The organism is Candidatus Pantoea communis, from assembly GCF_011752685.1.
Classification (GTDB): Bacteria; Pseudomonadota; Gammaproteobacteria; order Enterobacterales; family Enterobacteriaceae; genus Pantoea; species Pantoea communis.
In genome coordinates this window covers 1-57671 of sequence record NZ_VWXC01000003.1, presented here as the reverse complement: position 1 = coordinate 57671, position 57671 = coordinate 1, and the positions used below count along the sequence as shown (strand labels likewise).

The following is a 57671-nucleotide window of genomic DNA, read 5'->3' as shown; positions in this document are numbered from 1 at the left end:
CCACTCCTTACCGTTTTCAGCCATACCATTGATGCCAGCCGGTGAAGGCGGGTATTTATCAACTGCAAATCTGACATAAAGAAAGTCGATCCCCAACTGACTAGCTATCTTATCTATATCTTCCTCTGTAGCAAAATTTTCACCGGCATTAGTCTTCCTGTCATAGCGCAGAGAGCCATCATCTGTGGCTATACTGATATACTGCCCTTTATTTCTGGCAGAATATTCCCACTGTGCTTCAGTCGGGAGTGAATAATTTAAACCAGTTTTCTCCCTGAGCCAGGAGCAGTAATTATCCGCCTCATACCAGTTAATAATCGCCGGTCCTTCTTTCATAGCCGTCATTGCAGACAGAGATTTATTTCTCCATGGCTTTTCAAAGTTCTGAGGAGGAAGCCCGCTTGTTTTTAGATAAAAACTATATTCTTCATGTGTAATTTTGTTCTTTGAAATTGAAAAGGCTGACAGTTCAACTTTGTGAGCTGGCTTATTATTCTTATCAATCGTGCAATAAGCCCCGCCATTACGCATCTCTGAGCAAAAGTCTCCCATCAGAAATGTCCCTGCCGGCATGTAGACCATGTCAGCTCTGACGCGACTGAGAAATACGTCCAGCTCTGTCTTCTGTTCTGCCGTCAGGGCCGGAGTGGCCACCTTTTTTTCGTCACACCCTGAAAGGACTATCAGGAGGAATACAGCTAAGTTCCGTTTCATTTTTGGACCGGCTCAAGGTTATGTGTTGTGATAGCACTCTGCGGCGTCAAATGACAGAGCGAGGCGTACCAGGGATTATCTTCGCAGTACAGGGCGTACTGCTTCGTACAGTTGGGCGCAAACGGGTAGCCGAAAGCCGGTTTTTCCTTTAAACGCCGATACACTTCGCGGAAGTCCTGCAGTTCCAGCTTCTGAATCAGGTCATTCAGCCGCTGGTCCTGGTTGATCCCAGTCTGCAGAAACGTGCGTATCAACTCTTCCTGACGTTTAATCAGGCGGGCCTGTGCCAGCGCTGAAGATGAAGCACCCGGGATTTTCTCCCCGCCATCCGTCATTCTTACCAGCACCTCGGCCCACTCGCGCCTTGTCTGGATGCTGCTTAAAATCGTCAGCACCGCTTTTTTACGCTCATGTCCCGTATCCGGAACAGGGAAAAGCCCATTTTCTGTGTTATCTACAAGAGAGGCTAAGGTATGATTACCTGGGTCAATACGGTCATATGCACCACTCTGAATCAGAAGGTGAAGTGCAATACCTTTTCCTTCCGGGGTGAAATGATAGACTTGTGAAGGGCGTTGATTAATAAAACTCGCAAACTTATTCCGTTTTGATGATGAGTCTACTTTTTTCGACATTTCATTAATGAAATCAGTGAAATCTCTCATCAGTTTGTCAACATCAGCTTCCATCGCTAAGAAATAGTTAGCGTAAATATATTCCCCACCCATTAAAATAATATAGGTCAGCGCCTTAAAAGCATCCTTAGCAAACACCTTAAAATAACGGTAATCCATACCGTACAGCTGGTAAACCGCCCAAACCGCAAACTCGGTAAACTGATGTGGTGTAACTTCTCCCTGCGCTGAGCCTTTAGCTCCGACTCCAAGGCAAACCCCGCCGGATATCCGGAATTTAAACTTCCCGTCTTCGAACCAGATCTCGTACTCCCCGGACCCGCCCAGCCCAGCCTGTAGCTCGCCCCCCGCAATAAATGCGGCAAAATCGGTGAACTTCCCCACCCTTTGGGCAGACGCCGCGGATTTAGGGCTGATACTCAGCACTTTGTCCAGCACCTTCGTGTCCGGTATCGACGCCTCCATGCCAAACGTGCGCAACATATCCGGCAGGTGGTCCACCAGAGACTCAAACGGCTTCAGCCACTGCAGCGCGCCGCCAAAGGTCCCGCCGGCGGATACACCCGCGAACAACTCTGCCTTGACCGACGTTGCGGCAGATGTCTCCTTTTCCGTATCAACCATGACCCCTTTCTGACGCTGTGCAAAGCGGGAGTATGGCGCGCGGACACCCATCAGCTTCTGCTGTCCGTCACTCACCACAAATTGCAGATTCCCTTCTATCTTCGCTGAGGCGCCTGCAAATCCCGTCAGTCCCGCATCAATCCTTGACCGCAGCACGCCCAGGTTCGCCTCTTTATTTTCATCGTTGATGATAAATTTCAACTGCCACCCGCCACGATCCGGCTGATAAAAGGTGGCTTTGACGTGCGCCTCTGCAAGCGTCAGCGTTGCTTCAGCCTCGCCGCTGATGCTTCCCGCATTTTCATTCCGGTTCCAGTCAAGCTGCGCACCCGCGTTAGAGGAAAAACGGAGAAACTGTGCGCCTGCGGAGACATCGATAACGCGCCCCTCTGCAGCATAGTCATCCTGCCCGTTCCAGGCCTCTGCCCACTCAGTCAGGCTGGCCTCATACGTTCCGTTCGCACCGAAGGCGGTGTTTCCTGAGGACATTTGCGTGAGCGACTCTCTGACCTTCTGAAAACGTTCCCGTATCGCTTTCGTGCTGATAGCAATGATGTTCCCGCCCTTATCACGCTGGTAAAAATCCTCTACACCTAGGTTGTTCAGGCTGATGACCGTCATCCTGCCCGAGAAAGCCTCGTAGTCCGTTTTCTTTATGTAACAATAGAACCGCCCGTAGATGCCCTTCTTCAGAGGCTCAAGAGGAATAAGTTCAACGAGGCCGGCATAACCCGCCTGCTCATCAAACTCCCCCACCTCCTTCTGCAGCGCCTCTGTCGCTTTTTCAGTCTCTATTTCCGTCGACACGACCGCATCGAAATAAGCCGGTAGCGCTTCCTGGCTGGCTATGTCATTACGCTTTTTATAATAAGCCTCAATCGCCGCTGAATGACGGACCCGTGCCTTTTCAAGCCTGTCCATCAACTCACTTAGCTTGCTGGTTAAATCATCAAACTCACCTGAATCAGATTCATCCAGGAAAATGACTTCCGTGGTTTCCGGTCGGAAATAGCACTGGCAGGAGGTGTGATGCGCATTAACAGTGTTACCGTCTTTTTTGCTCAGTGCATTTTCTGCCGCGGGAGGGTGTTTCGCGCTCATTGATTAAAGCCCCTTTATTCGTAATGCAGTGATATCGCGGCCTCGTTCAGGCCATAGTGCGCTTGCGTATATCCCTGCTCGTCCGTCACGCCACGCAGGATTTGTCCGTCTGCGCTTTCAATTCGGTAAGGTATATAGGCTTTAGGCTGTTGTGTGGCCTGATCCAGAACACGGAATCGACCATTCATTGTGTTCGTAAACTGCGGGTCGCTTACGGCAACAGCTGAAAGTGCAGTCTCCAGTGAGGCATTACCACCCCACGCAATATCTCCACTTTTAAGAGATATCCTCGAAGGGGCACCTATTTCTACGGATCCGTCTTTAATTTTTATATAGGCGCCACCTTTGCTGGTCAGGGTAATTCCCCGGCTGGCATTGAGGATTATTTCTCCGCTGATACTGTTAACCGCCAAATTTTTGTTTGCCTGAAGGCGCATGGCATCGGTTTGTGCCTGAATGTCGACATCGCCTTTTGCTGCATATACTTTTAGCCCCATCCGGTGCGCAAAAAGACTGATGGCTTCTCCTGCCGCAACTGTGAAACGTTTCACAATACTCATATCGACATTTTTGCCTGCTGTTGCCGTCAGGCTTTGGCCTGAAGAGAGTTGAATATTGCTCGCCGTTGCTGCGGCTATGCCTGCGGGTGCAGAAAGCAGAATTCCAGCATCTTTTAACTGATTAAGCGCTTCCGCTAATTTTTGTTGGGAATGAGCATCAGACTCAAGCGCACCGGATGTTTGAGTACTTTGTGCAAGCGCAGTGACCATTTGAAGCGCGCTCTGCAGTTCTGCAATTGCAGTATTCATATCCAGCATGTTGCCCTGGGATTTTGGCTGTCTATCTGCGGAGATAAACACCCCTGATCCACCCCGAATCGCAATATGCTTGTCGGTCCGGAGTTCAGCCCCTTCACCTCGCAACTCCCGGGATGCACTCACGTTATGCCCCAGATTCAGCTGCGTCTTGCCCCCATACTCCGTGCTGAGCTTGATATGCTCCTCACCACGCTTATCCTCCATACGCAGTTTATTCAGCCCTGCCGTACGGATAACATTGCGGGTGCTGTTTTTCTCGGTGACGTGATCAACATGACGAGAATCATGCAGCGCATGAGCAATATACGGCTGGTCCGGGTCACCCTCACGAAACGCTATTGCCACCTCCGTCCCCTGTATCAGCGGGAAGTGGAAGCCGTACATATCTCCGCCGTAAGGTTTCGCGAGGCGAACGGGCATGCTTTCCAGGCCTCGCTCTCTACCCTCCTCGTCCGCATCAAACACCACACGGTATAACCCGGATGCATCCTGCCAGGCATAGATGTCGTTGTCTTTCGCACTCGTTACACGAGCCGTCATGGTGCCGCTGACTTTAGGACGAGCAAGCAGTGCGGGGCGCCAGCAAAGCGTCTCACTGTAAGGCACGGCATTCAGCGTGGCCTGAAAGGCAGAACGTCGGCTCGCACTGACATTGATTTGGGTGATTAAAACGGGGCTCTGCAACTGTGCAGGCAGCGTGGGTATGCCTGTTTCGGTAACAGATAAAACATGTCCGGGGCTGATAAAAGCATCGTTGCAAATACCGAATATCAGCGTTTGCCGGGCAAGAAAACGTTCATGATCGAGACGGGCATAAAAGTTTGCGGTCTCGGTCTCCGGAGCAAACTTATCGCCGCTGTAAGGATGCCGGGGACGATAGTGATAAACCTCCCCGTAAGAGATATTCTCACCATCACCCCGAGTCATATCGGCCTTCACCGACCGCAGCACGCGCTGTGCCTCGCGATGGTTGTAATCCTTTGCTGTCACACCCGCTTCAACTACGTTATGGGTCAGATTAAGGTGCCAGACGGATTCCTGTGCGTTGTCTTCCAGACCCGAGGGGCTGTTCAGCGGCAGCGATTTCTGATCGGAATAAGCGCTCTGCGCGTCACCAAACCGTACGACCTCAGTCTGCGTATCGGGCTGAAGTGTGAAGTAGTAGAAGATGCCGATCTCAGACAGCAGACGCTGAATAAACTTCAGGTCACTCTCCTGATACTGGTTAATCTGCTCTCTTTTGGGGTAGTCATGCTTCAGGCTGAATTCATATTCCCACCCCTGAAAACCATGCTCATCCAGTATCTGACTGACGACTTCCGGAACGGATTTATTCACAAAGAAACGGTGTGAGCGGAATTGTTTATCCAGAAGCGAGAAGCGAGGTTCAATAATAACAAGATAGCTGACCTGGTCTGCGGAGCCCGTCAGACGGCGGAAATCTGTGATATAGCCGTGAACAATCTTCTGTGATTTGAGTTCCAGCAGTGAGCCGGTTCCCATGGTCAGCGTTACCGCTTTGCGCAGCATCTGCTCCGGCGTGATATCTTTATCCGGGCTGGTGAACATTACGCTGTAAAGGTAATTCTCACTCAGCGCTTCCATTCCCGTCAGGTTTTCCACGTCAAGCGGAGACGGGCAGGATGGAATTAAAAGAGAATATCGATTAAGCGTGGAGGAAACTGCCGATGCTGCACGTTGTAGTAAATCAGTCGGGATCATTGTCATTCGCTCCGTGATGACGTATTGCTATATCCCTCACTGAGTGCAGAGGGAATAATGCCGGAATATTAAAAATATTATCTACTGATCAGGAGGATACTCAAATTCACTAATAACACCGTTGAACAGGTAGCGTTGGCCAACAATACCTTAGTTAAATTGTCGCCATAGCCTCAGCTCCAATTTCACTTGTGCCAGTTCGTTGTATCATCAAATATTCGCTTTATAGCAAAGCTGTAAAGCATATAGCCAACTATGATTTCACACAGGGATAGCACGCCCCACCCGACTCGCCACGGGTCCTCGGAAATGAAAAAAAACCAGACTGCAAAGCCGGAGCCGGAAATAAAAAGCCCCGTTCCCAGTCCCTGTATAATTCTTGAGAGCATCGATAACATCGTTTGTCTGGCTTTCATAATCCCTCAAAGAAATATCTGCATATTTTCTTAAATTCTTCCGGGTTAGAGTCAGCGATATCGCATGCCTTCTCATAGGGGCCAACAACATCCTCGATAATAAAATAGAGTAAATCCAGGTTGCCCCTGCTTTTAAGCTTATACCAGCGCTCAAAATTTCTTTGTCTTAACGCGAGTGAGGTATAAATCGCCCTGGACTGTTCGGCCCCGATTGCCAGGACTCCGGATATCGCAAAGCCAGACATAATGGATCCGAGCATGCTGCTCAGCAGCACCCGCCCCAGATTGACACCTGTCAGTGATGTAAAAGTCACCCCACCGGTGATCGTAGCGGATACGTTCCCCATGACTTTCAGAACATCATATCTGTCGACTCTGTGAGCGAACTCATCTGTAAATACCTCAATCGCACGAGGCAGAACGTCCTGTCCAGAAATGCCGTTTTTGATTAACTCAGCAAACCGAATTTTGTCGTCAAACCGGCTGCTGCGGCTGTCAGTATCAATAAAGTCATACCCCAGATAAGCCAGTGAAACGGGCAACCGAATAAATCCCTTTGTAAACGCTGTCAGCATTCCAGCGTTATCAGCGTTGATAACAGCCAGCATCTTTCGGGCAATTTCCTTTGCGCTGTCCATCCGTTTTATCCCCCGAATTCAATCAGCACACCGTCTTCTTCATTCCAGTCAAGACTGAGCGACTCCGGGAGGTGAGCTGTAGCCTGATACTGCAAAAGCTGCTGACTAAGCACCGGTAGAATCTGCTGGTTGAGCAGGTTATCGACGTTGCGTGCGCCAGTGTCTGGCAGCAGGCATGCGGCGGTCAGAGCATCGTACAGCGCGTCCGAAATCTCCGTGCGCAGGCCGTAGTGGCGCTGTAGCCGCTGGCTGACCTGCCCGAGCTTCATTTCGACGATGGTGCGCATCGCCTCAGCAGCCAGTGGGCGGTAAATCACCGTCTGGAAGCGCGCCAGCAGCGCGGGCTGGAAATGGTCGCGGATAACCGGGCGCAGCAGTTCCTGCAGGTCAGCTTCACTGGCGTCCGGCTGTTCGTCCAGTTTCTGCATCAACGCGTCGCTGCCGAGGTTAGAGGTCATCAGGATAACGGTGTTGCGGAAGTCAATATCCCGCCCCTCGCCGTCGCGCATAAAGCCCCGATCGAACACCTGGTAGAACAGGTTAATCACGTCGCGGTGCGCCTTCTCCACCTCGTCAAGCAGTACCACGCTGTACGGGCGTTTACGCACCGCTTCGGTCAGCACACCGCCCTGCCCGTAGCCGACGTAGCCCGGCGGCGAGCCTTTCAGCTGGCTTACGGTGTGCGCCTCCTGATACTCGGAGAGGTTGATGGTAATCAGCGATTTCTCGCCGCCGTACAGGGTATCAGCCAGCGCCAGCGCGGTTTCAGTTTTACCCGTACCGCTGGTGCCGACTAGCAGGAACACGCCCTGCGGCCCGTTCTCGGCGGTCAGGCCGGTTTTCGACGCGCGCAGGCGCTGTGCAATGGCGTTCAACGCCACCGGCTGGCCGACCACGCGCGCTTCCAGTGCCTTTTCCAGCTTCAGCAGCTCCGTCTGCTCGTCCTTCGTTAAGGAAGAGAGCGGTACGCCGGTCCAGTCGGCAATCACCCCCGCCACCGTGCGTGCGTCCACGTCCAGCGCCATCAGCGGCTCCTCCTGCTGCAGCGCATGAAGAGCGGACTGAAGTTCAAAGCGGCGCACCTGCTGAGAAGCATCCTGCCGGCAGAGAAGCAGCGTCTCCGTCAGCTCACGCTCGGCCACCCAGCTCAGCTCCAGCTGTTCGAGACGTTCATCCGCGTTGGCCAGTTCTTTCAGAATGTCATGCATGCGCGCCTCCTGAACGGTGCCCCCCAGCGCTTGATCATCCAGGATAGCGCGCTTCTCAATATTCAGGGCATCCGTGCGGGCACGCAGTTGCGTGATAGCTTCCGGCACCGTGTCCTGGCTCATGCGAACGCGCGCGCTCGCGGTGTCGAGCAGGTCCACCGCCTTGTCCGGCAGCTGGCGTCCGGTCAGGTAGCGACGGGACAGCGTGACGGCGGCGCGCACGGCTTCGTCGGTGATGTGCACACCGTGGTGCTGCGCGTAGCGAGACTTCAGGCCACGCAGCATCAGGCAGGCGGTCTCGTCGTCCGGCTCATCGACTTTCACCATCTGGAAGCGGCGCTCCAGTGCAGCGTCCTTCTCGAAGTACTGCTTGTACTCGCTCCAGGTCGTGGCGGCGATGGTGCGCAGTTCGCCGCGCGCCAGTGCGGGCTTCAGCAGGTTAGCTGCATCCGCGCCGCCTGCCTGATTGCCCGCGCCGATGATGGTGTGGGCCTCGTCGATGAACAGCAGCACCGGCTGCTCAGCCTGCTGCACCTCAGTAATGATGTTCTTCAGGCGCTGCTCAAACTCACCCTTCACGCCCGCGCCCGCCTGCAACATGCCAAGATCCAGGGTGCGCACGCTGACCGTGCTCAGGCTGGCTGGCACGTTGCCTTCCGCAATGCGCAGCGCCAGCCCCTCGACCAGCGCAGTTTTGCCCACGCCTGGTTCGCCCACCAGAATCGGGTTGTTCTTGCGGCGACGCGAGAGGATGTCCACCATCTGGCGGATTTCATTATCGCGCCCATACACCGGGTCAATCTTCCCGCCCCGCGCGTCGGCGGTAACGTCGCGGGTGAAGCGGGACAGCGCCTCAGCGGTGGTAGCAGGCGCAGCGCCCGCCAGCGCAGGTGGCTCGCCCTCCTCTGCGTTCAGGCTCCCCAGAGGTTCGTTCGGCTGCAGCGCGTCGGGTCGTTCGTCCGACTGCGCGTCCAGCAGCGGGCGCAGCGCCGTCATCTGGCGCGGGCTCAGCGTGAGGATTGGCCAGAGTGCGTCACAGCGAGTCAGCGAGTGGTTGCCAATGATGGCGGTCAGCAGGTGTACGCTTCGGATGCGCTCCTCACCGTCCACCGAGGCCGCCAGCCAGGCCTCCTTCAGCAGGTGGTGCAGGCGAGCCGAAAGATCCGGGCGGCTGCGCACCAGGCGAGGCTGACCGTCGAGAAAGTCCAGCAGCCCCTGCCAGACGCCGTCCATGTCCCACTCATAGCGCCTGGCCATCACCGTGATGTCGCCCTCACCCTGCTCCAGCAGCTTCAGCAGCCAGTGCTCGGGGAATATTTCCGCGTGCGCGCGGGTCTGGCACAGTGAGGCGGCGGCCTCCAGCGCGCGGGCGCAGAAGGGGTTAAGACGGCGCAGCAGCGCTGCAGACTGGTGATCCATTGGTATTCTCTCCGTTGCTGGCACGCTACCGCCCCTGGCCGTAAACCGAGGCCCATAAGGTCTGTAGTATCTGCACATCAGTGTGTTTTTCAGGCGTGCACCCGCGCGCAGGCGCACGCCTGAAAAAGCGGACGGCGAACCGTCCGCACGGGCTTACGCGGTGGCGCGTTCGTTCCAGGAATCGGAATGAATGATGTTGCCGTCCTTGTAGGTCCAGGTGATTTTTTCGTAGCGCAGCTCAATCATCTCCAGATGGTTGTGCTTCTCTTTGGAAGGATCTTTGATGTCGTGCATGACAGGATTCACCTTCACCACCTTCACGTTCTCAAGCCTGGTGTTGAAGTACTCGACTTCCTGTCCTGCGTCGCTGATGCGATACCATTTGAACTCCGCCGACTTCAGGGTCTGACCGGTAGTTACGGCCTTGTAGAGGTACGGACTCGACGAGTCGATTTCCTTGGTGAACAGGAACGGCGTGTGAATGCGGGTGCCGGTCAGCTTGCCGGTGTTGTTGTCGGTCGGGATGTACAGGTTATGCTCCTGTGCCACCACCTCAATGCTGCCCTCGCGGTCCTGCACGTCTACTGAACCCTTGATGTCCGCGCCGCCGTCGTCCTTCAGCCACAGATAAACTGGAATTGCCATGTTGTTACTCCTTTTCAGACTGAGAATGGCCATCATCCTGTGATGACCGGGTGTGTGCGTCCGGCACGCGGCAGGCGTCCGCCTGTGGCACCAGACTGATTTCGACCCGGCGGTTGAGCGCACGCCCCTCCGCCGACTCGTTTGTTGCAACCGGACGATCCTGACCGTAGCCCTGTACTGCGAAGCAGCTCTCGGGCACGTCGCCGGTGTCGCGCATCCAGTCGCGCACCGCTCCAGCGCGCTGTAGTGAAAGCGCCTGGTTGAGCCGGGGATTGCCGGTACTGTCGGTGTGACCGGCGACCACAATCAGCCAGCCGGGTCGGGCTTTGATGCCCACCAGTGCATTGATGAGCACTTTGTCGGACCCCGCCCTCAGCGCCGCTTTGCCCGATTCAAACAGCGACAGGCTGTCAAGCCGCACCGTCTGTGGGCCCTGCACTACCTGCTGAACCACGGGAGCAGGCGCAGGCGGGGGTGACCAGCGGTGGATGGCTGTGTTTACCGGCGCACTAAGCCGCATGCCCTGATAAAGTCCCATTCCGAACCGCAGTGGCTCACCGCTGCGCTGCCAGGCATCCAGCAGCGAGCGATCATGGATAAGCGCATCGCGTGCAAGCATTTTTGCCGCGATTGCGTCCTCCGGCAGGCTGCGCCACAGGGCAAGGTGATCGGCCACGCTGCGCACAAGGCGCTGGTTATGAATAAAGGAAGCAAGCATGGCCAGCGCCAGAAACAGGCCCAGCATCATCCCGACCCTACGCGCCGTGAGCAGCCAGCGGCTGATACCCTGTCGCTGCGGCATAACGGACAGCAGCACATCAGGCAATGGCAGTGAAGGCGGAGACGCATAGTTTTCAGGCGACAGCGTGGTCAGCCCGACGGCATGCTGCTGCCACAGGTTGCCCGGTAGCGACGGCACTGGCGTCAGGCAAACGCCGATCTGGCAGGGGCTCGCGGTGTGCGAAGCCGCGAATTGCCCCGCATACCATTGCATCAGGCTTTGCAGTCTGAGCGCGTGATGAAAATGCAGGGGATCCCGGGTGACCCACTCCGCCAGCGAAAGGCGAGCGTCATTTTCCGGATGAAACTGAAACTGCGAATGGTCTGGCGTATAGCTGAACCAGTGCGTGCGCTCATCCACTGACGAGCCCCATATCACGGCACACAATGGCGGCAACCCTTTAAGCACAACCCGGCACTCTGAAACGGCCCTCAGCCATCCACCCTGCTGCTGAACCAATACGTCAGCGGAGGTGTGCTGCCCGGGGATGATTGCCAGCATCACTGAAAGCTGAGGTAGCAGCGCCGGATACTGCTGTGCCAGCCGTTCCACCAGCGCGGGCAGTTCAGCAGGCTGGCGCACGTTCAGATACCACCCCAGCCGGGTCTCCCGGTGTTTCAGTTCACCAAACAACGGTGCCGTATCCCCGATAACCAGAATCACCGGCCCGCAATAAGTTTCCGGCGGCAGACTGGCATCAATGTCCTGTTGGTGATCAGTAGCATTACGCTGCAGACGCCACAGAAGAAAACCGGCCACCAGCAGCACCAGCACACAGAGTGCCACCGTATTCAGCGGGCTCAGTCCCCAGAAGCCCACCACCAGCAGGATTGCGAGCGCGGCTGCCAGCAGCAGCAGGCCCTGACGTGAATCGGGTCGGACCATTACTGTGCACCTGCCATGCGCGACACCATCTCTGCCAGCGTTGACTCCAGCACGAACCAGAGACCGCCAAGCAGCACGACGCCCATCGCCCAGCTCAGCCAGTAAAAGCGGCGTCCGCTGCGCAGACCTGCGGGGCGTACCACCAGCGGCGCATCTTCCGGCAGCGCAAAAGGCGGCACGCGGGCAGCCAGCGCACTCACCACGTCTTCACGACGTTCGTCATCCTGCGCACGGTAATGCCCGACGAACCCCAGCTGCAGGGTGCGGTAAAAGCAGGTCAGCACCGTAATGTCCGCTGCGGGTTCGTTCAGCACGGTGCGGATACGATCCCAGAGCGCTTCACCGCCGTTCAGTGAACCAAAGAAGCGCACCTGCAACGGATCACGGGTCCAGCGCAGCCAGCCATCGTCCTGACTCCCTCTGTTTAGCACTGCCTCATCCAGCAGCACGCAGAAGGCATAAAGCATGTGGTCACGGCTGGCCTCGCTGAACCCGGCCTCAGTCAGCGCCTCGCGGGCTGATTTCACCCAGCCCGCCGCGCGTCGGTATAGCGCGTCGCCGTTTTCAATTTGCTGTCCGCAGCGCAGCTGGCTGACCATCAGCCAGCCCTGAAAAAAAAGACGCTCTGTCAGTTTGTTGGGATTATTCATGAGCGCAGCACCGCGTAGAGTTCCAGTTTCAGCTCACCGAGCGATTCCGGCGTGTAGAAGGTACAGCCGCCGGAGGCCAGCATTGCCCGAGCCGCATCCGTTGAGAGATCCAGCGCGAAATACTGATTTTCCAGGCGTAACGGGATGGCCGCAGGAACATGTGGCAGCGGGCGGATGACCATACCGCTCAGCGCAATATTCACCACCTCAGAAACATCGTCCTGGCTGCCGGCTTTACACAACAGCGGGAAGCGTGCCTGAAGCTCGTGATTCGGCAGGGAAGAGCGAACGGACAGATAAAAGTCCGCACCTTCGCGCAGTCGTGCATCGTGGAGTTTTCCCCTCCACAGCACGCCCTGTTTTTCCAGGTCGATGGCGATAACGCGAGAAGGCAGGCTTGCCTCCAGCAGCGTATCCAGCAACGTGAAAAGCGGCGGGAAAACCTGCTCTGGCGCGTTGTGCTGATAGGCCGGGATATCGTCCGGCGCGTTCTCGAGGGAAAATGTCAGCAGACTGCCCGCAAGGCGCACCAGCTCACGATAAAGCAGTTCAGGATGCCGCGACGGTGACTGATACAACTCTGTCAGCACCGGCTCCGCGCTGTTCAGCGCATTGAGCAGCCAGAACAGAGAAACGTCGGACACGGCAAAATCCGCCATGCGTTCGTTACTCTCGCGGCGCAGTTGCATCAGACGTTGACGGCGTGCCTGCAGGCGATGAAGCAGATCACCCAGCGCCGCGACCAGCGCCGGGCTCGCAGCCAGTGACAACATGGGGGGAATAAACGTGGTGTCGCGCATCCACTGCCCCTGAGCGTTGCGCACCAGACGGGCAACCGGACAAGTCAGGTACGCCACGTTTTCCTGATGCGCCAGCCGCAGGCGCAGCGCATAACGCTGTACCGCAATCTCGGTACGCTCGTGACCGGCCAGCTCCTGCACGCGCTCCCGGGCGGCGACCCAGCGGCGCGGACGTTCGCTGTCCGCACCGTTTTCCAGATTACCGCCGTTGGCGTTGATCAGCGGCAGCGCCAGTACCACCTCTACGCTGTCCCGATCCATCACATCAGTCAGCTCACACACCGGTGGCAGTGTGTCAGCCAGATGGGTATCGACCAGTGAGCCATCCGCAAAGCGGACGGCAATGTGCGTTGCATTCAGTTTTGACAGCGCCAGCGCGCCCTCATCGAACTCCGCACACAGCACGCCCCAGGGGTGTGCCAGCGTCATGCCAGCGACAGTACCTGCCACATGCGCGTCCCACATAGCCTGCTGCTGGAACTGTTGCGGCGTCAGAAACGCGCCGTCTTCCCATAACGGACGGTAAATTTTCATTCCGGATAGCCGCCTTACGCTTTCGCTTTTGGCATCTGAGATACCAGCGACAGATTGACGTCCATGCCTTCCACCTGGAAATGCGGCACTGCGAAGAGTTTCACGCGGAAGAAGCCCGGGTTATCTTCGATATCTTCCACAATCACTTTGGCATCGCGCAGCGGATGTGAAGCCTGCAACTCATCACCCGGATCGGTCATTTCAGTCACCAATCCACGCACCCAGGTATTCAGCTCCAGTTCCAGCAAGCGGCGATCTTTGGTGGTGCCGATGTTTTCGCGCTGAATCAGCTTCAGATAATGCGCGATGCGTGATAGCAGGAAGATGTAAGGCAGGCGCGCATTGATGCGACTGTTGGCGGTAGCATCTGCGGTGTCATACAGCGCCGGTTTTTGCGCGGAGTTTGCGGAGAAGAAGCAGGCGTAATCACGGTTCTTGTAGTACGAAAGCGGGATAAAACCGAGGTTCGCAAATTCAAACTCGCGGGTTTCAGGGATCATCACTTCAGAAGGGATTTTCACCTGATTACCGGTGCCGAGGTCATAGAGGTGAATCGGCAGATCCTGCACCGCACCACCCGCCTGTGGGCCACGAATCTGCACGCACCAGCCGTTGTTGATAAAGCTTTTCACCATGTTGGCGGCGAAAGCGAAAGACGAATTGGTCCAGAGATACTTATCGTGATCTGGCCCTTTCACCTCTTCAACATAGTTAAAACTGCGCACCGGCACGGTATCTGGTCCGTACGGCAAACGGCCCAGCACACGCGGCATGGTCAGGCCGATATAGCGTGAATCATCGGTGTCGCGGAAGGATTTCCACTTGATGTATTCAGCACGATCAAAGTAATTGCCGATGTCCTTGATGGCAGCCACTTCTTCCATGGTTTCTTTGAGGAAGAATGCCGGCCCTGCAGAACCGATAAACGGCATATGGGCCGATGCAGCAACTTTCGAGATATTACGCAGCAGCGCCATATCCTGCGCAGAGGCATCGAATTCATAGGCAGAGATCACCGCGCCAATCGGTTCGCCGCCCGGCGTGTCGTACTCGGCAACGTAAGTCTGCAGGTACAGGCCGCTCTGGATAATTTCCGGTGCGTCTTCGAAGTCCTGACGCAGATCCTCTTTCGACACATCAAGCACTTCCAACTTCACGTTCTGACGGAAATCAGTTTTATCCACCAGTGATTTCAATCCACGCCACACCGATTCCACCTTCTGGAATTCGTCATGGTGCATCACCGCATCCAACTGGCGGCTGATCTGATAATCCAGCTCGGCAATGTGGTGATCCAGCAGGTTTTTATCCAGTTTTTCGACTTTCTCACCGCTGATTTTTAAGCGATTAAGAAACACCTGCATCGCCGCCGTGACGCGCTCGTCAGCAGTGGCGTCTGACATCGCCTGATTGTCTTGCCAGACATTCAGATCGCTCAGTGAGGTGACCGGATGGAGATTAATCTTATCGAACAGCGAGGCGTACACCCCTTCCGCTGCAGGGTTTTCAAGCACGGTGGTACCACCGGAAGACAGGGTTTCATTCTGAACTGACATCAGCATCGTCTCTCATTTAGTCCGTTAAAAGGGGTTCAGCCGTTATCGCTGGCAAGCGCAGAAAGTTCCGCACGCAGTTCGTCACTCAGTGCCGGGTCTTTCAGGATGATCTCCAGCTCTTTGCGAAAAGTGACGTTATCAAGCAGATTGGATTTGAGATCGCGCAGCAGATTACGCATCGCGAGCATCGCTTTGAGTTGCGGGATCTGACGAGCGACCTGTTCAGGTTCGAAGTCTTTGATGTTGCTGAAGGTCAGATTGATGGCCTGTTCACTGCCATCCGCTGACAAGGTATCCGGCACGGTGAGTCGGACTGATGGTGAGAAGTCAGCGAGTACGCTGTCGAAATTGTTTTTATTGACGTTGACCTTTTCGCGTTCGCTCAGCACGCGATCTTCCTGGCCATTACTGAAATCGCCGGTCACCAGCAGTTTGAGCGGCAGCTCCATTTTGCGTGCAGCGCCGCCGGTGTGAACGTCGAGTTTGATGTTAACGCGCGCTTTGGGTATTTCTTTTTGATAAGAATTGCTCATACAACCTCCTGTTAAATAAGCGCGGAAAGCACGCTTTAAGCACACTTTCCTTGTGTGATTCTGCGCGAATATATCTTAGGCTCAATGCGGATAGCAACAGGGCAAGATGATCTTTGTGATCTGATTTATATAGGAAATTTCTTGCTTTTTATTGTAAGTCGTTGAAGTTGAGCGTGGTTAAGGCCCAGGAAGGGTCTGAAAATTTATGGTGTATACACTATTTTATTAACTGAAATCGTTAAGATAAATCGCAAGAAATATCCTAAAAATTAATGTATTTCAGAGTGGGATTGTTAACCAACAAAATTACTTATTGGCGGGTTTGGCTATGAAAAAACCCGCCGAAGCGGGTTTGAAAGGAGGTTAACTATTACGCTGCAAGTGACTACTCACAAATGCGCGACACCGGTCTGAGAGCGGATCAGTAAACACCTGCTGTGGCGGCCCCGACTCTTCGATTTTGCCCTGATGCAGAAACACCGCTTTGTTGGAGACATCACGCGCGAAGCCCATTTCGTGGGTGACGATGATCATCGTGCGTCCCTCTTCAGCCAGGCTGCGGATCACCCGTAACACTTCGCCCACCAGTTCAGGGTCGAGAGCGGAGGTGGGCTCATCGAAAAGAAGCGCTTTGGGCTGCTGTGCCAACGCACGCGCTATCGCCACACGCTGCTGCTGCCCACCCGACAGCTGCGATGGCCACGCGTTGCGCTTTTCATACAGCCCGACTTTATGCAACAGAGCTTCGGCTTCTTCAATCACCTCTTTTTGACTGCGTTTCTGCACATGTACCGGCGCTTCAATAATGTTCTGCAGCACCGTTTTGTGCGGCCACAGATTGAAACTCTGGAAGACAAAACCCAATTGCATGCGCATCAGTTTGATACGACGCTGCTGCTCACGGCTGAGTTTCTCGTGGGGATTGTCAATGGTGACCACCTCATCCCCGACCGCGATTTCTCCGCCTTGCGGCACTTCAAGAAACGGAATACAGCGCAATAGCGTACTTTTTCCGGAACCACTGGCGCCAATCAGTGATATCACGTCGCCATCCTGCGCCGTCAGGCTGATGTCATGAAGCACCTCATGCCCGCTATAACTTTTTCTGAGATGACTCAGGGCGATAGTGGGTTTACTCATTGACGTGCTCCAACATGATAAGGTGACAAACGGCGCTCCAGCAGCGCCACCGCTTTACTGACCAGCACAGTCAGCAGCAGATAAATGATCGCCGCACTGATAAACACCTCCAGCGCGCGGAACGTCTCTGACACAATCGAGTCCGCGATACCGGTCATTTCCATCAGGCTGATGGTGCTGACCAGGGATGTGGATTTGATCATAGAGATAATTTCATTGCTGTAAGCAGGCAACGCCTGACGCACGGCGAGCGGCAAGGTGATGCGGCGCAGCGTCGTGAAGCGCGACATACCGCTGACTTTGGCTGCCTCAAGCGACTGCACGCTAACGGCATTAAGACCACCACGAAGAATCTCCGAGGTGTAAGCCGCATCGTTAAGCACCAGCGCAATCAACCCGCACCAGTAGGGATCGCGCAACAGCGGCCACAGCACGCTCTCGCGCACTGCCGGTAAACTCCCCAATCCGTAATAGATCATAAAAATCTGGATTAACAAGGGTGTGCCGCGGAACAGCCAAACGTAAAAGCGGGCAAAGACGCTACCATAGCGATTCTGGCGCAACAGGTTGAGCAATAACGCTAAAATCCCCCCACCCAGCAGTGACAAAACGGCCAGATTAAGGGTCAGTGGTAAACCGCGCAGCAACGCGGCCAGCGTATGCTGTAAAAAGGTGAAATCCATCGTGGCTCCTTACAACCGCGCGCGTTGTTGCCCGCGCATGGCCACTTTTTCCACATAGCGGAAAACAAAATCGGAACAGGTGGTGATGATCAGGTAGATCACCGCGCCAACGCTGTAAAAGAAAAACGGCATTTGCGTGGAATTGGATGCAGTGGAAATCTGGTTCATGGTTTCCACTAAGCCGGTGACGGAAACTAGTGCAGACTCTTTGATCACTGATTGCCATTGATTCCCCATGCCTGGCAGCGCGGTGCGAAGCGCCTGCGGCACGATCATACGGCGAAACAGCATCAGTCGTCCCATACCCGTCACCGTAGCCGCTTCCAGCGTGCCTTTCGGGATGGCGTAAAATGCGCCACGAAACACACCACTCTGGTAAGCGCCAGAGATCAATCCGATGGCGATAGCCCCGGCGACAAAACCGTTAACATCAAACGGCCCCTGCATGCCTAATGTTTCCCCGACGAAGGAGACCACCTGGCGTCCGCCAAAGTAAAACAAATAGATCACCAGCAGCTCAGGGACGCCGCGAAACAGCGTGATATAGCCATTAGCGAGGCGCTGTTGCCAGCGCGCACCACCAATTTGCATCCAACAGAGTAGGCTGCCGAGCACTGCGCCCAGCAGCCATGCACACAAAGAAACGGTGACGGTCACCGTGGCGGCGTCAAGCAAGACGCCGCCCCAGCCTTCGTCACCAAAACCTAACAATTGCCAGTCAATAGTCATAAGCGCTTAGCATTACTCCGCAGGCGCGACGTTCTCGCCGAACCATTTTTCTGATAGCTGTTTCAGCGTGCCATCTTTGATCATTGAAACTAAAGCCGTATCCAGCGCCGCTTTGAGCTCCGGGTTGTTCTTCTGAATGGCAATCGCTGAACCCTGCCCTAACACGCCGCCGGAGAAGCCGTAACCGGTGCTGTTCACAGTATCGGTGTGTTTTTTCACATAGGCATTCAGGTTGGTGCGTGACGCCATTACCGCATCAACGCGACCGTTAAGCAGGTCAGCAAAAGTTTCCGGGCCAGCCTGATAGGTGCGGATGGTGGCAACGTCAGCCAGATATTTGTTGAGGAAATCAGCCTGAATAGTCGCGACCTGCACGGCGATGGTTTTACCTTTGAATTTCGCTTTCAGCGCATCGATGGCTTTCGTCATGCCCGCCTCATCACCCGCCTGAACGACTTCACCGTTACCCGGCAAAGTATCTACCGCGCTACCTTTCAGGGTCACAAAACCAGACACGCTCACGGTGTACTGATGGGTGAAATCCACCACTTCTTCACGTTTAGGTGTCACGGTAACCGCATCAATGACAGCATCATATTTGCCATCGACCAGGCCCGGGATCATGCCAGACCATTTCTGCGCCACGATTTCATATTTGAAGCCTGCACGTTTCGCCAGTTCCGCCACCATATCGGGCTCATAGCCAACAATCTTGCCGCTCGGCGTAGACTGGTTGAACGGAGGATAAGCCGCTTCGGTTGCGAATTTCAGTGTGCCAAAATCTTTTGCCTGCACCAGTGCAGAAGTTGCCAGCAGCAACAGGCCAGCGGAAGCGGTAAACAGCCCTTTACGCATCATCATAAAACCTCTGAGTTCATTATTTTAGGAGAGTAAATCGACGGCTAAACGGGCTAATGCCTGAGTGCCTGCATGAATGCTGCGTTCGTCGGGTTGATAATCCGAATTATGCAGATGATCGTCGCGTCCCGGCGCACCGGATCCAATATGAATCTGGCAACCTGGCGCCCGCTCGGTAAACAGGGAGAAGTCCTCCGCGCCAAAACTGGCACTTGGTTTCGCCACAATCGGCTTACCAAACTGGTGCGACAAAATGGGTTCGAGCACATCGATCAGCGCATCATCATTCATTAACGGGGGCACGCCGCGCTGATAGTTGACATCAATGCGTGTATTCAGCGAAAGCGCCACGCCGGCACAGATACGCTTAAAAGCGTGCTCAATGTGCGCGCGTGACTCAGGTGATTTCGCCCGCACGGTGCCCTGAATCAGGCAGCTATCGGAAATGATGTTGTGCGTCGAGCCACCATGAATATGGCCAATGGTTAACACCGCAGAATGCGCCGGATCGAGTTCACGTGAAATGATGGTTTGCAGTTGGCTGATAAGGTTCGCCGCCGCAATAATCGGGTCGATTCCCATATGTGGGCGCGCAGCATGAGTGGATTTGCCGTGGACGACGACATCAAATTCGTCGCTGGAAGCCGTACTGGCACCGCGCGTCAGCGCAATTTCACCTGCCGCCAGCTCGGGCTTATTATGCAAAGTGATCGCCAGATCCACGCCCTCTGCCACGCCATCAGCAATCATCGCCTCGGCGCCACTCTCTGGCGTCTCTTCTGCTGGCTGGAAGATCAGCCGCGCCGTGCCTTTTAACTGGCTGCGATATTGCGCAACAATCGCCGCCACACCCAGCAGTGTCGCCGTGTGGATATCGTGGCCGCAGGCATGCATTTTACCGGGATAGGTGCTGCTAAACGGTAAACCGGTCTGTTCCTGAATCGGCAGCGCGTCCATATCGGCGCGGATCAGAATGGTTTTGCCGGGCTGTTCGCCCACAATATCCACCACCACGCCGGTTTTGCCGACGCCCGTTTGTGGTGACAGGCCAAGGCGCAACAGTTCTTGCTCGACGATATGCGCGGTACGAATTGTGTCAAATCCGAGTTCGGGGTGCGCGTGAATATCACGGCGGATGGCAATCAGGTGCGCTTCCATGCTTTCGCTTTTGGCGCTGATGTCCCTGGCTAAAACATCTTTAAGGTCGGTCATAATTGCATTGATCTTTTCAGGCTGACGCCTGGCCTTTATGGCATTTTTATGATGATTGACCTCGTATTTATTCACAGCCATAGCAGGATTGCAACGCGCATTGCTAATGGTTACTTGCTGAAATATCGTGATATTTTGCTAATCCACTGCGTTTGCAGGATAAAAGCCCGGGTTTGCATCTTCAGTCAGTTATAACATTCATAATCCACATGAGATCATCAGAATTACTGATTTTGTGATTGAACAAAAACGGAGCATTTTTTCGGCCACATACAGCTACTTTATTTGCTCAAGCAACCACGCACGCACGGCCTGTACGCTCGTGTGTTCACGTGGACGATGGGGAGAGACCAGATACCAGCCCGCGTCAACGTTCATTTGCTGAGGAAACGCGGGCACCAGACGACCGCGAGCAAGATCGTTTTCGACAAAATGCGGACTGGTGAGGGCAATGCCCTGCCCGCTGACCACCGCCTCTAAGGCCAGTGCAGTCTGGTTAAAACGCAAATGATGCTGATGATGTAGCGTACTTTTTGGGAAGACAAAAGCGAGAAAGGCAGGCCAAAGATGGTGCCCGTCATGCAGCAAAGCATAGCGCTCAAAGCTATCCCGATCCTGCGGATCGCCCAACCCAGCCAATAAATCCGGACTCACCACTGCCAATACGCTTTGACTGAACAGCAGCGTGGCATCCAGCCCTGCCCCAAACGGAGGACGTCCATAACGCACCGCCAGATCAACCCCTTCGTGATGAAACTGCACTAATCTTTCTGAGGCCAGTACACGAAGGTCAATATCCGGCCACGCGGTGGTAAAGGCCGGTAAGCGAGGCAGCATCCAGCGGCTGGCAAAAGTCGGCGTGACACTCAAGGTCAGATGATCCGGTTCGGGTCGCAAAGCACGTGTGGCCTCATCGATCAACTCAAACGCCTGACGGACACTCACCGCATAACCTGCACCCGCTGCGGTTAACGCCAAAGTCCGTGGCAGCCGTTCGAACAGCTTCAGCCCCAGGCTGCTCTCCAGCCCACGAATTTGCTGTGCCACCGCGCCCTGAGTGACGCCAAGCTCTTCAGCAGCGAGGCGAAAATTGAGATGACGCGTCACCGCTTCGAATACTTTCAACGCATTAAGCGGCGGTAGCGTGGGAAACCCCTGACCCATCCTGTAGTTTTCCTATCGTCAATTGCGAATCAGACTGACTCTCTGCAACCGAATTTAGCCCCTATACTGCAATAAATCGACTTCTAATCTTAAAAAGGATACGAATCATGACAGTAGAAAAAGTCGCAGTGATTGTGGCAGGCGGAAGCGGCATGGGTGCCGCAGCAGCAGAAAAACTGGCAGCGGATGGGTATAAGGTTGCGATCCTTTCCTCCTCTGGCAAAGGGGAAGCGCTGGCTGACCGTTTAGGCGGATTAGGTATCACCGGATCCAACCAGTCAGTGGATGACTTACAAAAACTGGTTGAGGCGACGATGGCGCGGTGGGGTCGCATTGATGTGCTGGTCAATAGCGCCGGACATGGGCCACGTGCGCCGATACTGGAACTGAGTGATGATGACTGGCAGCGCGGCATGGAGACTTATTTCCTGAACGTGGTGCGCGCAGCACGTCTGGTGACGCCTGTCATGCAGAAACAGGGCGGCGGCAGCATTATCAACATCTCATCCGCCTGGACGTTCGAACCCACAGACATGTTCCCAACTTCAGCGGTTTTCCGCGCCGGACTCGCCTCATTCACTAAAATTTTCGCTGACGCTTACGCAGCGGATAACATTCGCATCAACAACGTGTTACCGGGCTGGATCGACAGTCTGCCGAAAAGTGATGAGCGTCGTGATAGTGTGCCACTTAAACGCTATGGCACGGCAGAAGAAGTCGCCGCCACCATCGCGTTCCTCGCCTCACCCGGCGCGGCCTACATCACCGCTCAGAACATTCGTGTTGATGGAGGCGTCACCCACAGCGTGTAAAACCGTTGTCCCCAGCCGCGTGAAGTCCCAATCTTCGCGGCTGGAGGCCCCTGTCCCACTTTCCTCCCTCGCACAAACAAGACTGGTCTCGTCGATCATTGTGTAAGAAATAGTCAGAATGTTCCTATCCGCTGCCAGACATTTCTGAACGCAGCCACTCCATATCCGATTAAACATTCTGACCCGAGGTTTCTATGCAAACGATTTTTCGTGCACGCATCCATGCGCTTTTCAATCCTGAACGCCATCAGATCTGGCAATGGATGCTGACAGGCTGTGCCCTGTTTTGGATTGTGGCGGTGATTGCCGTGATGGGCATACGTTAAGTTAATGTGCCTGTAGTCGCCCGGTTAATTGCTCAGGCGGCAGCAGTTCAAATGCCCTTTTCATCACCCTCGCTTCTTCTGCCGGGCTGCGACCAAACAGACGTTTGAACTCGCGATTAAACTGGGAATCACTCTCATATCCCACTCGCGCCGCGGCACCGGCGGCGGTCAAATTATCGCGAATCATCATCAAACGAGCCTGATGCAAACGTAGCGATTTAAGGTATTGAATCGGAGACGTTTGCGTCACCGTTTTAAAATGCAGATGGAAACGCGGCACGCTCATCCCCGCTTCGTTCGCCAGGTGAGGTACATCCAATGGCTGCTGCCAGTCAGCATGAATACGCTGCAGTGCACGGGCAATGCGGCCAAAATGGCCCTGATAGGTCAGCGCCGCGCGCACCGCACCGCCTTGTTCGCCCATCAATATACGAAAGCAGATCTCCTCTACGCGCGCGGGTCCCAGCACTTTAGCCTCCAGTGGATCACTGAGCGCCTCCAGTAATCGCAACGTGCTTTCTGCCAGCACATCATTAATCGGCGTAGAGATAATCCCTGCTGGTGGTACCGTGACCGCCGTATCAGCTTCGGCAAGTTGTGCCACTAACCGCGCGATCATCGTAGCATCCAGACGGATTGCTATCCCCAGCAGTGGCTCTTCAGAAGTTGCCTCAGTTTCGGCGGAAAAGGGCAACGGCACTGACAGCACCAGATAATGCTGTGCGTCATAGCGATACATTTTATCGGCGAGAAAGGCGCGTTTCGATCCCTGGCAAATAATGATGATGCTGGGCTCATACAGCACCGGCGTGCGCGCCCACTGTTGGTCCGCACGCATAAAGCGCACGCTCTCCAGCAAGGATTCGGTATAGCCTTCCTGGCGGGCCAGCTGACGTAACAGGTGGCAGGTTTGCTGTTTTACCGTGTACGGCATAGATAGCGTTCCAGAGAGAGGTTCAGGCAAAGCATAGCCATTTCATTCAGTGATGCACAATGGCGGCGAGAGAATCAGGCAAACATTCGCCACAATCCGGTCTGTTGCGCCCGGCTGACTTTTTCAACAATAGCCTCGTCAATTACACGAGGAACTCGTCATGAACTTCAGCAAAAAAGTTATTCTGTTATCCGGTGCCAGCAGCGGGATTGGTGAAGGCATTGCCCGTCATCTGGCCCATCAGGGGCACAAACTGGTGCTGGGTGCGCGCCGTACCGATCGCCTGGCAAGCTTGTGCGATGAATTACACCGTGAAGGTGCCAGCGTGGATTATCTCGCAACAGATGTCACACAGCGCAGTGATACGCAAAAGCTGGCGGATTTCGCGCTGGAGAAATACGGACGCATTGATGTGATGATCAACAACGCTGGCGTTATGCCACTCTCGCCGATGAGTTCAATGAAAGTTGAGGAGTGGGATTTGATGCTGGACGTCAACGTTCGCGGCGTGTTGTACGGGATCGCTGCGGTGCTGCCCACCATGCAGGCACAGCGCATGGGGCATATTATTAATATCGCTTCTATAGGAGCGCTAACGGTTTCCCCCACCGCCGCCGTTTACTGCGCCACCAAATATGCGGTTCGCGCCATTTCCGATGGTTTGCGCCAGGAATCGCGTGAGCTGCGCGTCACGGTAATCAACCCCGGCGTGGTGGAATCTGAACTGGCAGACAGCATCAGCGATAGCGTGGCGCGCGAGGCGATGAAAAGCTATCGACAGATTGCACTCAAGCCCGAGGCTATCGCCAGGGCGGTAAGCTGGGCCATCGATCAGCCTGGCGAAGTCGACGTTAACGAAATCACCGTGCGCCCTACTGCCAGTGGGCATTGAGGGAAAATATCCCTGGCGATTTCAGGCTGAAATTCGCAGAAATCGCTGTGGTGTTTCACCCATCAAACGGCGGAACATCGAGATAAAGGCGCTGGGGCTTTGGTAGCCAAGTTGGTTGGCGGTGCGCAAAACCGTCTGCCCTTGCGCCAATTGCACCAGTGCCTCTGAGAGACGTAACTGCTGGCGCCATTGGGTAAAGGTGATACCGGTTTGCTCGCGGAACAGGCGGGCCAGCGTACGCGAACTGGCACCCACGCGCTGGCCCCACTCTTCCAGCGTATCGCCGCTGGCCGGGGTCGCCAGTAGCTGCTGGCAAATGTTGAGTAAACGGCGGTCGCTGGGCAACGGCAGATTACACACCGGACCATCCGAGGCACGGCGGATCTCATCCAGTAACAGCGGTGAAATCAGATCTACACGCGCGAGGTCGGGCTGCGGTTGCAACTCGATCTCCACCAGCGTTTGCATCAACACCTGTAATAGCGGCGAGATCAACATGCTACGCGCCTGCGGCCAAAACGCCCGCGCCAGTTTGGGATCGAGATACAAACTGGCACTGCGGATATCGCTCAGCGCGGTCAACGCGTGCGGTACACTGCCCGGCAGCCAAAGCGCACGACCGGGTGTCAATGTCCAGGAAGCGGTTTGCGTCTGCACGCGCATCACACCCTGCAAACAGAGCACCAGTTGCGCCACTTCATGCGCGTGCCAGCGCTCTTCACGACCAGCCTGATAATGCATTTCGCGCGTGGCGAGTAATGGCAGTGCTGGCGTCATTTCCGCCGCAAGTGGTTTCTGCAACACCCTTTCACCCAATCCCGTTAAATTGCCGATTGATGTCTGCTCTGCGTTATTTGCAATTGAGAAGGTGCAAACCCGCCAGCAGGACGCTATCAAATAAGATAGTAATGATTATCATTTGTATCACTATTTGGGGCCATTGGAACATATCGGGGAAAATAAATGCCGGGTCATTGCACCTTTAAGCGCAAGCCACTGAGCGTATTGCTGCTGATGCTAATCAGCAGCACATCAGGTTGGGCTGCTGATAATAATAACAATTCGAACGCCACACTCACCGTGACAGCCAACAGTGTCGATAGCGATAGCGCAGATGCCGACAGCTGGAATCAGGTGGCGAAGAAAGCAGATTCTGTCACAAAAAGCACGCGGCCGATTATCGAAACGCCACAAAGCATCTCGGTGATCACCCAGGCGCAAATGGCTTCGCAGGCGGCATTGAATGTGCCACAAGCACTGCGTTACAACGCGGGAATTGGTGCCGAAGGCGGCGGTGCAGATTATCGTTTTGACGACATCTATATCCGTGGTTTTGCCGCTGATGAATACCTGGATGGCCTGCGCCTGCCAACGGTGACTTACTGGTCACGTCCGAATTACGACACTTTCCTGCTGGATCGCGTTGAGGTGGTCAAAGGCCCGAGTTCAGTGACATTCGGCCAGGCGAGTCCCGGCGGCGTGATTAACCTGATGAGTAAGCGCCCGACCGCGGAGCCTATTCACCAGATTTTTGTCAGCACCGGCAGTCATAATCTGTTCGAAACCGGACTCGATCTCTCCGGCGCACTGGATAACGATGAACACTGGCTGGGCCGCATCACCGGGACCTGGTCGCGTAATGACACGCAAGTCGATTACACCAAATACAAGCATTACGATATCGCGCCCGCGTTGACCTGGCAGCCGAATGACGACACGCGCCTGACGTTACTCAGTCAGTTCCGCAAAGACCCTTACACCGGTTTCTACAACCAGCTGCCGCTGGAAGGAAGCCTGGTCAAGCTGGCGCAGGGCAATTTCTCTGACAAATTCTACGGCGGTCAGCCCGGCTTCGACTATTACCGTCGTGAGCAGGCCAGCATCGGCTATGACTTTATGCACAAGTTTGATGACGTCTGGAGCGTGCATCAAAACCTGCGCTATCTGCATACCAGCAGCGATTATCAGATGGTCTACCCCACCGCGACCATCACCGATGGGTCAGCCACGGTGAGTCGCGACAGTATGCGGGTGATCGAATCATTTAACGCCTTTGATGTGGACACCAACCTGCAAGGCAATCTCGATACCGGCGCCATCAATCACGCGCTGACGTTGGGTGTCGATTTTGTGCATGACGATTTGCGGCAGAACAGCGGTTACGGCAGCGCGTCAGATATCAGCTATCTCAATCCGGACTACAGCACGCCAGTAGAATCGCCATCGATCGATTATCACAGTCGATCTTTCATGACCCAGCAAGGTATCTATTTGCAGGACAGCATGAAGTGGAACAACTGGGTGCTAAATCTGGGTGGCCGTTATGACAAAGCGCAAACGCGAAGCCAGAACTGGGTCAGTGGCACGCGCACTGAGCTGAATGATTACGCCACCACCGGCCGCGCAGGTTTGCTGTATCACTTTGATAACGGCATTGCGCCTTATATCAGCTACGGTACGTCGTTCCAGCCGCAGGCGGGTACCTCCTTTGGCGGCGATCCGTTTAAACCGACCAAAGGCAAACAGTCGGAAGTCGGGATTAAGTATCAGCCAAACGGCTTTAATGCGCTGTTCAGTGCGGCCCTGTATGACCTGCGCCAAACCAACGTGTTGACCGCCGATCCGAATCACGCCAACTACACAGTACAGACCGGCGAAATCCGTTCACAGGGATTAGAACTGGAAGCGAAAGCCAATATCACATCTCGCTGGCTGGTGAATGCCTCTTATGCACTGACCAACCCGAAAGTGTTGTCAGCCAATGATGATACGCAAGGTAAGCAACCGGTATCGATTGCCCGCCAGACTGCTGCGCTCTGGACCGAATATGCTCTGCCGGGTGTATTGGATGGCCTGACGATTGGCGGCGGCGGTCGATACGTGGGCACCAGCTATGCCACCAGCGACAACAGCCTGAAAGTGCCGGCTGCGATGATCTACGACGCGATGATGCGCTATCGCTGGCAGGATTGGCAGCTTGGTCTGAATCTGCAAAACCTGACCGATAAACAGTACCTCAGCAACTGTAACGATCTTGGTTGTCACTTTGGCTTACGCCGTCAACTGATCGCCACGGTGAGTTATCAGTGGTAATCCGACGTCGAACACTGATTAAGGGCGCGCTGGCAGGCGCGGCCCTTTTTTCGTTTCCGCTGCAGGCAAAAACGACGCCGCGCTGGGTGATCCTCGATTGGGGGATCACCGAAATGGCTCTGCTGTTGGGCATCACGCCGGTTGGCGTTGCCGCCCCCGACTGGTATCGCCGCCTGTTTAGCCAGCCTCCGCTTCCCGAGCAGGTCGCCGATGTGGGTTTGTTATTTCAACCCAATTACGAAACCTTGTTTGAATTGCGGCCTGACGCGTTACTGGTCACGCCAGCACACCGTATGGCTGAAGCACAACTATCCCGCATTGCCCCGTTATCCTACTTTTCGACAAGTGGCCCCCGTCCGTGGCAACAGGCGCAGCAGAATCTGCATGCGCTGGCACAGCTGGCCGGTCTCCGCACACGCGCTGACCAAGTCATGGCAGGCTTACTGCAACGCCTCGAGAGTGCGCGACAGCAAGCCGTTCGCTTCAAAGACAAACCCATCTATTTACTGCATCCACTGGATACCCTGCATGTGCTGGCTTTGGGCGCGGGAAGTCTGTTTACTGACATGCTGGGTTTACTTGACCTGCACCACCACACGCCGTTTGCGGTGGGCGCTCAGGGCTATGCCACGCTGGAACTGGAACAACTCACGCAGTTGCCGCCCGGCTGGCTGGCGCTGCTGCCTTCCTGGCCGGAAATTGATCTCAACCCCGTATTGCAATCTCCGTTGTGGCATACCCTCACGCGATCGGATGGGCATCGGTTGCTGGAGTTACCGGATGGACTTTCAACGGAAGGAGGCGTGCTCACCGCCGTGCGTTTCGCCGAAGCGCTGGTCAAGGCGTTAAACGAGGCAAATCCATGAATCGCCATCCCGCCTCACTGACGCTTTTACTGTTTGCAGTTGCGCTGATGCTATGTCTTGAGCAGCTGGCGCACCAATTGCCGTGGCACGATGCCTGGCAAGCGCTGCACCACACCGCAATGCCCACGCTGGCACAACAGGTCTTCACGCTGATGTGGTTACCTCGTCAGGGCATGGCGATTTTATGTGGTCTGGCGTTGGGCTTTACCGGCGTGGTAATGCAGCAGGCGCTGCGCAATCCGTTAGCCGAACCAATGACGCTGGGCATTTCTTCCGGCGCAACCTTAGCGCTTTCCCTCACCACCTTGATGGCACCTGCATGGCTGCTGCTGGGGCGAGAATGGATTGCGCTCAGTGGAGCGATCGTCGCCTTTGCGCTGGTCTTTCTGCTTAGTGTACGTCAGGGGTTTACCCCGCTGGCGTTAACGCTCGCGGGTATGCTGGTGAACCTGTATTGCGGTGCCGCCAATCTGCTGTTGTCGATCATTTACGATCGTTCGCTGTCCGCCGTGTTTATCTGGGGTGGCGGCTCTCTCGCGCAAGAGAATGCACACGCATTGGGATGGCTATTGCCGCGCGTACTGATCGCTGCCATTCCCGTGCTGCTGATTTTGCGCCCTTTACGCCTGCTGGCGCTGGATGAGCGGGTTACCCACTCAATCGGTTTGCCTGCAGGATGGGTGCGAGGGATTGCGATAATGTCTGCGTTGCTGATGAGCAGCCTGGTGATCAGTGTGGTGGGCGTCATCGGTTTTATCGCGCTTGCTGCGCCACACCTGGCGGCACTGGCGGGCGCGAAAAGCCTGCGCCAGAAGCTTCTCTGGTCACCGCTGCTGGCCGCTGGTTTACTGTGGCTCACCGATCAGTGGGTCAATCGCCTCAATGGTATTGATGGCTTGCTGCTCCCCACCGGGATGATGACTGCGCTGGCAGGCGCACCGCTGTTACTGTGGTTTTTGCCGCGCCTGCGCCATCTTTTTCAGCCCGATGTGAACGAGCCTCAACCTGCTCCCTTCCCGGCGCAACGCTTTACACGCCTGCCGGTACTTGCTCTCTTTGTGGTGATGCTGATTGTCGCGCTGGCCTTTGCTCATGGGGTCAACGGCTGGCGCTGGAACTCCTTTGCTGAGATTCAGGTGATGTTGCCATTTCGTCTGCCACGCTTACTGGCCGCCATCGCCGCTGGTGTGCTGCTGGCAACTGCGGGCGTTATTTTGCAACGCATCAGCCGCAATCCGATGGCAAGCCCAGAGTTGCTCGGCATCGGTGCCGGTGCCTCATTGGGTATTACGGTGCAACTGTTACTTTGGCCGATGGCAGGCATGCCGGTGATGATTGCCAGTAGTGCGGCAGGTGCGCTGATCACACTGGCGATAACGTTGTGGCAGGCGCGCCACTATGCCCTCAATCCACAACGCATGTTGCTGAGCGGGCTGGCCATTACTGCACTGTTCCAGTCCGTTGCCGCCATTGTTATCAGCAACAACGGTATGGCCGCCGCGATGCTGCGCCAGTTGATGACCGGATCCACCTATTACGTCAGCACACCCATCGCCGTGATAGCTTTCACCCTGGCCCTGTTACTGCTGGCACTCACTCCCCTGCTGCGGCGAGCGATGCTGCTTTTGCCACTGCAGGGAATTCCCTCCTCGCTTGGGCTGAACGTGACTCAATCCCGGCTTTTGCTGATGCTGCTGGCTGCGGCGATGACCGGCGTTGCCACCTTAATTGTTGGGCCGCTGTCATTTATCGGCTTACTTGGCCCGCAACTGGCCCGCCAGCTGGGCGCGCGTAAACCCATGGAACAGATGCTGTTTGCCGCCGTGATCGCCGCCATTTTAATGATGCTGGCTGATTGGGCCGGCAGCAACCTGCTGTACCCACGGCAAATTCCTGCGGGCCTGATGGCAACCCTGATGGGCGGACCATGGCTGGCATTGCTGCTGTGGCGGCCGTTGGATAGTACAAACTCATAGGAGATGAGGTGTCGATTTATTTGATGTTACTGCGCACCACCGGTGTGCTGTTTTTCGTCGCACTGGCCTGCAGCGTGATCGGTGGCTTGAGCAACGCGGCGCTGCTGGCACTCATCAATCAGGGATTGAGCGCCACGGAGGCACAGCGCTGGCAACTGGCGTGGCAGTTCGCCCTGCTGGCGCTGCTGATGCTGGGCACGCGCACTCTGAGTCAGTCCCTGTTTATGGCAATGGGCCAGCGCTGCAAAGCCGAGTTGCGCCGCAAGCTGGTCCAGCAGGTAGCGGATGCCGGTTATGCCGATCTTGAACAGCACGGCATGCCGCGTGCCCTCAGCGTTTTGACGCAGGACCTCGACCAGGTGGTGGTGTTCTTTATTGCCTTGCCGGGTTTCGTGATGTCGCTGGCGGTGATCATCGGCTGCATGGGCTATCTCGGTTATCTGTCGCTGACCGTGATGATGATTGCGCTTATCACAGTGTTAATAGGCTCACTCGGCTACAGTGGAGTGCATCGGCGCGCCTTAAAACTGATGCGCCAGTCACGTCAGCGTGAAGAGACGCTCACTGGTGAAGTGAGCGCGCTGTTCAGCGGTGCGAAAGAACTGCGCTTACACGCCCCGCGCAAACAGGCGTTTCTGCATAACAAACTTTTCAATACCATCGAGCAGGTGCGCGTGGAACGTACGCGCGGTTACGTGCTGTATGCTCTGGCCAACATTTGGGCCAGCGTCTTCTTTTTTGCCTTTATCGGCGTGGTGATGTTTTTACTCGCCAACATGCTGGATCTGCACGGCGCGGTGATGTCTGGTTTCGCGATGGTGTTTCTTTATATGATCGTGCCGATTGAGACAGCGCTCGCCGCCCTGCCCGGCCTGACACTCACGCAGGTTGCACTCAAACGCATTCAAGCCATGCAGCAGCAGCTGCCACCTGAGCAAACAACCTTTGGTGCACCGCCGCTCAGTTTCCATCAGCTGGCACTGCGCGACATCACCTATCAGCATGAGGCATTTCAGCTCGGCCCACTCTCATTGCAGTTTCGTCCCGGTGAGTTGGTGTATCTGACGGGCGGCAACGGCAGCGGTAAAACCACGCTGGCACGACTGCTTACCGGCTTATATCAGGCGGATAGCGGCCAACTGCTGCTGGACGGTGAAGTGATCAATGAGAGCAACCGCGCCGGTTATCGTCAGCTGTTTTCTGCCGTGTTTAATGATTTTCATCTGTTTGAGGATTTGCAAGGCATCGACAGCACACGCTGGAATGACGAAGCGCACGCCCTGCTGGATGCCCTGCAATTAACCCGAAAAGTCATGCTGGTGGAGGGCACTTTCTCGACGCTGGCGCTCTCCACCGGACAGCGTAAGCGCCTGGCGCTGCTGGTGGCCTGGCTGGAAGACCGCCCGTTTTATCTGTTTGACGAATGGGCAGCCGATCAGGATCCGGCGTTTCGCGAGGTGTTTTACCACCAACTGCTCCCCGCGCTGAAAGCACGGGGGAAAACCGTTCTGGTGATCACCCATGACGATCGCTATTTCCACCTCGCCGATCGCTGTTTGAAGCTGGAGCTGGGCCAGTTAGTTAGCGCTTGAGCCGGGCATGCGAGCAAAGACTTCCCACGGGCCAGTGAGATCGAGTTGAGTGAGATGAGGGAACAGCAGCAGACCAATATTGAACGGCGAAGAGGCGGCCATGATAGGCTCCGATAAGGGGTCAGAGCGTTATCATGGCCTTGATACGAAAAGGAATGCAACGGGTTAGTTCATCAGCGGTTTTGCCACCGGCGCTTTCACACCATCAGCCAGCGCGAACAAAGCTTCGACACGGGCTTTCTCTTTGTCGTCAACCGGGATTAGCAAACCACACACCACAAACACCGCCACGTTACCCGCCAGGCCAACGATGCCGCTGGTCAGCGAGCCAAGCGCCGGGATGTCATCCGGGAAGAACACGGTGAGCACGATAGCGATAATAATCCCGGTCATCATGCCCAGTAGCGCACCCTGTTTGTTACCAAAGCGACTAAAGATGCCAAAGAACAACGGCACCGCCAGCTGGATAATCCCCTGATAGGAGATCTGCGCCAGCAGTTGCAAACGGGAATAGTTGAAGGTGAAGTAGGCCAACAGCGCGGCAGCGACAATAAATACCACCATGCCCGACTTCGCCAGCACCGTCAGTTGACGATCGCTACGCGGTTTATTCCAGGTCGCCAGATCGTTGGCAAACTGCGTACCACATACCTGCACGCATCCATCAACGTGACCAATACTGGCAGCAAGAACAATCACCAGCGCCAGTGCCAGCAACCACGGACCGCCCTGATCAAACAGCGCCGTGAAGAAGCCATTTTGTGGATTGGCCTGCACGTTAGGATCCTGACTGACCGCCGTGGCGAACAGCATCAGGATGGCGTAAAAACCGCCCACCAGCAGAATCGTCAGCAAGGTGCCTTTCTTAACAGCACGGATGCCACTGGCGGTATAAATACGCTGGAAGCTCATCGGCCAGCACATTGACCCAATCACACCGGTGAAAATCAGGCTGAACATATACCAGGGACCATAGTGCGAACCTTCCGCGCCCGGAATCTGCAGCATTGCAGGTGGTAACGTCGCCAGTTGGCTAAAGCCATGATCGCCACCAAACAACAGCACCACGCACACCAGCGCACCCAACCCATAGGCGATGATGCCTTGATACATATCCGTCATGATCAACCCGCGCATGCCCATGCTGACGGTCCAGTACTGACGCACCAGAATCAACAACACGCCAGCGATCAGGCAGGTGGTGACGCCCCAGCGACCAAAACTGGCAAATTCCACCAACAACGCCAGTGCCTGTATACCCATCACCACCCACGGGAAGACGCAGATGATGCCGATAATCGACGCCACTCGCTTCACCGCCGGGCTGTTGAAACGCATGCCGAGCAGATCGGGTTGTGTCGTCAGGTTGAAGTGCTGGCCCCATTTCCACGCGCGGCGCGCCATCAGATACATGGCTGTCACGCCGAGCGTTGAGTAGACCGCGCCATAGAAGCCGATCACTCCGCTCACCGACAGTGAGAAGAAAGCGGTAAAAGTCGCTCCCGGCCACCACGAGTTGGTATAGCTCATGGCGATATACCACGGCCCATAAGACCGACCACCGACGGCGTAATCAGAAAAGGAGGTGCTTTTACGGTTGGTGGCATACAGCACGGCAATCATGATCGCCAGAAACAGGCCAATCATGCCAAAGGTAATTAAATAATGGGGTTCTGCTGCAGTGATTTTCATGCGACTTCCTCATCATCCGGAATTTCGCCAAACGCGCATTCCGCCAGATACATAACCCATAATCCCACACCCAGGAATACCGCAATCGCGAGCCAATAAACGATCGGCAGAGGTATCCCCAGTAATAACGCACTACTTCCGCTGACGCTTAAATAAAGCGGTGGGCAAAGTGCCAGCAGTAATAATGCCAACAGGTATAGGGCGAAGATTTTATTTTTAATACTTATGCGGGCGCGTAATTGCTGCGCCATGACCATCGAACTCATAATAACCTCCTCAATATTAATTGACGGTGTGCGCACTCCTTTACCTGCTGAATATCAGCATTTCCCCTTTGGTGTAACCTCAACATCAGACAGCAAAGAGCGCTGTCCGAAAATACGACGGACGGATAATGTTACAGACGATCTTACAAGGAATTAATCCCGGCGCGTTCCGCTTACACCGCGCGTAGCCAGTTTTCCCAGTCGGGATGATTTAACACGCTGCGCGCCCGCAAATGCTTCCAGGCACCATATTTTGAAAAATCAAAATCAATATCGGCCACATGATGTTGAATAATGGCCCAGGTTGACCACTTCATATCCGCCAGATACTTATGTATTTGCACGCGAGCGAATAATGCTGCATCCACTTTACCGAAATAGTCCTCCAGCAATTCCTGTTCTATTTTCGGTGTGAAAAACATTTCGCCAAACCACAGCGCCAGTTCATAACAGCGATCGTTATTTGATGCATATTCAAAATCGACCAGCCGAATATCGTTCTGCGCATTGAGCATGAAGTTACCCGCCAGCGTGTCATTCATGCACGGCACCAAATCTAATCCCGCCGCTTCTAACGCCTGCTGCGCGCGCAGTGCCTGCTTGTGCAACCAGGCAGCATCAGCAGAGAACGCGACATTGAGTGCACCGACCTGCTCAATATGCTCATTGAGCATGTCGAATACGGTTTTGTTCTGCCTGAGCAACGGCTGATCGTTGAAACTTTTCAAGCCCTGCAACGCACGATGACGAATCGCGGATTGCTGGAAATCGAGGTTTGACGAGGCGCGCCAGCCATCAATGAACTCAAACACTTCCACGCCAAGATCGCGCAGATAGGCCACCACCGGCACGCCATAGCCGGTTTGCGCTGCTTTCAGGCTCGCTTCATGTGCGGTGTCACGATTAATAAAGCGCTCGGTGCCTTCGCCGGGAATTTTGACGAAATAAGCACAAGGCGCGCCTTCTACTGCGACATGCCAGTTGGCGTTGGAAATACCGCCGCTTACCGGACGATACTGCACCGCCCTGCCCTGCCATTCCGGCATCGCCGTAATAGCTTGTTCCACCCGCTGTTCCTGCCAGCTTTGCGCTTCACCCAGAGATTTGCTCATTTTGCCTGCTCCGCAGTCAGGTTTAACCAACGTTCAAAACGGGGATCGCTCAGGCTCTGACGGCAGCGCAACAGCATCCACTGGCCGAGCTTGGCAAATTCCAGGCCGCGCATGCTGGTGACACCGTTCAGCATACCCCACAGCGTCCAGTGATAATCATCCACCAGCGCATATAAGCGACAACGCGCTACATCAGCCTCGCTGCAGTCACCGCGCCACGCACGAATCGCATCACGCCAGCGATCGTCAGTGGGCAGTTGTTCGTGGATGAGCGTCGCGATATCGTGCCAGGCATCGCCACACGCGGCGTAGTCAAAGTCCAGCAAGCGCCATTCACCCTGAGCGTTGACCATCCAGTTGCTGGCGATGTTATCGCCGTGGATCAAAACGGGTGTATAAGACGCGGCGTTGAGTGCTTCCCACGCCAAATCGACACATTCCCCCATCCATTTCAGCTCTTCTGGCTGTTGCACACCCTGTGTTTCCAGCTGAAAACGTAGCCGCAACATATCCTGCTGACGGCTGTGTAAGGGCAGCGGCAATCCTGAGTGATGTAATTTATCCAGCGTGCGCGTCAGGCTGGCAAAGTGATGCGGATCGCGTAACGCATCCAGTCGCGCCCAGCGGAAGCTGTCATCCAGCGCCGCAAAGATCAGAACGCCATTGTGCGGATCGGCGTGGCATAGCGACGGGGCGATGCCCAACTCGCCCGCCTGGCGGCTAATTTCGGCGCTGCGCTGGAAATCAATCAACGCTTTCTGATCATCGAACAGCATCTTGGCATAATAGCCTTGCCCCGCTGACTGCAGGCGAAATCCGGCCCATTCCGTCGCTAAACGATGCGGTGACGCCACACCTGCCGTGCCTGGTTGAATATCAAAGGATTGCGCGGGTTGCCAACTCGCCAGCGCTTGCTGTAAACGCATCAACATAGGGCGTCCTCCCCTTTCAGGCAGAGCTCAGTGAGCATCGCCATCAACATGTCGAGACCGCGATGCAAGTCGGCGGTGGCGGTGTATTCACGTTCATTGTGCGAAAGGCCGTCTACGCTGGGCACAAACAGCAATGCACTCGGGCAGTGATAGCTCATGCTTATCGCATCGTGACCTGCTACTGAACGCATCGGCATCGCTTTCAACCCCAATTTTTCCGCCTGCGCTAAAGCCAGATCACTCAATGCCGAATGTAACTGCTGTCGTGGACGATACTGTGCACGGTCGAGACTGACATCGGTGGCCGTGTTCTGCGCAATCGATTGCATCTGCTGGCCGAAGCTGTCGCGCAACTGGCGCAATAGCGCTTCATCAGCAGAACGAAACTCAATAAATAACGTGGCTTCAGAAGTCACTACGTTCGGCGAATTAGGCACGGTTTCCAGACGGCCCACCGAGGTATGCAGCGCTTCGCCATAGCGTTCAGCCTCTGCACGCACCGCCACAATGGTGTGCGCGGCTGCCAGCAGCGCATCCCGCCGGCGATCCATCAATGCCGGGCCGGTATGGTTTTGCTCTCCGCGAAACGTCACCTGCCATTTCAGTGCCGCCCAGGTTTCCGTCACTACACCTATCTGTTTCTGCTGCAATTCAAGATGTGGACCTTGCTCAACGTGCAGTTCGCAGTAGGCCGCCACCGTCAGATCGGGTAACGCCGTTCCGCGATAACCAATATTTTGCAAAGCTGTATGCAACGAGATACCTTCGCCATCACAACACGCCAGAGCCTGCTCCAGCGAGAGTGCGCCTGTGAACACTGAACTGCCGGTCAGGCTGGGTTGAAAGCGCGCCCCCTCTTCATTGGTCCAGTTCACCACCGCCAGATTGCGTTGCGCGGTTTGCGAATGGTCGCGCAGCTGGCGAGCCAATGTTGCCATGGTCACTGCAGCGCCGGTGACACCGTAGGCACCGTCGAAACGCCCACCCAGCGGTTGGCTGTCCAAATGCGAACCGCACAGCACCCACGGCGCGCCTTCGCAAAGCGTCATCAAGCCAAAGATGTTGCCAATTTCATCCACGTGAACGTGAAAACCCTGTTGCGTCAGCCAGGTACAAAAGGCATCGCGCATTTGCTTATCCGCAGCGGATGCCGTCAGGCGATGTAAGCCGCCTGCGGGTGTCGCACCAATGCTGCTGCTGAGGGCGAACAGCGCATCAAACGCCTGATAATCTTGCGGTGTCATCCGCGGCATTGCCGGGATGGAGGATGTTGACATGGGCACTCTCCAGACTCGCTACAAAAGCTGCCGCGGGTCGCGCATTGGTCACTAAGGTGTCAACCGCGCTAAACGGCAGCGTGTTCACAAAGGTTCGCAGTCCAAATTTGCCTTCATCTGCCAGAATCACACTCTGGCGACAGTGCGTGCTCAGCACGCGCCTTAATAACGCCTCAGGCTCTTCGTAATCCATAAAACCGTTGTCCCGATCCACTGCACCAATGCCCATAAAGGCAATGTCGTAGTGGAATTGACGCGCGAACTCCAGCGTATGGGGGCCAATGAGTGCGTTATCATTTCGCCGAACGCGCCCTGGTGTTAGCGTGACAGCGTTATCGCTTTGCTGCGTGAGCAGCGCGGCGATATCCATTGAGTTCGTGATAACCTTCAAACGCGAGAAGCGGATCAGCTGCTGCGCCAGTGCCAGCGTTGAAGTGCCGGTATCCAGAAACAGCGCCATCCCCTCTTCCACTAATTCGCTTGCCAGCTGACCAATACGCGCTTTAGCACGCGGCTTGATACGGCTGCGTATCTGTAACGGCTGCTCTTCGCTGGGCACCGGTAAAATGGCACCGCCGTGCACGCGTCGTAATACGCTCTGCTCTTCCAGATATTTAAGATCGCGGCGAATCGTCTCTTCTGACACCACGAATTTCTGCGCCAGTTCCGTGACGCGCACCCGTTTGTCGTGGTGTAAAATCCGTTTGATCTCATCCAGACGTGGCTGATTAATCATTCTTACCTTCTGTTTTTAGAGGCCAAAACCGCAGTATACCTTTCGGGCGGTCTCAAGGCCGCGCCTTACAGAGAAGGTTGATGTTGATCCCACGGCATCAGGGCTTCCAGCGCCGCGCAGAACTGCAATACGTCGCCTTCCGCATAACGTCGGCCGATCACCTGCAAACCCACCGGTAAACCTTGCGCGGTAAAACCACAGGGAATCGTCGCCGCCGGATTACCACTCAAATTGAATGGCCAGGTGAAAGGTGTCCAGCGCGCCCACTCTACTCCGCTGTCGCCCGGCGACTGGTTTTCCGGCACATGGCGATCGGCCGCAAACGGCAGCACTGGCAGCGTAGGCGTGATCAGTAAATCCACGCTGTCAAACAAGGCGTGCACCTGTCCGGCAAACGCCGCTCGTTGTTTTTGCGCCGCCAGGTAGTCGGCCAGATTCAGGCGCTGCGCGCGTTCAATCAGCGCGGCAAAGCCCGGATCGAGCTGGTCGAGCTGCTGCTGCAGTGCGGCGCCATAAGCCACACCGCGCCCGCCGCTCCATAAAGTGTCAAATGTCTCAAACGGTGATGACCAATCCAGCGGGCGTGCCGTGAGCGTCACCGGTAACGTATGGGCAATCTGCTCCACCGCCTGTTCGACGCAACGCGCAATCTGCTCGTCGACCGGTGTGTTAAACAGCGTGGGACTGTAATGCACACGCAGCGCGGGCAATGGCTGGTCGCAGCGTGCCAGCCAGGATTCATTTTTCGCTGGCAGCGCCTGGTGGTCGCGCGCATCCGGCCCCGAAAGCAGATCAAACAGCAGTGCGCTATCACGAACCGTGCGCGTCATCGGCCCGGCATGACTGAGCATTTCAGTGGCAGACCACGGCCAGGTCGGGATGCGTCCCAGCGAGGCTTTAAGGGCGAAAATGCCACAAAAGGCGCCGGGGATACGCACCGATCCGCCACCGTCGGAGCCCAGCGCGGCGGGCACCATGCGCGCCGCCACGCTGATTGCCGATCCCGAACTGGAACCGCCGCTGGTTAACGCCGGATCCCACGGATTGCGCCCATGACCAAACACCCGTGAATAGCTTGATCCAGTCCAGCCAAACTCGGTGGTCGCGGTTTTGCCGACAATGATCGCTCCCGCCGCCTTCAGTCGCTCAATAATCGGCGCGTCATGTTTTGGTACGTTATCCAGTGAGGTGAGTGAACCTTTGGTGGTGCGCAACCCAGCCGTTGAGAACAGATCTTTGACGCCGAACGGCACACCGTGCAATGGACCCCGACTCTTGCCCGACTGACGTTCGCGATCGCAGCTTTTAGCCTCTTCCATCGCCTGCTCATCGTAAACATCACCAAAGGCATTCAATGTGGGATTGTGGGATTTTATTTGCTGAAGGCAATTCCCCACCAGCTTTTCACTGCTGATATCACCGCGACGAATCTGCTGCGCTGCGCCAATAACATCAGGCATCGAGTTAAATGAATTCTGGTCCACCGCCATGGTTACACCCTGCATTTCTGGCATCACTATGCAGCGATAGTGGCAACAGTTGGCGAATGAAGCAAGACCGGGTTATGTGGTTAATGTGGGATATGTTGTATTTAATCTGGCGTTGTTATAGGAAAAGATGATGATGAAAGAAACAGCGAAATGACAAAACCGTGGCAATTGGATGAAGGTTTTGCGCGACAGGCCGCTCAATCACTCAGTTGCAGTTAAATCGTTCAGGGAAATGTGTGGATGGAGATATTAATTCACTGCGCCGCTATCATCAGCACAGTGATAATAAAGTCATCTGATAAAAAGATTACAACCAGCCTGCTTTTTTCAGTCGTGACCACATCACACCACAGATCGCCAGCGTCACCACCAGTACCGCGGGATAACCAAAGTGGGTTTTGAGTTCGGGCATATCAGAGAAGTTCATGCCGTACATACTGAAGACAATGGTCGGGACGATCAGCACCGCACCCCAGCCCGCCAACTTTTTATTCACTTCGCTCTGCTGAACCGACACCAGCGCCAGATTGACCTGCATTGCGCTGGTGAGCATTTCACGCATGTCCTCGGCATCGATCATCACGTGATGAGCATGATCCTGAACGTCACGCAGGTAGGCACGCAGGTTCTTCGGAATAATGTCTTCGTGAAAACGCGCCAGCTGGGCGCAAATTTCAGTCACCGGCATCGCGGCATTGCGCAGCGCCAGCAGTTCGCGCCGGAGATGATAGACATCCTCCAGCGTTTTGCTGTCAAAGCGGGTGGTAAACATGCCCTCTTCCAGCGTACCGATACGTTCACTGAGTGATTCGGTGATTTTGCTGTAGTGGTCAACGATAAAATCGAGGATGCAGTAAAACGCGTAACCCGGTCCCTGACACAACATGGTGTGGTTTTTTTCTGCCCTGGCGCGAATCGCCGCATAGCCTTCCGATGAACCATGGCGGACGGTGATCAGGAAGTTTTTACCGAGGAAAAAGTGGGTTTCACCGAAGCTGATGCGCTGATGATCGTCGAGATGTGCCGTTTTCACCACGATAAACACCGACTCACCATATTGCTCAATCTTCGGGCGCTGATGGGCCACTAGCGCATCCTCAATCGCTAACTCATGCAGGCCAAACTCTTCCTGCAACGTCTGCATAAAAGCCGGTTCAGGCTGATTCAAACCCAGCCAGATAAACGCACTTTCGTCTTTGAGTACTTTGCTGATGTCGGCGACATCGACATGCTCTTCACGTTTGCCGTGGCGATAAGCCACACAGTTAATCACCATTTTGGTGCTATCCATGTTGTTTTTACTTACTCAATCATAGTGTCAGTATCATTTCGATGCAGGGGAGATCGGCTTTGGCCAGAGCGGAAGGATACAAAGCTTCACGCACCGTGCTAAAGCCGTGGCGCAGATAGAAGCCGCTGGCATTGGGTGTTGCGGCGAGGGTCAGCTGCCGGAAACCGCGCTGGCGCGCCTCCGCGATAATCGCGATCATAATCGCACTGGCATAGCCTTTGCCGTTGCACGCTGGCAGGGTAAATATCGCTTCTACGCTGCCGCTTTTAAGATCGAGAAAACCCGTAGCGGCAGCGCCCAGTTCAGGATCGTCGATCACGTAGAAAGGATTGCCCTTAATCGCCTCAAAATAACCTGACGGCAACGCGTCAGGCGTCCATGCGGCAATCACTTCAGGCGGATAAACTGACTGGCAGCCATAGCGAATCGCGAGATTGCGAATACGCCACAAGTTGGCGGCTTCATGTGGAAGCGCTAAGCGCGGTGTCATGGATTCTTCTCTATGCGATGAATACGGAAATCCCACATTAGCAAAACCCTTGCCGCAAGTTTGTTCTTTTTAGTTTAAGGCACCCCAAAATAACGCAGCAATGCCGTCATCACGGCCGCGCCAACAATCACTAAAATCAACGGCGTACGGCGCCAGGCGAGAAACACAGCAAACAACACGCCCGCTATCCGCGCGACACCTGCGAAGTGGCTGCCTTCAAATAGTGCAGTGGTGACGGCAACCGCCAGCAATAGCACCGTAGCAGCATCCGAGAGCATATTGCGCACCGATTCCGACATCGGCATACGGCTTCCCAGTCGGTAACCCGCGAAGCGCATCACATAAGTGCCGACGGCCAGCAGCGCGATCCCGGCAATCACGAGGTTATTGTGCATTTTTGCGCTCCCGCCAGCTTAATAAGCCTAACAATGAAAACAATACCGGCATTCCCGCCGGAACAAACGGCGTGGCGAGTACTGACAATGCCGTACCGAGCGTGGCCGGAATCCGCGTGCGACGTTGACGCAAAGCGGGAAATATCAGCGCGATCAAGATGGCAGGGAAGACCGCATCGAGGCCAATCGCCGAGACATCGGGAATGAAGCGCCCGATAAATGCGCCGCATACCACGCTGAGTGGCCAGATAGCAAAAATGCCCAAACCACATACCCAATATGCGGCGCGTCGCTGGGAAAGCGTCTTTTGCGAAATGCCAAACACCACGCTTTCGTCGTTCATGATATGGCAACCCAGCAAACTGCGTCCCCCCTGCCCGACCAGATCTTTCACCGCAATACCAAACGGTAAATGGCGCGCGTTGACCAGCAAACCTGCCGCCGCTGCCGTTAATGGGCTGCCACCAGCGGCCACAATACCGATGAACAGAAACTCGGAAGCGCCTGCCAGCACCATCGTCGAAAGCGCGATGGGCACCCACAGTGGAAAACCATCCGCTGCCGCTAGCGAACCGTAAGAGAGCCCGACAATACCGTCGGCCAGACAAACCAGGAAAATCGCTTTTAATACGCCGCGATCAAGCGGAACTGCACCCAGACGCATCACAATTTGATCTCATATCGAACAGGAAAGCCGTTATAATGAACGCACCCAAATTGTTTTACAAGATGAACAAAGCGTTCGATATAAAGAACAGGAGTAATTGTGACACCACCGATCGATCTTATCTCTGCTGGATTAGTGCGCGAACGCCAGCGTGCCGGGCTCTCGTTAACCGAAGTCGCCCGCCGCGCTGGCATTGCGAAATCCACGCTTTCACAACTGGAAGCGGGCAACGGCAATCCCAGCATTGAGACGTTATGGTCACTGTGCGTGGCGCTCAATATTCCTTTTGCCCGCCTGATGGAGCCGGAAGTGAAGCGTTTGCAGGTGATCCGTCGTGGTGAGGGCATGATGGTGTCGGCTGAACTCGCGGATTATCAGGCCGCGCTACTGGCCAGCTGTCCGCCGGGCGGTCGTCGTGATTTATATCTAATCACCAGCCAGCCGGGCGCACCGCGCGCCTCTCATCCGCATCCGCCCGGTTCCGTAGAACACATCATTATTGCGCAGGGTCGCGCACTTGTTGGGCCTACCGATGCCCCGGTCGAACTTCATCCCGGTGACTACATCTGCTACCCCGCCGACGAACCGCACATCTTCGAAGCGCTGGAAGCGAATACCATGGCGGTGCAGCTGTCGGAGCAAAATTAGTCATAATAATTTCCTATGTTCAAACCCGATGATTGGCGCGTGACACAGTGGCATCCTGTGTTTTTCGCTAGCCGATTATCAGGAACATATGGATATTATTCCCGCCCGACCCCATCACGCCGCTGCCATTCAGAAAATCTATGCGTGGCACGTCCTCCACGGCACCGCCACCTTCGAAACCGAACCGCCCAGCGAAAGCGAAATGCTCAACCGCGTCAAAGATGTGCAGCAGCGCGGAGGCTTCTGGCTGGTGGCGCAAGAGGATGAACAGGTATTGGGTTATTGTTATCTGGCACCTTATCGACCGCGCTATGCCTATCGCTTCACGCTGGAAGATTCGATTTATCTCGATCATGAACAAACCGGGCGTGGCGTCGGGCGAGCGTTATTGCAAAAAGCGATTGCGCTGGCAGAAGCAGCAGGCTTTCGCCAGATCATCGCCATCGTGGGAGATAGCGCCAATCAGGGATCGCTGGGATTACACCGGGCGCTCGGCTTCGAGCACACCGGTGTGATGAAATCGGTGGGATTCAAACATGGCCGCTGGCTCGACACCGTCGTGATGCAGCGCTCACTGGGTGTCGGTGATAGCCAGCCGCCAGAACGTTAAGCTGCCTGCATCGCAATCACGCGATCTGTCCCCTTCTCCAGCAAATCGCGATCGTGGCTCACCAGCAGCACGCCGCACTGCTGCTGACGCGCCATCTGCGTTATCAGCTGCAGAGTTTGCTGCTGTACCAGCGGATCGAGCCGCGATGTCGGCTCATCGGCGAACAGGAACACCGGCTCAAGCAGCATGACGCGTAATAGAGAAAAGCGCTGTAACTCGCCGCCCGAGAGGGAATCCGGGCAGCGCGTGAGCAATGAAGACTCTAACGCTAATTGCTCCATTAACGTGTCGCGTTTAGACCGTTCAATGCGATGACGGCGCAGCACCTCCTCCAGGCTTTGTGACAGTGTGCGCGTGGGGGGGAACAATGCCGAGGGATCCTGATAGATCTTCTGATACTTCAACGCACTCGCCGCAACATGACGTGTGATGCTGCCCTGTTGCGGTGTGAGTAACCCCAGCAATACGTCGCCAAAGCTGCTTTTTCCACTGCCGCTGGCGCCATGTAAGCCGACAATTTCCCCAGCATGCAGGACGAAGTTTTCTGGCACGCCCAACGTATTTCCGCCGCGCTGCAGTTTTAACCCTTGCGCACTCACCACGGGTTTGCTGCGGATCACCGTGGTATGCCGTTGCGGCCAGGCAACGGGATCGGCGGCCAGCAATTCGCGCGTATAACCCTGCTGCGGGGTGTGTAACACTAGCTGCGCTGCGCCTTGCTCGATCACTTTGCCCTTATGCATGACGATAACCTCTCCGCCCAACTGACGCGCCAGCGCAATATCGTGCGTGATGGTCATTAAAGTCCCACCTTCAGCCACTTCACGGCCCAGCAAAGCAGCAACGTCATCGCGTCGGGACACATCTAAACCCTTAGTCGGTTCATCTGCTATCAAAATCTCCGCACCGCCCGCGCGCGCCGCCGCAAATGCCGCACGCTGCGCCATGCCACCGGACAGTTGCCACGGGAATTTTTGTGCCGCTGCCTGTAAGCCCAGTTGTGCAAGGTCATCCTGCGCAGCCGCCACGCTTCGCGGCGCGGAATGCCCTCGAATATAGCGATAGCCTTCCGCGACCTGCTGCTGAACCGCCATGGTGGGATCGAGCGCCAGCCAGGGTTCTTGTGGCAGCGAGGCCATAGTCCTTCCCCACAAGCTGCGTAACGCATCACGATCCTGCGGTAACTGATAGCGTTGACCGTTGATGATCAGGGTTCCGCTGGCCTGAAGTGTCTCCGGCAAAATTCCCATTACCGCCTGCGCCAACAGGCTTTTTCCGGAGCCAGTCTCACCCAATAAAGTGAGCGGTTGGCCAGGTTGCAGGTGGAAGTCAACCGGCTCCACCAGCGTGGCTTCTGCTGTTGCGATGGTTATGCCGATGGCCTGTAATCCTTTCATGCATGCTCCTTTTTCATCATCAGGTTAAGGCTAATCAGCAATAAAAACAGTGCGACCACAGGCTGTAGCAGCAACCAGGGCGCTTCCCAGGCAAAGGGCAGCAGTTCGGTCATCATCAAGCCCAATTCCGGTGTCGGTGGACGGACACCGACGCTGATAAATCCCAGTGCCGACACGGCCATGATGGCGCTGCTAAACGAGAACAGTGCAACGGTAAGCAAAACAGGTGCGAGTGCCGGCCAAAGGTGACGGTGAAAGCGGTAGATCGCGTTAAAACCCAGCAGTTTCGACGCCTGCATACCCGGCGAATGCACAATCGGACGTAAGGTGGCGCGTGTCACACGGAAGAATTCCACCCACAGCACCAACGAAATGCCTAACCACAGCATCTCCGGTGAGTCCGGGGCAATCGCCGCCAGTAACAGCACCAGCAGCAAGCCGGGCAGCGCGAGGCACATATCCCCCAGCATGCTGACCACACGGTCGAGCACTCCACCATAAAGCGCGCTGAGTACGCCAGCCAGCACACCGACCAGCATCGCACTGATCACGCACAGTGCAGCCAGACCCAGTGACAGGCGCAGCGCCGCACTCAGGCGCGGCAGCATGTCACGTCCCAGATGATCGAAACCTAACAGATTGGCCTGGCTGGGCGGCTGCAACATGTTGAGCAGTTCTTGTTGCAGAGGATCACCATGATGAAACAGAGGCAGTAAAAAGGCGTAGCTCAGTAGCAGAGCCAGCAGCAGTAAACCGACATGACGTGAAGTTAATTTCATGGGCGCGTCCCTCGCGGATCAAGCAGATGGCAACCTGCATCTACCAGCATATTCAGCAGGACAAACAGCAGGCCGAGCGCCATGGCACTGGCCTGAATCACCGGTACATCGCGGGCGAAGATAGCGTGAACCAACGCATGACCAATGCCGGGCCAGGCAAACAACGTTTCTACCACCACCACGCCTTCCACCAGCCAGACAAACTGCATGCCGAACCAGGTAAGTACCGGCGTTCCCAGATTGCGTAAACCATGACGACGCAGCAAAGTGACGGTCGCCAGACCTTTTTGCTCCCCCCATTGGTAATAACCCGCGTTCACTACCTGCCAGGTGGCTTCGCGCACCACACGCACGCCCACCGCGCTTAGCGACAAGGCCAGCGTCAAAGCGGGTAACAGGAAATGACGCAGCTCACCGTGTCCCGCACTCGGCAGCCAGTCGAGTTGCAGCGCGAACAGCACGATCAGCAGCATACCCAGTGCAAAATGCGGCACAGACTTAAGCATCGATGTCAGCCAAAACAGCAGCCGATCCAGTTTGCCATTGGCATGGCAACCGGCCCAGATACCCAACGGCAGCGTGAGAATGATTGCCAGTAGCAATGAAATACCGGCTAACGCCAGCGTCTGACTCAGTTGCCAACGCAGTTCATCCATCACCGGTTCGCCGGAAACCAGCGAGCGACCAAAGTTGAATTGCAGCAGATCGAATAGCCAGTGCAGTAAGGCACTGCCTTGATCGGCTGCGCCACTTAACTCCTGCTGCACGCGCGCGACGGCATCCGCATCAACCCGATCATAGCCGTAACGACCGCTGGCAATGCGCCACGCCATATCGCCCGGCAGCGACCGAACCAGAAACCAGGTGAGTAAACCCACTGAGAGCACCACAAAAAAAGCCTGCATCAGCCGCCAGCTTAGTTGTCTGATCATCACGGCTCCCAACGCAGTTGGCGCAGGCCAAAGTGACGCTCAAACGGATCGAGCGCGACGTTTTGCAACTGACTGTTGATCGCTGCTGATTGTTGATACCAGGCGATTGGAATCACCGGGAGATCCTGTTGCAGTGCCGAAGTGATGAGTGTTCGAGCTTTGGCACGCGCGGAGGCATCGGTGGATTGCGTCAGGGTATGCAGTGCGCCACTGAATCCTGTCGGATGCCAGTTCATCGCCCCCCAGTCGCCACCTTTCTCGGCATAATCCTGCAATAAGGTGCCGGTTGGATCGGGCGTGAGTGCAAAGTTGCGTGAGAACAGCGCCAGTTGCAGTTTCCCGCTGTGGTGCTGGGCAGGAATTTCGCTGGCATTGGTTGAGTTGATCTTCACTTCAATACCGATTTTGCGCAGTTGCTGCTGGATAACCATCGCCATCAACGGCAGTTCAGGGCGATCCGGGAAGGTCAGCAGCGTCAGGCTGAATCGCTGGCCGTTGCGGGTCAGCACACCATCTGATCCCGGTTGCCAGCCGGCTTTCTGCAACAGCGTGACCGCCGAATCGGGCTGATAGGAGAGTGGAGGCAGCGCCGCGTTGTGCCACTCGCCCATGTTCGGCGGGAACAACTGGCTGGCAGCACCCGGATATCGCAACACCGCCATCGCTAACGCATTACGATCAATGGCCATGCTGATCGCTTCGCGCACCGGCTGTTCCGCTAACAGCGGATCGCCCAGATTGAGCTTCAGCATAAGCGTGCGCGGCACGGGAATGGCGGGGAGTTGCAGCGCAGGTTTGCGTGCCAGACGCTGACGGCTGGCGGCATCCAGATTGAACACATAATCCGCATCACCGCTTTCTGCTAATAGCGCGCGGGTCTCTGCCCGGCCAGAAGAGAGATAGCTGGCTGCGGCGATGTATGGTTTTTCTCCCCAGTAACCTTCAAAGCGTTTTACCGCTAACGACTGCGGCGGCTGAAAGGCGGTCAGCATAAACGGCCCGGAGCCGATGATGCGCGTGATGTTGCCCTGTGCATCCCAGCTGGATAACGCCAGAATTTGCGAGCGACTTTCCGCCAGGACGGAAAGCAGAGGTGTGAAAGGCTCGCGCAGCGTGATGGTCACCACCTGCCCTTCTCCGCTGATCTCAGTGATCGGTGTTTTATCAAGTAATCCCGCTTTACTCCGCGCAGTATTGAGTGATTTCACTACCGCTGCCGCATCCAGTGGCGAACCATCATGGAAATGCACGTTATCGCGCAACTGTAATTGCCAGCGCAAACCGTCTTCCGAGACCTGCCAACTCTTCGCCAAAGCCGGGATCGGTTCACCGCGTTGGTTCACTTCCACCAGCGTTTCCACCACATCCATGCGCAGAAGGATGTCACTGGAAAGCGCCGGATCGGCACCTTTAATTTCAAACGGAGCGGCAATGCGCACCGTGTTTTCCTGATGCTGCGCCGCGAATGAGGCGCACGAAGCCAGGCCGAGCGCCGTGGCGATCAGCAATTTTTTCATTGATTTCATTATGGTTTCCGAAAAATACCGCTACAAAAATCCCAGAGAAATTACGTTATAACATAACAATACACATTTAAACACAGATCGCCTGCGGGGATAAACGGTTTGCGCGGGTGTTTATGACAAATTGACACTGCATGCTCGGGCATGACTGGGTTATGCTGAAACCGAATCTGAACCCTCAAGGAGAAACGGAAATGCCAGAAATCGTTGTCTATGCTGCGGAAGGCCGCACGGTTGAGCAGAAGAAGAAGTTGCTGAAAGCGGTGACTGCCGCAGTCGCGGACTCGTTTGAGATTGATGCCAATTCGGTGACGGTCTCAATCATTGAAACGCCTAAGCATCATAAATCTAAAGGCGGCGTGCCGTTTGATGAGCGGTGATTAGATATTTGAAACATAAAAGCCCCGATGGGCTTTTATGTTTTACAGGATGAAAACCGCTGGACCTTTATCTTCAATGGTATTGAGGATACGCAAAGCCGCTTTATTGGGTTTACTCTCGTTACGTTCCCACTTTGAAACACTCTCAACTGACATGCCTGTAGTCATTGCCAGCGCCGCCTGCGACATCTTCCATCTTAAGCGTACCGCTTTAATCTCAATCCCAGACATAGCGCGTACTGGAGGGATATTACGAGCTTCGATCGCCGCACTGATTTCCGCAACCGTCTCGCCCTGAACAACGCCCAATTGGTTATAGCGCTGCGCCATATCGTGGATTTTCTTTAAGCGTTCAGTCATCACAAGTTACCTCGATTAGTTCTTTTAACTTAATCAACTCCCGGACCTTCTCATCTGACATCGCAATAAAATCCCGAGCGATACGGCAATAAGCATCAATTTCATCATCTTCAAGTTCTTTGGCTTTCTTCTTTGATAGCTGACTTTTCAAGTACATATCAAAGAAATAAATGTTGTTGCCATAATTGAAGAAAACAATGCTACGCGCGCCGTCAGATGCCCCCACTCCAGGCAACCCGAGTCGTTTTTTGAACGTGTAACGTCCTAATGGGTCCCCATGTAATCCCGCAAAATTGACTTTGCAGCTTTACACAAAATTTTATCATTGATGCGTGCATTACATCTCTCTTCCTGAAATTCTGGCGTCAGGTAAATGACCATTTACCCCTCCTTGCCTTAAAATATCCGTAAGCGTGACTATAGTCTTCGTTACGGGTTAGGTCAAATTACAAGCGAAAGGATTGGTTGAATCTAAGCGCTAATAACCGCAATAACATGTGGTTAAAGTCGCTACGCGAACGGTGAAAATTCAGTATCATATCTCACCCCTGGCTAACCCAATTGAGTGCTCAGCCCGCTATGACTGAACAGAATCCGCTGTTTTCGCGGCTTACCACCACACTGGCTGAAGAGAGCCGTACGCCGTTGTACAAGCGCTTTGCCACCGCCATCAAAGAGGCGGTGCGTGATGGCATCCTGGTGCATGAAGAGATCCTGCCCGGTGAGCGAGAATTCAGCCTGTCGCTCAGCATCTCGCGTATTACGGTGCGTAAAGCGATGGATGAGCTGGAAAAAGAGGGGGTGGTGTTTCGTTCACGCGGTTACGGTACACAGATTTGCAGCCAGTTTGAGTATTCGCTGAAAGAGCCCAAAGGTTTGTCGCAGCAGGCGGTTTTACGCGGTAAAAAGCCCGATACGGTGTGGATTAATAAGAGCAAAATTCAGTGCAGCGCGGAGATCGGTGAAAAACTGGGATTAAGCAAAGGTAGCGAAGTCTACTTGCTGAAGCGTATTCGTTATGTCGATCAGCAAGCGGTGTCAGTTGAAGAATCCTGGGTGCCGGCACGCTTTATTGCAGATGCCGATGACATTGGAATTTCTTTGTATGATTACTTTAACAAGCAACAGATTTTGCCTGTTAAGTCCCAAAGCAGAGTGAGTGCCCGCATGCCTGACGAAGCGCTCCAGCAGCAGATTGCCCTGCCCGCCAATGTCCCTGTGTTAGTGATTAAACAGCTGGCACTTGACGCGCAAGGCAATCCTCTGGAGTACAGCATCAGCTACTGCCGCAGCGACATGTACGTGTTTATTGCTGAGTAAGTCTTTGCTGCCAATAGCTCTGCAGCGTGGCGCGATCGGGTGCACAATCACCACCGCGTTGTGACACCACATAAGACGCCACGGCATTACCCAATGCCACACTTTCCGCCAGCGACCAACCTGACGCGAGCCCGGCTAACACTCCCCCCGCATGGCTGTCACCGGCGCCAATCGTATCGACCACTTGCGTTGCCAGAGCAGGGATCCAGCCCTGCGAATCCGCATCGATATAACCTGCGCCATCACTGTCTAAACGCACCACCAGCGCAGCGCCAAAGTGTTGTTGCCATTGAGCCATTAACTGACGGGCATCAAAGGCTTGATGCTGGCTTAAACGCTCCTGCCACAGTAACTCCGCTTCCTGCCTGTTCACTGTAATCAGTGGTTTTAGCGCCATAATGCGGGCAAATTGACTCTCACCGATGTCAGCCAAACGCGGACCGAAATCCACCAGCAATTGATAGTTATGCGCCTGCTTTTCAAGCCAGTCGATCAGCACATCGCCGCTTTTGCTGGTCAGTTGATAGCCAGACAAGTAGATCCAACGCTGCGCGGGTTGTGGCAATGTGCCCAGCAGTTCGGCATCCCACAGATTTTCGACACCGCTAACCGACAGAAAAGTGCGCTCACCATCCGGCTCCACCAGTGCCAGACACCAGCCATTGTCTCCTTTGCTGGTTTCCAGCACGCTGTGAATGCCATATTCCATCAGCTTCTGCCGCACAATACTGGCCCAAATGCCGTTACCCAGCGGCAGCGCGTTGATGGATGGAATGCCCAACCGATGCAACGCGATCGCTACATTCAACGCACAACCGCCCACGTTGACGCCCTGCTGGTGGAGTTCAATATCACTTCCCCGATGCGGTAACGAATAGGCATCAGCAATCACGTCCACCACAGCGGCACCAACCACGCACACCGGCAGACGTCCTTCCAGCCGGTTCAGGTCATCAGGCGTCAGCATAAACGGCCTCACGCTGCTGACGGAAACGCATGAATGCGTTGCTATAGCGAGTGAAATCCAGCGCGTTGGCAGCATCCAGTTCGGCTTTTAGCTGTGAATCAATCCCATCAATGCCATGCAACGCTCCGCAAATGGCCACCGCCATCGCGCCGATGGTATCGGTATCGCCACCCAGATTGGCACAAAGAATGGCGCAGCGATTTGGATCGGTGTTGGCCAGCTCAACCATTGAAATTGCAGCTGGAACCGATTCGATGGTGGCCGTCCCGGTGCCTACCAAATCATAAATCTGCTGCATCGTTGACTCCACGCCTCTGCCCTGCGCCACAACGCTCAGCGCCAGCTCAACACGCGCGGCCATGGACGCGCTAAAGGTCGTGACGCGTTTTTCCTGAGCAGCGCGCGCAATCGCAGGCAGTTCATCGCGGATGGATGTCCAGCTTGCGCCGTCAATGGCTCGTGAAACCGCCCAGGCAATCACCACTGCACCCGCGATGGCGATATCAGATTTATGCGTAGGACTGGATGCCAGTGCGACGGCGTCAATAAAGGCGTCCAGATCTTTGGCTGGCAACAGGCAACCTAGTGGCGAAACGCGCATCGCCGCGCCATTGGTCATGCCGTTGTTCTCCAGTTGCGTCACTGGCGTTCCCATTTTCAGTGCATTCAGGGCTATTTTGGATGTGGGACCCAATACGTTTTTGTTGAAGGCATCAAACTCCTCTGCCCAGCGCAGGATATTGGCCCCGATGGTCTCAGCGTTGATATCGCCATCATGCGTGACTATCGCATCTGCCAAAGCCAGCGCCATCGACGTATCGTCAGTAAATGCCGCGCGGCCAAAATAACAGGCGGCATTGTTTTCAGCAGGCCCCGGCAGAAAACCATCAATCCAGCCAAAATGCTGCTTAACGCGACTGCGCGGCCACAATTCCGATGGCATGCCCATCGCATCGCCCAGTGCCTGACCATAGAAAGCGCCTAAAATCCGTTTTTCCTGGAGTGTCATTGTCATCATTACATCTCTTATTTGTGGCTATCAGCGGTGGCTGATTGCTCGAAAGCAGTTAATTCTTCACTGCGTTTTTTGCCATCGCGGAACAGCACGATGAAGGCGATGGTGATAATGATGATCATCACGCTGCCAAACATCCACATGCCCGCCCAGTTGAACGTTTGGCCATTGCGTGGCTGGTCGTAAGCGAACATCTCTTGCATCAAATATCCGCCGAGACGATAGCCCAGCAAGCTGCCAATCCCCTGGCATGCGAGCGTGATCAGGCCCTGTGCTGCGTTGCGCATCGCGACCGGTGCTTTTTTATCAACGTAGATGTAAGCCGTGATGAAGTAGAAGTCATAACTGACGCCGTGCAGCAGAATGCCCATAAACAACAGGCCAATCGTCAGGGCATTTTGATCGCCGCCGAACACAAAGAATATGTAGCGTAGCGCTGCGGTGGTTAAGCCAAGCAGCAACACTTTGCCGATGCCAAAGCGCTTGATAAAGAACGGCAGTGCCAGCAGGAAGAAGATCTCCGACACCTGACCCAGCGTCATCCAACCGGTGGCGTGTGGCAGGCCCACCTCCGTCAGGTAGCCTTCAGCAAAGATGTAGTAAAACGCCAGCGGCATGCTGAACAGGAATGAGCAGACGAAGAACACCAGGAAACTGCGATCTTTCAGGAGATGCAGCGCATCCAGCCCCAATGCCACACGCAGGCTGAATTTGCCGGTGCTTTTCGGCTCGGTTGCCGGCAGCATTAGAGAAAAGATCCCCAATACCAGTGAACTGGCAGCTGTGATCAGCAGCGGCACATTGCTAGCTGAAATGTCGCCATAGCCCATCAGCGGCGGCAGGAAACCACAGGCAATGCCTGACGCAATCCAGCCTAAAGTGCCCATTACCCGCACGCGTGGATAATCACGTTCGACATCTTTGACATGCGAGAAAGCAATACTGTTAGTCAGCGCAATGGTCGGCATGTAAGTGAGCGCATACAACAGCAGCAGTGGGAAGAAACCACTGAAGTGCGTCTGCTGGGCCGCGAAATACATCAGAATGGAACCGACGATCATCAGCAGCGATAACACTTTCTGTGCCTGGAAGAAGCGGTCTGCCAACGATCCAACGAGGATCGGCGACAGGATAGCGGCAATCGAAGTACAGGCATAGCACCAGGCAATCTCAACCGGCGAAAAGCCGTTTTTGCTGAGGAAAGCCCAGAGCGGCACAAACCATGCCCCCCAGATAAACCACTCGAGAAACATCATGAAGGATAATTTTGGGATTGTTGTTTTCATTAAAATAGGACTCCCCGGTGTAGGTGAGGCCAATCTAACACCACTAACAATACCTTTGTAATACCATTAGCGGATTCTTTGAGCTACTCCACAACAATTTTAACCGAGGATTAACAGTAAGGCAGGAGATGAGCGTGGAATAAGGGCGTGCAGTGCACGCCCTAAAAGTCTTAACGACGGTTTTTCCAGACGGTCTGGATATTACAGAATTCGTGAACGCCAAAACTGGAAAGTTCACGACCATAGCCGCTCTTCTTCACACCACCAATCGCCACGCGGGGATCGGAAGCACCGTTGCCATTGATGAACACGGCGCCGGTTTCCAGTTTCTCTGCCAGCTCATTGGCTATCGCTTCATTACCGCTCCACACGGTAGCGCTCAAACCAAATTCGCTGTTATTCGCCAGCTCTAAAGCATGCTGTGCATTGCGTGCCACGGTAATCGCTGCCACGGGGCCAAAGATCTCCTGCTGGAAGGCGATCATGTCGGGTGTCACGTCAGCCAGGATCGTTGGGGCATAGTAGTTGCCAACGCCATCGATCTTATGACCACCGATAACCAGGCGCGCACCCTGTTTCAGGGTTTCCTGTACCTGCTGGTCTAACTCATCACGCAGATCATAACGCGCCATTGGCCCGATATAAGTTTCTTCATTCAACGGATCGCCAATTTTTAGTGCCTGCACAGCCGCGCTAAAACGCGCCTCAAACGCTTCTGCGACACTTTCCTCAATGATGAACCGCTTGGCTGCCATGCACACCTGTCCGGTGTTCTGGTAGCGTCCTGTGACCGCAGAAGCCACTGCCGCATCCAGATCCGCATCGGCAAGGACGATAAACGGATCTGCACCACCCAGCTCCAGTACCGTTTTCTTCAATACGGCACCGGCTTGTGCTGCAATAGCACCGCCCGCCCGCACACTTCCTGTCACCGCAACAGCCGCAATACGCGGATCTTTAATTGCAGCCGAAACGCCATCGTTATCCACGTTAATCACGGTGAAGCCACCTTTTGGCAGATCGGTCGCATCAAACAGTTCTGTCATCAGATTGGCTGCACCCATTACGCTTGGCGCGTGTTTGAGCACATACGTGTTGCCTGCCAGCAACATGCTGACTGCACCGCGCAGCACCTGCCAGTAAGGAAAGTTCCACGGCATTACCGCAAGAATCACGCCTAATGGACGAAACGATTGCCAGGCTTGCTGATTTTCTACCTGCGTAGGCTTATCAGCCAGCATCGCTGGGCCCTGTTCTGCATACCAGTCACAGAGATTTGCACATTTAAGGACTTCAGCACGGGCCTGTGCAATGGGTTTACCCATCTCCAGGGTTGCCATGGTAGCGAGTTGATCCTGACGTTGGCGGATCTGTTCTGCTAACTGGCGTAACACGATGACGCGCTGAGCCATGCTGGTGGCTCGCCATTGTGCGAATGCTTTGGCGCTGCTCTGCAACGCAGCTTCGAGCTCAGCGGCATTCTGCAACGGATAGGTTGCGATGATTTCGCCAGTGGTAGGGTTACGTGAAATAACGTTGTCAGTCATAAGATGCCTTCGTCATGAGTTGTAGGGGATGAATATGAGTTTCACCTTACGCTCGGTGAAGATTGATGAAAAATGAATAATAATGAGGAAGTTGTTCTCTTCTGATGAAAGAAGCGGATCTTCTTCGCAGAGAATTAATGTTTTTTCGCCATTGGTGGGATCAATCTTACTGACCTGCATATTCTGACAGTTTTTGATGTTAGAAGCTGATTCTTCATAGGGTTATGCAGTTATACAGTGAATAGATCTTAAAGAAAGATCATAGAGAGATCTTAAAGAGATCCTAAGAGATCCCCGATCGCTGCAAGCCGCACCCCACAAGGCCTGAGAAGGTGATCGCGTTCACTATAATCAGAAAAACGTTCACTACAATCAGCATAATATTCACTATAGACTGTAGAATGTTCACTATAAACAGTGTTAATGTTCACTGTAATCAGAAATCGATCCTTTTCATCCACAGAATGAAGATCTCAGGCTATGGCAGATAAAGAGAGTGAAAACAAAGCGTTACTAGAACCTTTTCTGTCGGTGACAAAAAATAGCGGTGAAGTTATCCAGCTTCATCCTAATAAAAATAACACCGTACAACCGGTCGCGTTGATGCGCCTGGGTCTGTTCGTTCCGACACTAAAGTCTACTGCGCGTGGGAAATCGGGCGCGATGGCTTCAACGGACGCCACCAAAGAGCTCAAGAACCTTTCGTTAGTTAAAGCGGAAGGCTATGAAAAGATTACCATTACTGGCGCAAGGCTGGACATGGATAATGATTTCAAAACCTGGGCTGGCATCATTCAGTCTTTTTCGCGTTATCCCTCAAAGGGCGACACCGTGACGCTGCCGTTTATTGATTTCGTGAAAATGTGCGGGATCCCATCGGCAAACTCGTCAGCGGCCTTACGTAAGCGTTTAGATGCCTCTTTACGACGCATCGCAACCAATACGTTGTCCTTTGAAGGTAATGGCAAAGCGTATCATACCCACCTTGTGCAGTCGGCGTATTACGATCGTGAAAAGGATCTGGTGCGCATTCAGGCCGATCCTAAACTGTTTGAGCTGTATAACTTTGACCATAAAGTCTTGCTGCAGCTGCGTGCTATTTCACGGCTCAAACGTAAGGAATCGGCTCAGGCGTTATATACCTACCTGGAAAGCTTGCCAACCAATCCTGCACCGATATCGCTGGCGCGTCTGCGCATGCGTTTAAACTTAGGCTCTAAGACGACCACGCAAAACCACGTGGTTCGACGCGCGATGGAGCAGCTTAAGGAGATTGGCTACCTCGACTATTCCGAAGTGAAGCGTGGACGTTCTGTGTTTTTCATTATCCATAGCAGGACGCCGAAGCTCGATGGTATCAGCAATCTTGAGAGCATTGATTCCCTCGATGATATCGAGTTTGAAGACTGACTCTTCACGTTCACTGTAATCAGTACCCTTCCTGTGAGAGTGTCACTTTATCGCCAAAAGTGACACTCTTCTTCTCAGCACTGTTCACTGTAATCAGCATACCTTCATTCATTCACTGTAATCAGTAACGTTCACTGTAAACAGTATTGAGCGACACGTTAGTCTTACTTCCTCCTGCAGAGTTATCAAATTTGACGAATCATTGTGTTTAATTGTGATAGTGAGTACTTACTAGGTGGGTTTTCAACACTCGATCGCCCTCATTTGCAGCGGGTTTGCTGATTACAGTGAACATCAGCCATAGCGTATTTGGTTGCTGATTACAGTGAATGGTGGTGATGTAGTGAAAACAGATTATAGTGAATGACTAAATTTAAGTGTTTGAATATTTTAGATAATATTTAATTGTTGTCATTCATTCACTGTAATCAGCTTATTGTCTGTACAAATAAACAGTAAAAGTGACAGGGTTGGTCACCTTCACTGATTACAGTGAATTTTTCCCTTTATTGCAGATTGCAGTGAACGTTATGCCAGTGCGGTCGGGAATGGATTTAAGGCCTCAATCGTGCGCGTCACGCTGTCACTGATTACAGTGAATGCTCTGCAGCCCTTCCCTCTTCCGAAACATTTTTATACCTGATCGTTGTGGCCACAGAAGATCGCTTTACTGATTACAGTGAACGTAAATAACTTTGCCAGCGAGGAGCAATTACTGATTACAGTGAATGTTACAACCAGGGATTTGGGAGGTAGGAAAAAACGGTCTTCACCTGTTTTGCTGATTACAGTGAACGTTGGAGTTCAAAGACAAGCATTCCGTTTCTGGTTGATCCGGCAATGGGTGCATGTAATAGCCACCGGTTAAAACGGACACTTCACCAGTAAGAGCAGCTAAAATGCTCTTCTCTCTTCTCTCTTCTCTCTTCTCTTTAATAGGTCATTTGCCATCGGTCATACCCCCCCAGGCATGCCTCTTCAGTCGTTCATTCTCTGGACATTGCTTATCTTTAATATCGCCAGTAGAGCATGGTGTACCGGTCAGGACCCGCCAGTTATAGCTTACCTGTAATAGCCCCCGTTTAAACCGGACACTTCACCAGTAAGACATACGCATAGAGCTATGTTTAAGGAGTGTCCTGTGCAAAGAATCGAAGTGATCACTGGCGAGCAAAAGCGCCGTCGTTATACTC

General features: G+C 54.6%; 51 protein-coding genes and 2 pseudogenes (1 of these 53 running past the window's edge). 12 read left to right on the top strand and 41 right to left on the bottom strand.

The window, feature by feature from the left end; genetic code table 11:
• From F3J37_RS06200 to F3J37_RS06120, 17 genes are all read right to left on the bottom strand, one after another.
• Window positions 1-714 carry the 5' portion of a formylglycine-generating enzyme family protein gene (locus F3J37_RS06200; protein WP_166932435.1) on the bottom strand. 249 nt of this gene lie to the left of the window's left edge, so the window shows 714 of its 963 coding nt (coding positions 1-714); the start codon lies at window positions 712-714; its stop codon lies off the left edge, out of view.
• Window positions 711-3074, bottom strand: a complete 2364-nt coding sequence (locus F3J37_RS06195) for a hypothetical protein (RefSeq protein WP_166932433.1) — start codon at window positions 3072-3074, stop codon at window positions 711-713. Before F3J37_RS06195 ends, F3J37_RS06200 begins: the two co-directional genes overlap by 4 nt.
• A 14-nt stretch (window positions 3075-3088) precedes the next feature.
• Window positions 3089-5614 carry a type VI secretion system Vgr family protein gene (locus tag F3J37_RS06190; RefSeq protein WP_166932432.1) on the bottom strand — a complete coding sequence of 842 codons (2526 nt, stop codon included), beginning with the start codon at window positions 5612-5614 and terminating at the stop codon, window positions 3089-3091.
• A gap of 412 nt (window positions 5615-6026) precedes the next feature.
• A complete protein-coding gene (locus F3J37_RS06185) occupies window positions 6027-6668 on the bottom strand; it encodes an Ssp6 family T6SS pore-forming effector (protein WP_166932430.1) in 642 nt (213 codons plus the stop codon).
• Window positions 6669-6673: 5 nt separating this feature from the next.
• Complete coding sequence (gene tssH / locus F3J37_RS06180; protein ID WP_166932429.1) at window positions 6674-9295, bottom strand: type VI secretion system ATPase TssH; 2622 nt, start codon at window positions 9293-9295, stop codon at window positions 6674-6676.
• Between the two features lie 153 nt (window positions 9296-9448).
• Window positions 9449-9940: a type VI secretion system effector Hcp gene (gene hcp / locus F3J37_RS06175; RefSeq protein ID WP_058960474.1), complete on the bottom strand. Its 492-nt coding sequence runs from the start codon at window positions 9938-9940 to the stop codon at window positions 9449-9451.
• 4 nt (window positions 9941-9944) lie between these two features.
• The gene (locus tag F3J37_RS06170; protein WP_205298881.1) at window positions 9945-11606 is read right to left on the bottom strand and encodes an OmpA family protein; all 1662 of its coding nucleotides are present in this window, start codon (window positions 11604-11606) and stop codon (window positions 9945-9947) included.
• Window positions 11606-12256, bottom strand: coding sequence for a type VI secretion system protein TssL, short form (gene tssL / locus F3J37_RS06165; RefSeq protein WP_166932427.1), 651 nt, complete (start codon window positions 12254-12256; stop codon window positions 11606-11608). The genes F3J37_RS06170 and tssL overlap by 1 nt, the downstream gene beginning before the upstream one ends.
• Window positions 12253-13590: a type VI secretion system baseplate subunit TssK gene (gene tssK / locus F3J37_RS06160; RefSeq protein ID WP_166932425.1), complete on the bottom strand. Its 1338-nt coding sequence runs from the start codon at window positions 13588-13590 to the stop codon at window positions 12253-12255. The genes tssL and tssK overlap by 4 nt, the downstream gene beginning before the upstream one ends.
• 14 nt (window positions 13591-13604) lie before the next feature.
• Window positions 13605-15152 (bottom strand): type VI secretion system contractile sheath large subunit, encoded by a 1548-nt coding sequence (gene tssC, locus F3J37_RS06155; protein WP_166932423.1) that lies wholly within the window; start codon window positions 15150-15152, stop codon window positions 13605-13607.
• A 29-nt stretch (window positions 15153-15181) separates the two neighbouring features.
• Window positions 15182-15679, bottom strand: a complete 498-nt coding sequence (gene tssB / locus F3J37_RS06150) for a type VI secretion system contractile sheath small subunit (RefSeq protein WP_166932421.1) — start codon at window positions 15677-15679, stop codon at window positions 15182-15184.
• 363 nt (window positions 15680-16042) lie between these two features.
• Window positions 16043-16819, bottom strand: a complete 777-nt coding sequence (locus F3J37_RS06145) for an ABC transporter ATP-binding protein (RefSeq protein ID WP_160834542.1) — start codon at window positions 16817-16819, stop codon at window positions 16043-16045.
• Window positions 16816-17502, bottom strand: a complete 687-nt coding sequence (locus F3J37_RS06140; RefSeq protein WP_045816765.1) for an ABC transporter permease — start codon at window positions 17500-17502, stop codon at window positions 16816-16818. The genes F3J37_RS06145 and F3J37_RS06140 overlap by 4 nt, the downstream gene beginning before the upstream one ends.
• 9 nt (window positions 17503-17511) lie before the next feature.
• Window positions 17512-18231, bottom strand: a complete 720-nt coding sequence (locus tag F3J37_RS06135; protein WP_045816766.1) for an ABC transporter permease — start codon at window positions 18229-18231, stop codon at window positions 17512-17514.
• A gap of 12 nt (window positions 18232-18243) precedes the next feature.
• Window positions 18244-19092, bottom strand: coding sequence for a transporter substrate-binding domain-containing protein (locus F3J37_RS06130; protein WP_230599012.1), 849 nt, complete (start codon window positions 19090-19092; stop codon window positions 18244-18246).
• 21 nt (window positions 19093-19113) lie between these two features.
• A complete protein-coding gene (locus tag F3J37_RS06125) occupies window positions 19114-20301 on the bottom strand; it encodes a M20 metallopeptidase family protein (protein WP_166932419.1) in 1188 nt (395 codons plus the stop codon).
• Window positions 20302-20577: 276 nt separating this feature from the next.
• Window positions 20578-21465 carry a LysR substrate-binding domain-containing protein gene (locus tag F3J37_RS06120; protein WP_166932417.1) on the bottom strand — a complete coding sequence of 296 codons (888 nt, stop codon included), beginning with the start codon at window positions 21463-21465 and terminating at the stop codon, window positions 20578-20580.
• A gap of 107 nt (window positions 21466-21572) precedes the next feature.
• Between F3J37_RS06120 and F3J37_RS06115 the strand changes: the two genes are divergently transcribed.
• Both F3J37_RS06115 and F3J37_RS28365 read left to right on the top strand, forming a co-directional pair.
• Window positions 21573-22277, top strand: a complete 705-nt coding sequence (locus F3J37_RS06115) for an SDR family oxidoreductase (protein ID WP_166932415.1) — start codon at window positions 21573-21575, stop codon at window positions 22275-22277.
• Window positions 22278-22471: 194 nt separating this feature from the next.
• Complete coding sequence (locus tag F3J37_RS28365; protein ID WP_255464748.1) at window positions 22472-22603, top strand: hypothetical protein; 132 nt, start codon at window positions 22472-22474, stop codon at window positions 22601-22603.
• A 1-nt stretch (window position 22604) separates the two neighbouring features.
• Here the strand turns inward: F3J37_RS28365 and F3J37_RS06110 are convergent, their stop codons facing one another.
• A complete protein-coding gene (locus F3J37_RS06110) occupies window positions 22605-23537 on the bottom strand; it encodes an AraC family transcriptional regulator (protein ID WP_166932413.1) in 933 nt (310 codons plus the stop codon).
• 160 nt (window positions 23538-23697) lie between these two features.
• Here F3J37_RS06110 and F3J37_RS06105 point away from each other — a divergent pair, with 160 nt between their 5' ends.
• On the top strand, window positions 23698-24429 hold the full coding sequence (locus tag F3J37_RS06105; RefSeq protein ID WP_166932411.1) for an SDR family oxidoreductase: 732 nt from the start codon (window positions 23698-23700) through the stop codon (window positions 24427-24429).
• 21 nt (window positions 24430-24450) lie between these two features.
• On the opposite strand, the gene F3J37_RS06100 is transcribed toward F3J37_RS06105, so the two are convergent.
• Window positions 24451-25233, bottom strand: coding sequence for an AraC family transcriptional regulator (locus F3J37_RS06100; RefSeq protein WP_230599014.1), 783 nt, complete (start codon window positions 25231-25233; stop codon window positions 24451-24453).
• A 159-nt stretch (window positions 25234-25392) separates the two neighbouring features.
• On the opposite strand from F3J37_RS06100, the gene F3J37_RS06095 reads away from it, so the two are divergent.
• Genes F3J37_RS06095 through F3J37_RS06080 form a run of 4 tightly spaced genes read left to right on the top strand, consistent with a single transcriptional unit; the run spans window position 25393 to window position 31956 of the window.
• Entirely contained in the window at window positions 25393-27522 is a 2130-nt protein-coding gene (locus tag F3J37_RS06095; RefSeq protein WP_166932410.1) for a TonB-dependent siderophore receptor, read from the top strand.
• Window positions 27516-28388, top strand: coding sequence for an ABC transporter substrate-binding protein (locus F3J37_RS06090; protein ID WP_166932408.1), 873 nt, complete (start codon window positions 27516-27518; stop codon window positions 28386-28388). The genes F3J37_RS06095 and F3J37_RS06090 overlap by 7 nt, the downstream gene beginning before the upstream one ends.
• Window positions 28385-30364 (top strand): Fe(3+)-hydroxamate ABC transporter permease FhuB, encoded by a 1980-nt coding sequence (gene fhuB / locus F3J37_RS06085; RefSeq protein WP_166932406.1) that lies wholly within the window; start codon window positions 28385-28387, stop codon window positions 30362-30364. The genes F3J37_RS06090 and fhuB overlap by 4 nt, the downstream gene beginning before the upstream one ends.
• An 8-nt stretch (window positions 30365-30372) precedes the next feature.
• A complete protein-coding gene (locus F3J37_RS06080; protein ID WP_369410654.1) occupies window positions 30373-31956 on the top strand; it encodes a cyclic peptide export ABC transporter in 1584 nt (527 codons plus the stop codon).
• Here F3J37_RS06080 and F3J37_RS06075 read toward each other — a convergent pair.
• From F3J37_RS06075 to F3J37_RS06020, 12 genes and pseudogenes are all read right to left on the bottom strand, one after another.
• Window positions 31957-32058, bottom strand: a pseudogene (locus F3J37_RS06075) (DJ-1/PfpI family protein); the annotation flags it as partial. It lies immediately after the preceding gene.
• Window positions 32059-32121: 63 nt separating this feature from the next.
• Window positions 32122-33648 (bottom strand): sodium:solute symporter family protein, encoded by a 1527-nt coding sequence (locus F3J37_RS06070; RefSeq protein WP_166932404.1) that lies wholly within the window; start codon window positions 33646-33648, stop codon window positions 32122-32124.
• Entirely contained in the window at window positions 33645-33914 is a 270-nt protein-coding gene (locus F3J37_RS06065) for a hypothetical protein (RefSeq protein ID WP_034822302.1), read from the bottom strand. The genes F3J37_RS06070 and F3J37_RS06065 overlap by 4 nt, the downstream gene beginning before the upstream one ends.
• 173 nt (window positions 33915-34087) lie before the next feature.
• Complete coding sequence (locus tag F3J37_RS06060) at window positions 34088-35026, bottom strand: choline kinase family protein (RefSeq protein ID WP_166932402.1); 939 nt, start codon at window positions 35024-35026, stop codon at window positions 34088-34090.
• Window positions 35023-35958, bottom strand: a complete 936-nt coding sequence (locus F3J37_RS06055) for a phosphotransferase (protein WP_166932400.1) — start codon at window positions 35956-35958, stop codon at window positions 35023-35025. The genes F3J37_RS06060 and F3J37_RS06055 overlap by 4 nt, the downstream gene beginning before the upstream one ends.
• A complete protein-coding gene (locus tag F3J37_RS06050; RefSeq protein WP_166932398.1) occupies window positions 35952-37235 on the bottom strand; it encodes a Zn-dependent hydrolase in 1284 nt (427 codons plus the stop codon). Before F3J37_RS06050 ends, F3J37_RS06055 begins: the two co-directional genes overlap by 7 nt.
• Window positions 37174-37971, bottom strand: a complete 798-nt coding sequence (locus F3J37_RS06045; RefSeq protein WP_166932396.1) for a DeoR/GlpR family DNA-binding transcription regulator — start codon at window positions 37969-37971, stop codon at window positions 37174-37176. The genes F3J37_RS06050 and F3J37_RS06045 overlap by 62 nt, the downstream gene beginning before the upstream one ends.
• A 65-nt stretch (window positions 37972-38036) precedes the next feature.
• Window positions 38037-39476: an amidase gene (locus tag F3J37_RS06040; protein WP_240154073.1), complete on the bottom strand. Its 1440-nt coding sequence runs from the start codon at window positions 39474-39476 to the stop codon at window positions 38037-38039.
• 292 nt (window positions 39477-39768) lie between these two features.
• Window positions 39769-40737, bottom strand: coding sequence for a magnesium/cobalt transporter CorA (gene corA, locus F3J37_RS06035; RefSeq protein ID WP_166932753.1), 969 nt, complete (start codon window positions 40735-40737; stop codon window positions 39769-39771).
• A 34-nt stretch (window positions 40738-40771) separates the two neighbouring features.
• The gene (locus F3J37_RS06030) at window positions 40772-41242 is read right to left on the bottom strand and encodes a GNAT family N-acetyltransferase (protein WP_166932394.1); all 471 of its coding nucleotides are present in this window, start codon (window positions 41240-41242) and stop codon (window positions 40772-40774) included.
• A gap of 74 nt (window positions 41243-41316) precedes the next feature.
• Window positions 41317-41637, bottom strand: a complete 321-nt coding sequence (locus F3J37_RS06025) for an AzlD domain-containing protein (RefSeq protein ID WP_034822312.1) — start codon at window positions 41635-41637, stop codon at window positions 41317-41319.
• Complete coding sequence (locus tag F3J37_RS06020; RefSeq protein ID WP_166932392.1) at window positions 41627-42301, bottom strand: AzlC family ABC transporter permease; 675 nt, start codon at window positions 42299-42301, stop codon at window positions 41627-41629. Before F3J37_RS06020 ends, F3J37_RS06025 begins: the two co-directional genes overlap by 11 nt.
• Before the next feature lie 102 nt (window positions 42302-42403).
• Here F3J37_RS06020 and F3J37_RS06015 point away from each other — a divergent pair, with 102 nt between their 5' ends.
• A complete protein-coding gene (locus F3J37_RS06015; protein WP_045831923.1) occupies window positions 42404-42952 on the top strand; it encodes a helix-turn-helix domain-containing protein in 549 nt (182 codons plus the stop codon).
• An 88-nt stretch (window positions 42953-43040) separates the two neighbouring features.
• The gene (locus F3J37_RS06010) at window positions 43041-43562 is read left to right on the top strand and encodes a GNAT family N-acetyltransferase (RefSeq protein ID WP_160834529.1); all 522 of its coding nucleotides are present in this window, start codon (window positions 43041-43043) and stop codon (window positions 43560-43562) included.
• Here the strand turns inward: F3J37_RS06010 and F3J37_RS06005 are convergent.
• Genes F3J37_RS06005 through F3J37_RS05990 form a run of 4 tightly spaced genes read right to left on the bottom strand, consistent with a single transcriptional unit; the run spans window position 43559 to window position 48196 of the window.
• Window positions 43559-44959 carry an ABC transporter ATP-binding protein gene (locus F3J37_RS06005; RefSeq protein WP_166932390.1) on the bottom strand — a complete coding sequence of 467 codons (1401 nt, stop codon included), beginning with the start codon at window positions 44957-44959 and terminating at the stop codon, window positions 43559-43561. The two genes, F3J37_RS06010 and F3J37_RS06005, sit on opposite strands and share 4 nt — an antisense overlap.
• Window positions 44956-45738 carry an ABC transporter permease gene (locus tag F3J37_RS06000; RefSeq protein ID WP_166932388.1) on the bottom strand — a complete coding sequence of 261 codons (783 nt, stop codon included), beginning with the start codon at window positions 45736-45738 and terminating at the stop codon, window positions 44956-44958. Before F3J37_RS06000 ends, F3J37_RS06005 begins: the two co-directional genes overlap by 4 nt.
• Complete coding sequence (locus F3J37_RS05995) at window positions 45735-46670, bottom strand: ABC transporter permease (protein WP_166932386.1); 936 nt, start codon at window positions 46668-46670, stop codon at window positions 45735-45737. The genes F3J37_RS06000 and F3J37_RS05995 overlap by 4 nt, the downstream gene beginning before the upstream one ends.
• Entirely contained in the window at window positions 46670-48196 is a 1527-nt protein-coding gene (locus F3J37_RS05990) for an ABC transporter substrate-binding protein (RefSeq protein WP_166932384.1), read from the bottom strand. Before F3J37_RS05990 ends, F3J37_RS05995 begins: the two co-directional genes overlap by 1 nt.
• A 191-nt stretch (window positions 48197-48387) precedes the next feature.
• Here F3J37_RS05990 and F3J37_RS05985 point away from each other — a divergent pair, with 191 nt between their 5' ends.
• A complete protein-coding gene (locus tag F3J37_RS05985) occupies window positions 48388-48573 on the top strand; it encodes a tautomerase family protein (protein WP_034822328.1) in 186 nt (61 codons plus the stop codon).
• Window positions 48574-48615: 42 nt separating this feature from the next.
• Here F3J37_RS05985 and F3J37_RS05980 read toward each other — a convergent pair whose 3' ends face one another.
• Window positions 48616-48933: a helix-turn-helix domain-containing protein gene (locus F3J37_RS05980; protein ID WP_097117631.1), complete on the bottom strand. Its 318-nt coding sequence runs from the start codon at window positions 48931-48933 to the stop codon at window positions 48616-48618.
• Window positions 48926-49207: pseudogene (locus tag F3J37_RS05975) on the bottom strand (type II toxin-antitoxin system RelE/ParE family toxin); the annotation flags it as partial. The pseudogene F3J37_RS05975 and the gene F3J37_RS05980, both read right to left, overlap by 8 nt.
• 305 nt (window positions 49208-49512) lie before the next feature.
• On the opposite strand from F3J37_RS05975, the gene F3J37_RS05970 reads away from it, so the two are divergent.
• On the top strand, window positions 49513-50253 hold the full coding sequence (locus F3J37_RS05970) for a GntR family transcriptional regulator (RefSeq protein ID WP_166932382.1): 741 nt from the start codon (window positions 49513-49515) through the stop codon (window positions 50251-50253).
• On the opposite strand, the gene F3J37_RS05965 is transcribed toward F3J37_RS05970, so the two are convergent.
• From F3J37_RS05965 to F3J37_RS05950, 4 genes are all read right to left on the bottom strand, one after another.
• The gene (locus F3J37_RS05965; protein ID WP_166932380.1) at window positions 50240-51220 is read right to left on the bottom strand and encodes a PfkB family carbohydrate kinase; all 981 of its coding nucleotides are present in this window, start codon (window positions 51218-51220) and stop codon (window positions 50240-50242) included. The genes F3J37_RS05970 and F3J37_RS05965 overlap by 14 nt on opposite strands.
• Window positions 51207-52235 carry an ADP-ribosylglycohydrolase family protein gene (locus tag F3J37_RS05960; RefSeq protein ID WP_166932378.1) on the bottom strand — a complete coding sequence of 343 codons (1029 nt, stop codon included), beginning with the start codon at window positions 52233-52235 and terminating at the stop codon, window positions 51207-51209. The genes F3J37_RS05965 and F3J37_RS05960 overlap by 14 nt, the downstream gene beginning before the upstream one ends.
• 11 nt (window positions 52236-52246) lie before the next feature.
• The gene (locus tag F3J37_RS05955; protein ID WP_097117635.1) at window positions 52247-53521 is read right to left on the bottom strand and encodes a nucleoside permease; all 1275 of its coding nucleotides are present in this window, start codon (window positions 53519-53521) and stop codon (window positions 52247-52249) included.
• Window positions 53522-53691: 170 nt separating this feature from the next.
• The gene (locus tag F3J37_RS05950) at window positions 53692-55068 is read right to left on the bottom strand and encodes an aldehyde dehydrogenase family protein (RefSeq protein WP_166932376.1); all 1377 of its coding nucleotides are present in this window, start codon (window positions 55066-55068) and stop codon (window positions 53692-53694) included.
• Between the two features lie 480 nt (window positions 55069-55548).
• On the opposite strand from F3J37_RS05950, the gene F3J37_RS05945 reads away from it, so the two are divergent.
• Window positions 55549-56478 carry a RepB family plasmid replication initiator protein gene (locus tag F3J37_RS05945; protein WP_034822338.1) on the top strand — a complete coding sequence of 310 codons (930 nt, stop codon included), beginning with the start codon at window positions 55549-55551 and terminating at the stop codon, window positions 56476-56478.
• Window positions 56479-57671: the final 1193 nt, after the last annotated feature.

What these genes read in the sequence shown, in the direction of transcription:
- F3J37_RS06110 (WP_166932413.1), bottom strand. Translation starts at nt 23,537, where the DNA reads ATGCCGTACACGGTAAAACAGCAAACCTGCCACCTGTTACGTCAGCTG.
- F3J37_RS06170 (WP_205298881.1), bottom strand. Translation starts at nt 11,606, where the DNA reads ATGGTCCGACCCGATTCACGTCAGGGCCTGCTGCTGCTGGCAGCCGCG.
- F3J37_RS06095 (WP_166932410.1), top strand. Translation starts at nt 25,393, where the DNA reads ATGCCGGGTCATTGCACCTTTAAGCGCAAGCCACTGAGCGTATTGCTG.
- F3J37_RS05995 (WP_166932386.1), bottom strand. Translation starts at nt 46,670, where the DNA reads ATGATCAGACAACTAAGCTGGCGGCTGATGCAGGCTTTTTTTGTGGTG.
- F3J37_RS28365 (WP_255464748.1), top strand. Translation starts at nt 22,472, where the DNA reads ATGCAAACGATTTTTCGTGCACGCATCCATGCGCTTTTCAATCCTGAA.
- tssH (WP_166932429.1), bottom strand. Translation starts at nt 9,295, where the DNA reads ATGGATCACCAGTCTGCAGCGCTGCTGCGCCGTCTTAACCCCTTCTGC.
- F3J37_RS06195 (WP_166932433.1), bottom strand. Translation starts at nt 3,074, where the DNA reads ATGAGCGCGAAACACCCTCCCGCGGCAGAAAATGCACTGAGCAAAAAA.
- tssB (WP_166932421.1), bottom strand. Translation starts at nt 15,679, where the DNA reads ATGAGCAATTCTTATCAAAAAGAAATACCCAAAGCGCGCGTTAACATC.
- F3J37_RS05945 (WP_034822338.1), top strand. Translation starts at nt 55,549, where the DNA reads ATGGCAGATAAAGAGAGTGAAAACAAAGCGTTACTAGAACCTTTTCTG.
- F3J37_RS05960 (WP_166932378.1), bottom strand. Translation starts at nt 52,235, where the DNA reads ATGACAATGACACTCCAGGAAAAACGGATTTTAGGCGCTTTCTATGGT.
- F3J37_RS06130 (WP_230599012.1), bottom strand. Translation starts at nt 19,092, where the DNA reads ATGATGATGCGTAAAGGGCTGTTTACCGCTTCCGCTGGCCTGTTGCTG.
- F3J37_RS06135 (WP_045816766.1), bottom strand. Translation starts at nt 18,231, where the DNA reads ATGACTATTGACTGGCAATTGTTAGGTTTTGGTGACGAAGGCTGGGGC.
- F3J37_RS06115 (WP_166932415.1), top strand. Translation starts at nt 21,573, where the DNA reads ATGACAGTAGAAAAAGTCGCAGTGATTGTGGCAGGCGGAAGCGGCATG.
- F3J37_RS06125 (WP_166932419.1), bottom strand. Translation starts at nt 20,301, where the DNA reads ATGACCGACCTTAAAGATGTTTTAGCCAGGGACATCAGCGCCAAAAGC.
- F3J37_RS06190 (WP_166932432.1), bottom strand. Translation starts at nt 5,614, where the DNA reads ATGATCCCGACTGATTTACTACAACGTGCAGCATCGGCAGTTTCCTCC.
- tssL (WP_166932427.1), bottom strand. Translation starts at nt 12,256, where the DNA reads ATGAATAATCCCAACAAACTGACAGAGCGTCTTTTTTTTCAGGGCTGG.
- F3J37_RS06140 (WP_045816765.1), bottom strand. Translation starts at nt 17,502, where the DNA reads ATGGATTTCACCTTTTTACAGCATACGCTGGCCGCGTTGCTGCGCGGT.
- tssC (WP_166932423.1), bottom strand. Translation starts at nt 15,152, where the DNA reads ATGCTGATGTCAGTTCAGAATGAAACCCTGTCTTCCGGTGGTACCACC.
- F3J37_RS05950 (WP_166932376.1), bottom strand. Translation starts at nt 55,068, where the DNA reads ATGACTGACAACGTTATTTCACGTAACCCTACCACTGGCGAAATCATC.
- F3J37_RS05970 (WP_166932382.1), top strand. Translation starts at nt 49,513, where the DNA reads ATGACTGAACAGAATCCGCTGTTTTCGCGGCTTACCACCACACTGGCT.
- F3J37_RS06050 (WP_166932398.1), bottom strand. Translation starts at nt 37,235, where the DNA reads ATGTCAACATCCTCCATCCCGGCAATGCCGCGGATGACACCGCAAGAT.
- F3J37_RS06070 (WP_166932404.1), bottom strand. Translation starts at nt 33,648, where the DNA reads ATGAAAATCACTGCAGCAGAACCCCATTATTTAATTACCTTTGGCATG.
- F3J37_RS06185 (WP_166932430.1), bottom strand. Translation starts at nt 6,668, where the DNA reads ATGGACAGCGCAAAGGAAATTGCCCGAAAGATGCTGGCTGTTATCAAC.
- F3J37_RS06055 (WP_166932400.1), bottom strand. Translation starts at nt 35,958, where the DNA reads ATGTTGATGCGTTTACAGCAAGCGCTGGCGAGTTGGCAACCCGCGCAA.
- hcp (WP_058960474.1), bottom strand. Translation starts at nt 9,940, where the DNA reads ATGGCAATTCCAGTTTATCTGTGGCTGAAGGACGACGGCGGCGCGGAC.
- F3J37_RS06005 (WP_166932390.1), bottom strand. Translation starts at nt 44,959, where the DNA reads ATGAAAGGATTACAGGCCATCGGCATAACCATCGCAACAGCAGAAGCC.
- F3J37_RS06045 (WP_166932396.1), bottom strand. Translation starts at nt 37,971, where the DNA reads ATGATTAATCAGCCACGTCTGGATGAGATCAAACGGATTTTACACCAC.
- F3J37_RS05965 (WP_166932380.1), bottom strand. Translation starts at nt 51,220, where the DNA reads ATGCTGACGCCTGATGACCTGAACCGGCTGGAAGGACGTCTGCCGGTG.
- F3J37_RS05990 (WP_166932384.1), bottom strand. Translation starts at nt 48,196, where the DNA reads ATGAAATCAATGAAAAAATTGCTGATCGCCACGGCGCTCGGCCTGGCT.
- F3J37_RS06000 (WP_166932388.1), bottom strand. Translation starts at nt 45,738, where the DNA reads ATGAAATTAACTTCACGTCATGTCGGTTTACTGCTGCTGGCTCTGCTA.
- F3J37_RS06010 (WP_160834529.1), top strand. Translation starts at nt 43,041, where the DNA reads ATGGATATTATTCCCGCCCGACCCCATCACGCCGCTGCCATTCAGAAA.
- tssK (WP_166932425.1), bottom strand. Translation starts at nt 13,590, where the DNA reads ATGAAAATTTACCGTCCGTTATGGGAAGACGGCGCGTTTCTGACGCCG.
- corA (WP_166932753.1), bottom strand. Translation starts at nt 40,737, where the DNA reads ATGGTGATTAACTGTGTGGCTTATCGCCACGGCAAACGTGAAGAGCAT.
- F3J37_RS06060 (WP_166932402.1), bottom strand. Translation starts at nt 35,026, where the DNA reads ATGAGCAAATCTCTGGGTGAAGCGCAAAGCTGGCAGGAACAGCGGGTG.
- F3J37_RS06025 (WP_034822312.1), bottom strand. Translation starts at nt 41,637, where the DNA reads ATGCACAATAACCTCGTGATTGCCGGGATCGCGCTGCTGGCCGTCGGC.
- F3J37_RS06030 (WP_166932394.1), bottom strand. Translation starts at nt 41,242, where the DNA reads ATGACACCGCGCTTAGCGCTTCCACATGAAGCCGCCAACTTGTGGCGT.
- F3J37_RS06120 (WP_166932417.1), bottom strand. Translation starts at nt 21,465, where the DNA reads ATGGGTCAGGGGTTTCCCACGCTACCGCCGCTTAATGCGTTGAAAGTA.
- F3J37_RS05955 (WP_097117635.1), bottom strand. Translation starts at nt 53,521, where the DNA reads ATGAAAACAACAATCCCAAAATTATCCTTCATGATGTTTCTCGAGTGG.
- fhuB (WP_166932406.1), top strand. Translation starts at nt 28,385, where the DNA reads ATGAATCGCCATCCCGCCTCACTGACGCTTTTACTGTTTGCAGTTGCG.
- F3J37_RS06040 (WP_240154073.1), bottom strand. Translation starts at nt 39,476, where the DNA reads ATGCAGGGTGTAACCATGGCGGTGGACCAGAATTCATTTAACTCGATG.
- F3J37_RS05985 (WP_034822328.1), top strand. Translation starts at nt 48,388, where the DNA reads ATGCCAGAAATCGTTGTCTATGCTGCGGAAGGCCGCACGGTTGAGCAG.
- F3J37_RS05980 (WP_097117631.1), bottom strand. Translation starts at nt 48,933, where the DNA reads ATGACTGAACGCTTAAAGAAAATCCACGATATGGCGCAGCGCTATAAC.
- F3J37_RS06145 (WP_160834542.1), bottom strand. Translation starts at nt 16,819, where the DNA reads ATGAGTAAACCCACTATCGCCCTGAGTCATCTCAGAAAAAGTTATAGC.
- F3J37_RS06065 (WP_034822302.1), bottom strand. Translation starts at nt 33,914, where the DNA reads ATGAGTTCGATGGTCATGGCGCAGCAATTACGCGCCCGCATAAGTATT.
- F3J37_RS06105 (WP_166932411.1), top strand. Translation starts at nt 23,698, where the DNA reads ATGAACTTCAGCAAAAAAGTTATTCTGTTATCCGGTGCCAGCAGCGGG.
- F3J37_RS06020 (WP_166932392.1), bottom strand. Translation starts at nt 42,301, where the DNA reads ATGCGTCTGGGTGCAGTTCCGCTTGATCGCGGCGTATTAAAAGCGATT.